The organism is Clostridium lamae (genome assembly GCF_033043255.1).
GTDB lineage: Bacteria > Bacillota > Clostridia > Clostridiales > Clostridiaceae > Clostridium > Clostridium lamae.
Genome location: NZ_JASCQJ010000027.1, coordinates 1 through 45,164, shown reverse-complemented (window position 1 = coordinate 45,164; position 45,164 = coordinate 1). Strand labels below are relative to the sequence as shown.

General features: G+C 27.8%; 38 protein-coding genes, 5 tRNA genes, 1 rRNA gene, 1 riboswitch and 1 other annotated feature. Of the genes, 36 read left to right on the top strand and 8 right to left on the bottom strand.

What is annotated here, in order from left to right:
* From rrf to addA, 14 genes are all read left to right on the top strand, one after another.
* Nucleotides 1-75: ribosomal RNA gene (gene rrf, locus QK892_RS18490) — 5S ribosomal RNA — on the top strand; the annotation flags it as partial.
* 11 nt (nucleotides 76-86) lie between these two features.
* Nucleotides 87-162 (top strand) — tRNA-Ala (locus QK892_RS12765).
* A gap of 134 nt (nucleotides 163-296) precedes the next feature.
* Nucleotides 297-806 carry an HDIG domain-containing metalloprotein gene (locus QK892_RS12760; RefSeq protein ID WP_317273919.1) on the top strand — a complete coding sequence of 170 codons (510 nt, stop codon included), beginning with the start codon at nucleotides 297-299 and terminating at the stop codon, nucleotides 804-806.
* Nucleotides 807-821: 15 nt separating this feature from the next.
* The gene (locus tag QK892_RS12755; protein ID WP_317273918.1) at nucleotides 822-1,328 is read left to right on the top strand and encodes a transcription repressor NadR; all 507 of its coding nucleotides are present in this window, start codon (nucleotides 822-824) and stop codon (nucleotides 1,326-1,328) included.
* Between the two features lie 18 nt (nucleotides 1,329-1,346).
* Nucleotides 1,347-2,759, top strand: coding sequence for an FAD-dependent oxidoreductase (locus QK892_RS12750; protein WP_317273917.1), 1,413 nt, complete (start codon nucleotides 1,347-1,349; stop codon nucleotides 2,757-2,759).
* The gene (locus QK892_RS12745; RefSeq protein ID WP_317273916.1) at nucleotides 2,752-3,006 is read left to right on the top strand and encodes a DUF1667 domain-containing protein; all 255 of its coding nucleotides are present in this window, start codon (nucleotides 2,752-2,754) and stop codon (nucleotides 3,004-3,006) included. The genes QK892_RS12750 and QK892_RS12745 overlap by 8 nt, the downstream gene beginning before the upstream one ends.
* Before the next feature lie 49 nt (nucleotides 3,007-3,055).
* Nucleotides 3,056-3,253 (top strand) — a binding site (T-box leader).
* 64 nt (nucleotides 3,254-3,317) lie between these two features.
* Complete coding sequence (gene serS, locus QK892_RS12740) at nucleotides 3,318-4,595, top strand: serine--tRNA ligase (RefSeq protein ID WP_317273915.1); 1,278 nt, start codon at nucleotides 3,318-3,320, stop codon at nucleotides 4,593-4,595.
* Between the two features lie 130 nt (nucleotides 4,596-4,725).
* Nucleotides 4,726-4,816 (top strand) — tRNA-Ser (locus tag QK892_RS12735).
* Nucleotides 4,817-4,951: 135 nt separating this feature from the next.
* Nucleotides 4,952-5,042, top strand: a tRNA-Ser gene (locus QK892_RS12730).
* A gap of 23 nt (nucleotides 5,043-5,065) precedes the next feature.
* A tRNA-Ser gene (locus QK892_RS12725) sits at nucleotides 5,066-5,156 on the top strand.
* Between the two features lie 230 nt (nucleotides 5,157-5,386).
* Nucleotides 5,387-6,331, top strand: coding sequence for an ROK family protein (locus tag QK892_RS12720; RefSeq protein ID WP_317273914.1), 945 nt, complete (start codon nucleotides 5,387-5,389; stop codon nucleotides 6,329-6,331).
* A gap of 180 nt (nucleotides 6,332-6,511) precedes the next feature.
* Entirely contained in the window at nucleotides 6,512-7,027 is a 516-nt protein-coding gene (locus QK892_RS12715; protein WP_317273913.1) for a GNAT family N-acetyltransferase, read from the top strand.
* A 44-nt stretch (nucleotides 7,028-7,071) separates the two neighbouring features.
* Complete coding sequence (gene addB / locus QK892_RS12710; RefSeq protein ID WP_317273912.1) at nucleotides 7,072-10,506, top strand: helicase-exonuclease AddAB subunit AddB; 3,435 nt, start codon at nucleotides 7,072-7,074, stop codon at nucleotides 10,504-10,506.
* Nucleotides 10,507-10,509: 3 nt separating this feature from the next.
* Nucleotides 10,510-14,280: a helicase-exonuclease AddAB subunit AddA gene (gene addA / locus QK892_RS12705; protein WP_317273911.1), complete on the top strand. Its 3,771-nt coding sequence runs from the start codon at nucleotides 10,510-10,512 to the stop codon at nucleotides 14,278-14,280.
* Nucleotides 14,281-14,314: 34 nt separating this feature from the next.
* On the opposite strand, the gene QK892_RS12700 is transcribed toward addA, so the two are convergent.
* A complete protein-coding gene (locus tag QK892_RS12700; protein WP_317273910.1) occupies nucleotides 14,315-15,673 on the bottom strand; it encodes a CCA tRNA nucleotidyltransferase in 1,359 nt (452 codons plus the stop codon).
* A 119-nt stretch (nucleotides 15,674-15,792) separates the two neighbouring features.
* Here QK892_RS12700 and QK892_RS12695 point away from each other — a divergent pair, with 119 nt between their 5' ends.
* Complete coding sequence (locus QK892_RS12695) at nucleotides 15,793-17,019, top strand: L,D-transpeptidase family protein (protein WP_317273909.1); 1,227 nt, start codon at nucleotides 15,793-15,795, stop codon at nucleotides 17,017-17,019.
* A gap of 36 nt (nucleotides 17,020-17,055) precedes the next feature.
* Here the strand turns inward: QK892_RS12695 and QK892_RS12690 are convergent, their stop codons facing one another.
* Nucleotides 17,056-18,300: a L,D-transpeptidase gene (locus QK892_RS12690; protein ID WP_317273908.1), complete on the bottom strand. Its 1,245-nt coding sequence runs from the start codon at nucleotides 18,298-18,300 to the stop codon at nucleotides 17,056-17,058.
* A 140-nt stretch (nucleotides 18,301-18,440) separates the two neighbouring features.
* Here QK892_RS12690 and QK892_RS12685 point away from each other — a divergent pair, with 140 nt between their 5' ends.
* The 7 genes from QK892_RS12685 (at nucleotide 18,441) to QK892_RS12655 (ending at nucleotide 25,634) form a co-directional block, all read left to right on the top strand.
* A complete protein-coding gene (locus tag QK892_RS12685; RefSeq protein WP_317273907.1) occupies nucleotides 18,441-19,202 on the top strand; it encodes a DUF1189 family protein in 762 nt (253 codons plus the stop codon).
* Nucleotides 19,203-19,442: 240 nt separating this feature from the next.
* Complete coding sequence (locus QK892_RS12680; RefSeq protein ID WP_394855032.1) at nucleotides 19,443-20,351, top strand: sensor histidine kinase; 909 nt, start codon at nucleotides 19,443-19,445, stop codon at nucleotides 20,349-20,351.
* Nucleotides 20,352-20,427: 76 nt separating this feature from the next.
* Nucleotides 20,428-20,504: transfer RNA gene (locus QK892_RS12675), tRNA-Arg, on the top strand.
* Between the two features lie 213 nt (nucleotides 20,505-20,717).
* Nucleotides 20,718-22,124: an NAD(P)/FAD-dependent oxidoreductase gene (locus QK892_RS12670; protein ID WP_317273905.1), complete on the top strand. Its 1,407-nt coding sequence runs from the start codon at nucleotides 20,718-20,720 to the stop codon at nucleotides 22,122-22,124.
* A gap of 158 nt (nucleotides 22,125-22,282) precedes the next feature.
* Nucleotides 22,283-23,431 (top strand): Card1-like endonuclease domain-containing protein, encoded by a 1,149-nt coding sequence (locus QK892_RS12665; RefSeq protein ID WP_317273904.1) that lies wholly within the window; start codon nucleotides 22,283-22,285, stop codon nucleotides 23,429-23,431.
* 86 nt (nucleotides 23,432-23,517) lie between these two features.
* Nucleotides 23,518-24,882 (top strand): 6-phospho-beta-glucosidase, encoded by a 1,365-nt coding sequence (locus QK892_RS12660; RefSeq protein ID WP_317273903.1) that lies wholly within the window; start codon nucleotides 23,518-23,520, stop codon nucleotides 24,880-24,882.
* A gap of 173 nt (nucleotides 24,883-25,055) precedes the next feature.
* Nucleotides 25,056-25,634: a DJ-1/PfpI family protein gene (locus QK892_RS12655; RefSeq protein ID WP_317273902.1), complete on the top strand. Its 579-nt coding sequence runs from the start codon at nucleotides 25,056-25,058 to the stop codon at nucleotides 25,632-25,634.
* 72 nt (nucleotides 25,635-25,706) lie between these two features.
* Here the strand turns inward: QK892_RS12655 and QK892_RS12650 are convergent, their stop codons facing one another.
* Together QK892_RS12650 and QK892_RS12645 are read right to left on the bottom strand one after the other, a co-directional pair.
* Nucleotides 25,707-26,507 (bottom strand): MurR/RpiR family transcriptional regulator, encoded by an 801-nt coding sequence (locus QK892_RS12650; protein ID WP_317273901.1) that lies wholly within the window; start codon nucleotides 26,505-26,507, stop codon nucleotides 25,707-25,709.
* Nucleotides 26,508-26,533: 26 nt separating this feature from the next.
* Nucleotides 26,534-27,421, bottom strand: coding sequence for a phosphatidylserine decarboxylase (locus QK892_RS12645; RefSeq protein WP_317273900.1), 888 nt, complete (start codon nucleotides 27,419-27,421; stop codon nucleotides 26,534-26,536).
* Between the two features lie 277 nt (nucleotides 27,422-27,698).
* On the opposite strand from QK892_RS12645, the gene QK892_RS12640 reads away from it, so the two are divergent.
* A complete protein-coding gene (locus QK892_RS12640) occupies nucleotides 27,699-29,423 on the top strand; it encodes a ferredoxin hydrogenase (protein ID WP_317273899.1) in 1,725 nt (574 codons plus the stop codon).
* A gap of 82 nt (nucleotides 29,424-29,505) precedes the next feature.
* Here the strand turns inward: QK892_RS12640 and QK892_RS12635 are convergent, their stop codons facing one another.
* Nucleotides 29,506-30,048, bottom strand: coding sequence for a hypothetical protein (locus QK892_RS12635; RefSeq protein ID WP_317273898.1), 543 nt, complete (start codon nucleotides 30,046-30,048; stop codon nucleotides 29,506-29,508).
* Between the two features lie 6 nt (nucleotides 30,049-30,054).
* Entirely contained in the window at nucleotides 30,055-30,456 is a 402-nt protein-coding gene (locus QK892_RS12630; RefSeq protein ID WP_317273897.1) for a DUF4430 domain-containing protein, read from the bottom strand.
* A gap of 199 nt (nucleotides 30,457-30,655) precedes the next feature.
* A riboswitch (cobalamin riboswitch) is annotated at nucleotides 30,656-30,857 on the bottom strand.
* Between the two features lie 355 nt (nucleotides 30,858-31,212).
* Between QK892_RS12630 and QK892_RS12625 the strand changes: the two genes are divergently transcribed.
* The 4 genes from QK892_RS12625 to QK892_RS12610 all read left to right on the top strand — a co-directional run bounded on the left by QK892_RS12625 (nucleotide 31,213) and on the right by QK892_RS12610 (nucleotide 34,935).
* Complete coding sequence (locus QK892_RS12625; RefSeq protein ID WP_317273896.1) at nucleotides 31,213-31,995, top strand: flagellar motor protein; 783 nt, start codon at nucleotides 31,213-31,215, stop codon at nucleotides 31,993-31,995.
* A gap of 1 nt (nucleotide 31,996) precedes the next feature.
* A complete protein-coding gene (locus tag QK892_RS12620; RefSeq protein ID WP_317273895.1) occupies nucleotides 31,997-32,731 on the top strand; it encodes a flagellar motor protein MotB in 735 nt (244 codons plus the stop codon).
* Nucleotides 32,732-32,908: 177 nt separating this feature from the next.
* The gene (locus QK892_RS12615; RefSeq protein WP_317273894.1) at nucleotides 32,909-33,715 is read left to right on the top strand and encodes a Cof-type HAD-IIB family hydrolase; all 807 of its coding nucleotides are present in this window, start codon (nucleotides 32,909-32,911) and stop codon (nucleotides 33,713-33,715) included.
* A gap of 305 nt (nucleotides 33,716-34,020) precedes the next feature.
* Nucleotides 34,021-34,935 (top strand): TraB/GumN family protein, encoded by a 915-nt coding sequence (locus tag QK892_RS12610; RefSeq protein ID WP_317273893.1) that lies wholly within the window; start codon nucleotides 34,021-34,023, stop codon nucleotides 34,933-34,935.
* Between the two features lie 167 nt (nucleotides 34,936-35,102).
* Here the strand turns inward: QK892_RS12610 and QK892_RS12605 are convergent, their stop codons facing one another.
* Nucleotides 35,103-36,713 (bottom strand): ABC-F family ATP-binding cassette domain-containing protein, encoded by a 1,611-nt coding sequence (locus QK892_RS12605; RefSeq protein WP_317273920.1) that lies wholly within the window; start codon nucleotides 36,711-36,713, stop codon nucleotides 35,103-35,105.
* A 231-nt stretch (nucleotides 36,714-36,944) separates the two neighbouring features.
* Here QK892_RS12605 and QK892_RS12600 point away from each other — a divergent pair, with 231 nt between their 5' ends.
* From QK892_RS12600 to QK892_RS12590, 3 genes are read left to right on the top strand one after another with little or no spacing between them, the layout of a single operon-like run.
* Complete coding sequence (locus QK892_RS12600) at nucleotides 36,945-37,310, top strand: GntR family transcriptional regulator (protein ID WP_317273892.1); 366 nt, start codon at nucleotides 36,945-36,947, stop codon at nucleotides 37,308-37,310.
* The gene (locus QK892_RS12595) at nucleotides 37,310-38,185 is read left to right on the top strand and encodes an ABC transporter ATP-binding protein (protein ID WP_317273891.1); all 876 of its coding nucleotides are present in this window, start codon (nucleotides 37,310-37,312) and stop codon (nucleotides 38,183-38,185) included. The genes QK892_RS12600 and QK892_RS12595 overlap by 1 nt, the downstream gene beginning before the upstream one ends.
* Nucleotides 38,185-38,928 (top strand): hypothetical protein, encoded by a 744-nt coding sequence (locus QK892_RS12590; protein WP_317273890.1) that lies wholly within the window; start codon nucleotides 38,185-38,187, stop codon nucleotides 38,926-38,928. Before QK892_RS12595 ends, QK892_RS12590 begins: the two co-directional genes overlap by 1 nt.
* Nucleotides 38,929-39,067: 139 nt before the next feature.
* On the opposite strand, the gene trhA is transcribed toward QK892_RS12590, so the two are convergent.
* Nucleotides 39,068-39,715 (bottom strand): PAQR family membrane homeostasis protein TrhA, encoded by a 648-nt coding sequence (gene trhA, locus QK892_RS12585; protein WP_317273889.1) that lies wholly within the window; start codon nucleotides 39,713-39,715, stop codon nucleotides 39,068-39,070.
* 210 nt (nucleotides 39,716-39,925) lie between these two features.
* Between trhA and QK892_RS12580 the strand changes: the two genes are divergently transcribed.
* The 6 genes from QK892_RS12580 to QK892_RS12555 all read left to right on the top strand — a co-directional run bounded on the left by QK892_RS12580 (nucleotide 39,926) and on the right by QK892_RS12555 (nucleotide 45,036).
* Nucleotides 39,926-40,507 carry a DUF1836 domain-containing protein gene (locus QK892_RS12580; RefSeq protein ID WP_317273888.1) on the top strand — a complete coding sequence of 194 codons (582 nt, stop codon included), beginning with the start codon at nucleotides 39,926-39,928 and terminating at the stop codon, nucleotides 40,505-40,507.
* A gap of 11 nt (nucleotides 40,508-40,518) precedes the next feature.
* Nucleotides 40,519-42,222 (top strand): ABC-ATPase domain-containing protein, encoded by a 1,704-nt coding sequence (locus QK892_RS12575; protein WP_317273887.1) that lies wholly within the window; start codon nucleotides 40,519-40,521, stop codon nucleotides 42,220-42,222.
* A 107-nt stretch (nucleotides 42,223-42,329) separates the two neighbouring features.
* Nucleotides 42,330-43,112, top strand: a complete 783-nt coding sequence (locus QK892_RS12570; protein WP_317273886.1) for an accessory Sec system protein Asp2 — start codon at nucleotides 42,330-42,332, stop codon at nucleotides 43,110-43,112.
* A gap of 101 nt (nucleotides 43,113-43,213) precedes the next feature.
* Nucleotides 43,214-43,570, top strand: coding sequence for a hypothetical protein (locus tag QK892_RS12565; protein WP_317273885.1), 357 nt, complete (start codon nucleotides 43,214-43,216; stop codon nucleotides 43,568-43,570).
* Between the two features lie 154 nt (nucleotides 43,571-43,724).
* Nucleotides 43,725-44,483, top strand: coding sequence for a hypothetical protein (locus tag QK892_RS12560; RefSeq protein ID WP_317273884.1), 759 nt, complete (start codon nucleotides 43,725-43,727; stop codon nucleotides 44,481-44,483).
* 22 nt (nucleotides 44,484-44,505) lie between these two features.
* On the top strand, nucleotides 44,506-45,036 hold the full coding sequence (locus QK892_RS12555; protein WP_317273883.1) for a sigma-70 family RNA polymerase sigma factor: 531 nt from the start codon (nucleotides 44,506-44,508) through the stop codon (nucleotides 45,034-45,036).
* The last annotated feature ends 128 nt before the right edge of the window (nucleotides 45,037-45,164 follow it).

Here is a 45,164-nt window from a genome sequence, read left to right as displayed (position 1 = left end):
AACAGGAAAGTTAAGCTCTACAGCGCCGATGGTACTGCATGGGAGACTGTGTGGGAGAGTAGGACGTTGCCAGGTTATTTTTATATGGGGGTATAGCTCAGTTGGGAGAGCACTTGCCTTGCACGCAAGGGGTCAAGGGTTCGAATCCCTTTACCTCCACCAAGAAGTCATGGAAACATGACTTCTTTTTTTATATAATTAAAAAATGATGAGCTAAGATAGAATTGATAATAAAAATATATAATGGTATTATTTTTATAGATAATAAATAATACTAAACTAGAAAGGTGATTTATATGACTTTCTATAGAATAAAGCAATTTATTTGGGGATTTACTTCATTATATAAGAAAATAGATTATACATATATAACTAAATTTTTAAATGAAGATGAAATAAAAATTTTTGATAATCTAAAGCATAATGATAAGCATCATTGTATAAGAGTATGTAAAGATTCAATAAAAATGAGAAATGAATTAAATATAAATGTAGATATGTATCAGTTAGGAAGAGCAGCTTTATTGCATGATGTAGGAAAGGGAGAAAGACATTTATCTCTAATAGAAAAGTCTACAGTTGTATTATTAGATAAATTTACTAAGGGAAAAATAAAGAAATTTAATAATATTAAGCAAATAGATGTGTATTATAATCATCCAAAGATAGGTCAAGATATCCTAATAAAAAATGGATTTGGATATGATGAAGAGTTATTGGATGTTGTTAGATATCATCATAGTGTAAATATAAAAAAAGAAAATAAAATGCTTAATATAATTAAGATTTGTGATGATAAAAACTAATTTTTGAGGTGATTTATGAGTTCTAAAAAAAGAAGAGAAGAGATTATAAATTTATTGTTTCAGAATAATGGACCCATAAAGGGAACAGAATTAGCTTCTTTATTTAATGTTACTAGGCAAATTATAGTTAAAGATATTGCAATATTAAGAGCAGAAGGTAGAAATATTATCGCAACACCAGATGGATATATTTATAATAAAGATAATAATAAGGTTAAATCTATAATAGCTGTTAATCATGATAGTAGTAAAACTATACAAGAGTTAGAAATAGTAGTTAAGTATGGTGGCATAATAGAAGATGTTATCATTGAGCATCCTTTATATGGAGAGATAAGAGGGAACTTAATGATTAAGAATTTAAATGATTTATATAAATTTGAAAATAAATTTAAAAATAAAGATGTTAAACCACTATCAAATCTAACTAATGGAATCCATCTACATACAATAGCAGCAGATAGCCAAGAAGATATAGAATCAATAAAAAAAGAGTTAAAAGAAAAGGGTTTTTTACTATAAGTATGGGAGGAATAAAATATGGATTATGATATTCTTATATTAGGTGGAGGAATTATAGGGTGCGCTGTAGCGTATGAATTATCTAAGTATAATTTTAACATAGCATTAATAGAGAGAGACTATGACATTGCAGATGATATATCCTTCGTAAATACATCAATTGTATATGATGGCTCTGAAACATCAGATGACGTAATGGCTAGATTTGAGTATATAGGTAATTCAATAATGGAGGAAACTTGTAGAAAGTTTAAAGTTCCATTTAAAAAAATAGGAGCATTAAGAGTTGTTAATGATGATAATGGGGTTAAAAAACTTATAGAAATGCATGAAAGAGCTATGCGAAGAGGAATTAATGGAGTTCATTTAATTGATGATAAAGCTATCTATGATATAGAACCTAATATTAATCATAATATAAAAAAAGGGCTTTACTCAGAGAATATAGCAATAGTGGCTCCTTATGATTTAGCCATAGCATATGCAGAAGTAGCATTTGATAATGGTGTAATTTTTAGATTAGAGGAAGAAGTGCTAAACATACAAAACTTAACTAAAGGATTTAGAGTTACTACAAATAAAAATAAATTTAGTTGTAAGGTAGTTATTAATACTATTCCACATGAGATATATATTAGAGAGAATGGAAAGGTTGAAGATAAGGATTCAGAAGTTACAGAAGGCAAATTTAAAAATATGAGTTATTTATTAGTAGATGATAACTACAAAAATAAACTTAATAAAATAGTTATAGAAACTTTCGATAAGAATACATTTGTTCTAAGCACTCCTACGACTACTACAGGATCATTAATAGGTATAAAGAGTACTGAAAAAACTAGTTTAAGTGATAATTTGCTTTATGCCAATAATTTATTACAAGATCTAAATAACAATAATATAAATAATCTTTTCAGAGAAAGTTATAATAAGGACTCAATGCTAATAGATGAAAGTGAAATTGATAAAGGATATATTAGAGTGACGGGAACTCACTATGGAAAGATAACAATAGCACCAGCTATAGCAAAAATGCTTTGTGATACTATTGCTAACAATTTAAATTGTACTTTAAAAAAGAATTTTATAGATAAAAGAAGAGAAGTATATAAATTTAGAGAATTAAGCAAGAAAGATGCAAATGAAATAATTTCTCTTGATAAAAGGTATGGGAAAATTATTTGCGTTTGCAACAATATCTCTGAAGGAGAAATAGTAGATTCGATAAGAAGACCACTAGGAGCTAGAACTGTAGAAGGTGTAAAAAGAAGAACAGGTTCAGGATTTGGAAATTGTCATGGATCCTATTGTTTAGGAAAGATAGTAAATATACTTGCTAGGGAATTAGATAAGAATGTAACAGATATAGTAGATGATTCTAAGGATTCTAAGATAATTTCAAGTAGAATAAAGGAGTTTGACGATGTATAAATCAAGTGAGCAAGATAATAATAAGGGGATATTTACATCAATAGTCAGAGTTAAGGGTAGCAATAAATATAAAGTGGTTCCAGTTAGATCTAGTGAAGAAGTAGACATAAATATTTGGGTAGAACTATCTAAGGTGCTAGGCAGAATATATGTAAGTACTCCAGTTAAAGTAGGAGATAAAATATGTAGAAATATACTTAATACTGGTATAGATATCATATGTACGAGGGATTTATCTGACGATTAATAATATATTGACATAAATATTTTTTTATAATATATTAAGAATAAATATATATAAACTGCTGAAAAGGCTAGTAATATCAATATTTACTTTAAGAGAGTCGATGGGTGCTGTAAATCGATAGTAATATGGTATGAATCCACCTTGGAGGGACTGTGATGAGCAGTACGGGAAAAACCGTTAATTTTTTTAAGAGAATAGCATTTTTGCTATTAATTAGGGTGGCAACGCGGAATCTTTCGTCCCTTTTAGGGGAAGGGTTCCTTTTTTATTTGCAGAAATAAATAAATATAAATTATTAGGAGGTATACATAATGTTAGATTTAAAATTTGTAAGGGAAAATCCAGAGATAGTTAAAACAAATATAAAAAATAAGTTCCAGGATAGCAAGCTTCCACTAGTAGATGAAGTAATAGAACTAGATAAAAAGCTTAGAGAAGCTAAACAACAAGCTGAGGCTTTAAGAGCTGATAGAAATAAATTTTCAAAACAAATAGGATCTTTAATGGCTCAAGGAAAAAGAGAAGAAGCAGAGGAAATGAAAAAAAAGGTAACTCAAAATTCAGAACTTTTATCTGCTCTAGAAACTCAAGAATCTGAGTTAGATGAAAGAGTTAAAACAATAATGATGACTCTACCAAATATAATTGATCCAAGTGTTCCAATAGGTAAAGATGATAGTGAAAATGTAGAAGTTGAACGTTTCGGGGAACCAAGAGTTCCAGATTTTGAGGTTCCATATCATACAGATATAATGGAAAAATTAAGCGGATTAGATTTAGATAGTGCTAGAAAAGTAGCAGGAAGTGGATTTTATTATTTAATGGGAAATATTGCAAGAATTCATTCAGCAATAATTTCATATGCTAGAGATTTTATGATAGATCGTGGATTTACTTATTGTATTCCTCCATATATGATTCGTAGTGAAGTTGTGACAGGTGTTATGAGCTTTGCTGAAATGGATGCTATGATGTATAAAATCGAAGGTGAAGATCTATATCTAATTGGAACAAGTGAACATTCAATGATAGGTAAATACATCGATACTATATTACCAGAAGAGTCATTACCACATACTTTAACAAGTTATTCTCCTTGTTTTAGAAAAGAAAAGGGAGCTCATGGAATAGAAGAAAGAGGAGTATATAGAATTCATCAATTTGAAAAACAAGAAATGATAGTTGTATGCAAACCAGAAGAAAGCATGGATTGGTATGAAAAATTATGGGTAAATACTGTAGATTTATTCCGTTCTTTAGATATACCAGTTAGAACTTTAGAATGTTGTTCTGGGGATTTAGCAGATCTTAAAGTTAAGTCTGTAGACGTTGAAGCTTGGTCACCAAGACAAAAGAAGTATTTTGAAGTAGGAAGTTGCTCAAATTTAGGTGATGCACAAGCTCGTCGTTTAAAAATTCGTGTGAATTCTAAAGAGGGAAAATATTTTGCTCATACATTAAATAATACAGTTGTGGCACCACCAAGAATGTTAATAGCATTTTTAGAAAATAACTTAAATGAAGATGGTTCAGTAAATATACCAACTGCACTTCAGCCATATATGGGAAATATGAAAGTAATTAAATAATTTAAATTTAAAGACTAAGCCTATATTGTTAGGTTTGGTCTTTATTATTATAAAGATAAAAAATATTTATAAATATATTGACATAATATTTTAATGTTGATATAATAATTTTTGTTGCGAGACGAAATATGGAGAGATGGTCGAGCTGGCTTAAGGCACCGGTCTTGAAAACCGGCGTACCTTTGCGGGTACCGTGGGTTCAAATCCCACTCTCTCCGCCAAAGAAAGCATCTAAGTTTTTAGGTGCTTTTTAATTTAAATATAACATAATAAAAATTTATTAAAAAAATTAAAAATAATAATTGACAATATATATAGTGGTTGCTATAATAATATTTGTCGCGAGACGAAAATATGGAGAGATGGTCGAGCTGGCTTAAGGCACCGGTCTTGAAAACCGGCGTACCTTTGCGGGTACCGTGGGTTCAAATCCCACTCTCTCCGCCATATAACCTTTTTAGAAGGCACATGGAGAAATACTCAAGTGGCTGAAGAGGCGCCCCTGCTAAGGGCGTAGGTCGGGCAACTGGCGCCCGGGTTCAAATCCCGGTTTCTCCGCCAAAGCATCTAACAGTTGTTAGGTGCTTTTTTTGCATTATAAAATAAAATTTTAAATTTAAATTAAAAATAAATTCATGATTGTATAAACATTAAGGAAAAAAATAAAAAATTCAAATTATTTATGTATTTTGAAGTAAATATGAACTTGAATTATTGTAAACAGTTTCCGAAGATGGTATACTATCACTATCATAAAAAAGAAAATTAAATTTATATCTAGGGGGATTGAGATGGAAAAGAAGTATGTAGTTGGTGTTGATTTAGGTGGAACTAAAATATACACAGCTTTAGTTGATTTAGAAGGAAATATAGTAAAGGAAATTACTGTTAAGACAGAAGCTCAAAAGGGCGAAAGTGTAGTTTTAGAAAAATTACTTAAAACAATAGATGATGTATTAGAAGGAACAGATATAAATGAGGTCAAAGCAATAGGTGTAGGTTCACCAGGACCTTTAGATGTAGAAAAGGGCTTAATAGTATATACTCCTAATTTACCATTTAAGAACTTCAATATAGTTCAACCTATAAAAGATAGATATAAATTAGATACTTACTTAGATAATGATGCTAACGTAGCGACATTAAGTGAATTCATGTTTGGAGCAGGTAGAGGAAGTAAAAATATGGTCTTCATTACTGTGAGTACAGGAATCGGTGGAGGAGCTATAATAAATGGAAATATATTTAGAGGCAGTACATCAAATGCATTAGAAGTAGGACATACTACAGTTATGAAGGGTGGTCCTAGATGTGGATGTGGCAATACAGGTTGTGCAGAAGCTGTTGCCTCAGGAACTGCAATCATGAAGAGAGCAAAAGAGGCATTAGATAGCAAAGTAGAAACTACATTGAAGAGCTATGAACAAGTGACTGCTAGGGAAGTATTTTTAGAAGCTGAAAAAGGAGATAAGGTTTCTCAAGATATATTAAATGATGCATTGTCTTATTTAGGAATAACAGTTGCAAATCTAGCAAATACATTTGATCCTGATAAGATTGTCATCGGTGGTGGAGTAAGTGAAGCAGGAAGAATTGTATTTGATAAAATAGAAGATGAAATGGAAAGAAGATGCCTAAAGACAATTTATGATCACTGTAGAGTTGAAAAGGCTTTATTAGGTGGCAAAGCAGGAGTCTTAGGGGCAGCTGCTCTAGCTATTTTAGAAAGTAAATAAATATATAGTTTCTGAGTATTATGGCATAGAAAAAATATAGAGATTTAACATAAGAAAGAGTTCGATTATAAAATTGAATTCTTTTTTTCTTATTCTACTTTTTGACTATACAAATGGATTTATAATAAAATATGTAATAATAAAGAATATGGTATAAACTATATTTAGGGGGATGGCAGTATGATACATGGAGAAAATATATATTTAAGAGATCCAGTAAGAGAAGATATAGATATTTTATACGATACTTGCGCAGACAAAGATGTACTTAAGTATAATGGGTTATCGACAGGAATTATGACCAAGGAATATATAAGAAGTCAATTTCATCATTTTACAAAACCAAATAAAAGGGAATTAGTTATAGTTACAAAAGATCGTGATCTAATAGGATATGTTTATTATAAAGAAAATAGTTATACTAGAGATGTTTATTCTATAGGGATAACTATTGGTAAGGATTATTGGAATAAAGGTTATGGACAAGATTCTATTAAAACTTTATGTAGATACTTATTTAATAAAAGAAGGACTCACAAGGTGGAGTTGGAAGTTGTTAAGGAAAATACCAGAGCTATAAATTGTTATAAGAAATGTGGTTTTAAAGAAGAAGGGGTAAGAAGAAGTAAGTATTACTACTCGGGAAAATACTTAGATACTATAGTTATGGGATTACTAAAAGAAGAATTTATTTAAGTACTTAGGGGATAATTAAGATATTAAATAGTAGGAGTGTTTGTATGGGAATTAGATTTATTTTCGGGAGGGCAGGTACCGGGAAAAGTAGATTTTGCTTAGAACAGATTAAAAAGAAAATAGAAAATATTTCTGGAGATAATAAACTTATTTTAATAGTTCCAGAACAGTATACTTTTGATACTGAAAAAAAGTTTTTAGATATAGTTACAGAAAAAGGTTTCTTAAGAGGAGAAGTATTAAGTTTTAAAAGAATGGCTCATAGAGTGTTTGAGGAATGTGGTGGGCGAACAGATATAAAGATAAGTGATTCAGGCAGAAATATGCTTATTTATAAGCTATTAAGGGAAAAGGGAGAGGAACTTCAGTACTTTAATAGGATGAGTAAAGAGCAAGGATTTTCATCAATAGTTTCTAAGGCATTAACTGAATTTAAAAAATATAATATTTCCGAGGAAATATTAGGTGCTAAAGAAGTAGAAATTCATGATGAAGAATTAAAAAAGAAAATTAATGATTTAAAAAATATATATGGTGAGTTTAATGAAGTACTTCATAAAAGATTTATAGATTCTGATGATGAATTAACATTATTAGCAAAAAAATTAAATGAATGCAATATATATGATGGTTCAGAAATTTGGATAGATGAATTCACTACTTTCACACCTCAACAACTAGAAGTAATAAAAATGCTTGCTAAAAGAGCAAAAACAGTAAATATAACTTTATGTAGTGATAGCTTAAGTGGGGGAAAAGAAATAGACTATACAGATATTTTTGATGCTATTAAGAATACTGAAAATTCTATTTTAAATATGATGAAAGAAGGAAATATATCTTATTTAGAACCGATAGATTTAAATAAGGGATATTCTTATAGGTTTTTAGAAAGTGAAGATCTTCAACATTTAGAAAGGCACTTTTTCACTTATCCATTTAAGCCTTATAAGGGAAAGGCTAATAATGTTAGGCTCTATAAGGCAAATAATAGTTATGAAGAAATTGATACTATAGCTAAAGATATTTTAATAATGGTAAGAGATAAAGGGTATAGGTATAAAGATATAGCTGTAGTTTGCAGAAATATAGATGAATATGAAAAAATAGCTACAGTCATATTTAATGATTATAAAATTCCTTTTTTCTTAGATAAGAAGAGAGATATATTAGATAATCCTTTAGTAGTATTAATAATTTCATCTTTAGAAATATTATCTATTAATTGGTCATATGAAAGTGTATTTAAATATCTAAAAAGTGGATTAGTTAAAATAGAAGGAAAGTATATAGATATACTAGAAAATTATGTTTTAGCTAACGGTATAAAAGGATATAAGTGGACTAAAGATCTCTATGATAGAGAGAATATATCTGAAGATGAAAATTTAGTTTTAGAAATTATGGAGGAAATTAGAGAGCCTTTAATTAAACTTCATAATAACATAAAAGGTAAGAAGACAGTACGAGATATAGCTACAAAACTTTATGAATTTTTAAATCAGTTAGATGTATTTAAAACTTTAGAGAATTGGCTTGATGAATTTAATGAATTAGGACTTCAAGATAAAATTAAGGAATATATGCAAGTTCCAGAAATGGTTATGGATATATTAGATCAATTAGTAGAAGTTTTAGGAGATGAAATTCTAGAAATAAAAGAATTTACGAAAATTCTTTTATCAGGTTTTGAAGAAAAAGAAATAGGGGTAATTCCCATGGCTTTAGATCAAGTAAACATTGGAGATATATCTAGAATAAAAGGAAGAGATGTTAAAGCCTTATATTTAATAGGAGTAAATGATGGAGTATTACCAGCAGTAAGCAAAGATGAAGGAATAATAAATGATAGAGAAAGAGAGATATTAAAAAGCATTGGTATAAGATTAGCTTCGGATACTAAAAGTAGAGCATTTGAAGAGCAATTCATAGTTTATACAGCATTGACAATAGCATCAGAATACTTAATGGTGACATTCCCAATGGCAGATTTTGATGGAAAATCATTACGACCATCTATAATTATTCCAAGGCTTAAAAAAATATTACCTAATGTATTAGAAGATAGTGAAATATATAACTTAAGGGATAAGAACGATAAATTTAGTAAAATAACAGCACCAGTACCAACTTTTAATGAGTTAATAACTGCTCTAAGAATGGAGTTTGAAAAAGAAGAGGTAGATGAATATTGGGCACAGACCTATAAATGGTTCGAAAATGACGATGTCTTTAAAAATAAGGCAAATGCAATGTTTAAAGGTCTAACTTATACTAATTTAGTAGAAAAGGTTCCTAGAGATAAAATAAGGAAACTTTATCAACTAGAAAATAAAAAACTTGTATTTAATATATCAAGAATAGAAAAATATGCACAATGCCCATTTTCCTATTATGTACAATATGGATTAAAAGCTAAGGATAGAAAGGTGTATGAGTTCTCTGCACCAGATTTAGGATCATTTATGCATAATATACTAGATGATTTTACTAATACAATTAGAACAGAAAAAATAGCTTGGTCCGATTTAAATAAGGAAAAGTGTAAGGCAATAGTTAATGAATTGGTAGATAAAAAACTTGATGGTGATACTAATTCAATATTAAATAGCACAAAAAAGTATAAGTATTTTGCAGACAGATTTAAAAGGACTATAACAAAATCAGTTATGGTAATATCTGAACAAATGAGAAAAGGGAAATTTGAAGTCTTTAGAAATGAATTTGAGTTTGGTGGGTTCAAAGATGGAGAGCCTATAAAAATAGAATTGCCATCTAAGGAGATAGTATATTTAGTAGGTAGAGTAGATAGAATAGATACTTTAGATTTAGATGGAAATACCTATATTAAGGTAGTGGATTATAAATCAGGTAATAAGAAATTCAACTTAACAGAAGTTTATTATGGGTTACAAATACAATTATTAGTTTATTTAGATGCTCTAATTAAAAACTCGAAATATATACTAGAGAAGCAAGCTATGCCAGGAGCAATACTATATTTCAAAATAGATGATCCAATAATTAAATCTAAAAAACAACTTACAGAAGAGGAAATTAAAGATAGTATACTAAAAGAATTAAAAATGAGTGGATTACTACTTAAAGATATAAATGTTGTAAAGGCTATGGATAGTGATATAGAATCAGCATATTCATTAATTATTCCTGCAGCGATAAAGAAAGATGGGAATTTTACAGCGACAAGTTCAGTAGTTACAGAAGAGCAATTTGATATATTAAGAAAGTATGTTAATGATAAGATGGCAGAACTTTGTGAGGAAATGTTAAGTGGAGAAATAAAGATAGTTCCATGTAAAAATAATAATACACCATATTGTGATTACTGTGATTACTCATCAATATGTCAGTTTGATACTTCCATAGAAAATAACAAATATAAAATTGTTTTAAAGAAAAGTAATGATGAAGCTTGGAAATTAATAAAAAATGAGGTAGAGAAGGGAGGTAATGATTAATATATGGGGAGCACTAAATGGACTGAAGATCAGTTAAAAGCTATTACAACAAGAGAATGCAATCTTTTAGTAGCAGCTGCCGCAGGATCAGGAAAAACAGCAGTTTTAGTTGAAAGAATAATAAGAATTATTACTAATGAAGACAATCCGGTAGATATTGATAGACTTTTAGTAGTTACATTCACTTCTGCAGCAGCAGCAGAAATGAGAGAAAGAATAGCAGATGCCATATCAAAAGCATTAGAAGTTAATCCTAATTCAAAGGTTTTACAAAGACAATTAACCCTTTTAAGTAGGGCTAATATAACTACTATGCATTCATTTTGCTTAGATGTAATTAAAAATTACTATCATATTATTGATCTAGATCCAACTTTCAGAATAGCAGATGAAACAGAAAATACATTATTAAAATTAGAAGTTATTAATGATATGTTCGAAGACTATTATGAAAATGAAGATGAAGAATTTAGAAATCTAATTGAAGCATACAGCACTTCTAAAGATGATGAAAAATTAAAAAATATAATTTTAGATTTATATAGATTTTCTATGAGCGGACCTTGGCCAGAAAAGTGGCTTAAAAATAGTGCAGAAAGTTTTAACATAGAAACTATTGAAGACTTGAATAAAACAGTATGGATAAAAATCTTGAAAGAAACTATAGCTATTGAGGTTTCTGGCTATGTAAGAATATTAGAAAAAGCCATTGATTTAATTAAAGAAACTGACGGATTAGAACCTTATTTAGCAACATTCACAGATGAATTAAATATGTTTAATTCAATTATAGAATCTTTAAATTATGGTATAGAAGAGCTTTATCAAGAAATAAATAAACTTAGCTTTGGGAGATTAAAGTCTGTTAAAAAAGATAAGGTCTCAGATTTAGATATATTAGAAGTAGTAAAATCTATCCGTGATAGCATCAAGAAAAAATCATTAAAATTAATTGAAGATAGTTTTTCTATGTCAATAGAAGCATCATTAGAAGGAATAAAAAAATCTTATCCTTATATGAGAATGATAAGTAAGCTAACATTAGATTTTATAGAAAGATTTAAAGTAAAAAAGAGGGAAAGAAACTTACTTGATTTTAATGATTTAGAACATTTATGCTTAAAGATACTAGTAAATTATGATGAAGAGGGAAATATCATACCATCAAGTGTATCTGAAGGCTTTAGAGAATATTTTGATGAGGTGCTTGTAGATGAGTATCAAGATTCAAATAATGTTCAAGAATCTATTATAGATTTAGTATCAAGAAAGAGCTTAGAAAATCCAAATGTATTTATGGTTGGTGATGTTAAGCAAAGTATATATAGATTTAGACAGGCAAAGCCAGAATTATTCTTAGATAAGTATAATAAATATCCTTTAGAATCAGGAAGCTTAAATCAAAAGATACAACTTTACAAGAACTTCAGAAGCAGAGAAGAAGTTATAAATGGAGTTAATTATATATTTAAGGAAGTTATGTCTAGAACTGTAGGAGAACTTGAATATACAGATGATGAAGCTCTTAATTTAGGTGCCAGTTATAAGGAAAATGAAGATGAAAATACAATTATAGCAGGTCCTATAGAACTTCACATTTTAGATAAGTCTGGGATTAAAGAAGCATCAGATGAAGACAAAATAGAAGAGGTTAATTTAGAAGACGGAGAGGTAGAAGAAGAGGAAGACGTAGATGCTATAGTTCTTGAGGCAAGAATTGTAGCAAGAAGAATTAAAGAATTATTAAATCCTGATTTTAAAACAGGGAAGATATTCAAAGTATTAGATAAGGAAACTGGAGAATATAGACCATTAAAGTATAAGGATATAGTTATTTTACTAAGGGCAACAAAAAACTGGTCTGAAGTATTTTTAGAGGAACTTGGATATGAAGGGATTCCTGTTTATGCTGATACAGGAACAGGATATTTTGAAACAATAGAAATAAGAACTATTATGTCACTATTAAAAATAATAGATAATCCAATGCAAGATGTACCTATGATTTCAGTTTTAAGATCGCCATTAGTTAGCTTTACTGCAGAGGAGCTAGGAGATATTAGACTTCTAAATAAGGAAAAATATTTTTATGAAATTATAAATGAAGTATCACGAGATTGCTATGAATTAAGTGATGAACTTAAGAATAAATGTAAGGTTTTTATTAATAATTTAGAAAAATGGAGAAAAAAAGCCATATATACTCCTATAGACGAATTTATATGGTATTTATATATGGATACAGCTTACTATGGATATGTAGGAGCAATGCCAAATGGAAAGCTAAGACAGGCAAATCTAAAAATACTATTCCAAAGGGCTAAACAATTTGAACAGACTAGCTTTAAAGGCTTATTTAACTTTATTAATTTTATAAATAAGCTTAGAAACTCTTCAGGAGATATGGGAAGTGCAAAGGTTCTAGGGGAAAATGAAGATGTTGTAAGAATTATGAGTATTCATAAAAGTAAGGGGTTAGAGTTTCCTGTAGTATTTACGTCAGGCTTTGGAAAACAATTTAACTTAATGGATTTAAATAAATCAATTTTATATCATGATGATTTAGGATTAGGGCCAGACTATGTAGATTTAGAAAAAAGAAATTCATATAGCACTTTAGCGAAGGAAGCTATAAAAAAGAAAATACTATTTGAAACTCTATCGGAAGAAATGAGAATTCTTTATGTTGCATTCACAAGAGCAAAGGAAAAATTAATTATTACTGGAGCAACAAGAAATTTAGAAAAATCAATATCTAGATGGATGTCAGCAGCAGTTTTGGATGAGCAGATAGTACCAGCGTCAGAAGTATTAAAGGGAAAAAGTTATTTAGATTGGATTGGAATGGCACTATGTAAGCATAGAGATGGTGAGAAGCTTAGGGAGTATATAAGTGCTAATAATGATCTACTTGTTAATGATTTTTCCACATGGAAGGTTAAAATGTGGAGTAAAAGCGAACTAGCTGTGGAAAAAGATGAAGTCGCTGTGGATGAAATTACAGAAGATAACCTGTTTATTAATTCAAAAGTAAACAGTATAGATGAAGAAATAAGAAGAAGATTAGGATATCAATATAAATATAAATTAGCAGAAGGACTACCAAGCAATGTATCTGTATCTGACTTGAAGAGATCTCTATATGAACATGAAGAAGATGATGTACTAACAGTTAATATTTTTAGAGATAAGGAAGTTTTAAAACCAAAATTTCTTCAAGAAAAGAAAGGATTATCAGCATCCGAAAGAGGAACAGCAGTGCATTTCATAATGCAAAAATTAAGTTTAGATAAAGTATCCACAAGAGAGGATATAAGAAATCAAATTGAAGATATGAAAAATTACAATCTACTTTCTGAAGAAGAGGTTAAGGCTGTTGAGAGAACTGACTTTCTAGGTTTCTTTAAAAGTGAGTTAGGGAAAAGAATGCTAGATGCATATATGAATGGAAGATTATTAAAGAGAGAGATGCCTTTCTACACAGAAATTAGTAGTTTAGAGATAGATAATACATTGCCACTAAAAATATATGATAACGAAAAAGTTAGACTTCAGGGGATAATAGATTGTATATTTGAAGAAGATGATGAAATAATACTACTAGACTATAAAACAGATTATGTTATAGAAGGAATGGAAGAAGAGATTATAGAAAAATATAGAGTTCAATTAAGATACTATAAGGATGCTGTTGAAAAGATAACAGGTAAAAGAGTTAAGGAAAGTTATTTATATTTATTTGGATTAAGTAAAGCCGTTATAGTATATAAGTAATAGGTATTTAGGCTGAATAGTAAAAAGTACAGCTTTATTGCTGTACTTTTTTATATATAAAATCTTTTCCTAATTCTATTAATAATTCTTTAGAATTTTGATTGGAATCTTCCAAAACTTTTTCAAGTAAATAATTTAAAGTTTCACCTATTAGTTTTCCAGGTTTTATATCTAATATATTTATTAAGTCTTCTCCGGTTATCTTTAGGTCCTTAATTGTAAGAGGTTCATTGTTTTGGAGAATATCTCTAACTAGATATTCATTATAAGAAACCTTTTTTAAAAATGGTTCAGGATTATTTAATGAGGTAATATCTGCTCTTTGAAGTTTAAATAATAGATAGATGCTATCCTTACCAACAGAGTTAATTAACTTTTTAATTTCATATTTAGTTGGCATGTTATTTACATCTAGAACTAAGTGATGCTCAATTAGCTTTGATACTATTTTTATAGTATTATTATCAAATCTTAGATCAGATAATATCTTCTTAACCATTAATGATCCTTCAAGGCAATGTCCAGGGAAGCCATAAAAGCTACCATTATTAAATGGAGTTAATGTATTTATCTTACCTACATCATGGAATAAAGCAGATAAACGTAATATTAAATCACTTTCAGTATTATCAAGAACTTTTAATGTATGCGAAAAAACATTTCTATTATGGTTAGTACATTTAGGTGAGAAATCAACTAATGCATTTATATCAGGTAAAACTATTTCTAATAGTTTTGTATCCTTCATAATCTCTAGTCCTTTAGAAGGATTAGGAGAAAGTAATATTTTGCAAAGTTCATCTCTGATTCTCTCTTTACTAATATTAGTAATAAGTAAACTATTATTTTTTATTGCATTTAAAGTGTTTGTATCTATATCAAATGACAATTGACAACTAAATCTAATTGCACGAAGCATTCTTAAAGCATCTTCTTTAAAACGCTTATCTGGATCACCGACACATTTAATTATTTTATTCTCTATATCATTAACACCATTAAAATAATCAATTAAACCATTGATTTCATTATAAGCAAGAGCGTTTATAGTGAAATCTCTTCTGGATAAATCCTCCTTTATATCTGTAACAAAATTAACAGTTGAAGGACGTCTATTATCTAAATAATTCCCATCTGTTCTGAAGGTTGTTACTTCATATGGATTACTATTAATTAAAACAGTAACGGTTCCATGCTTCAATCCTGTGGGAATAGTTTTCTTAAAAAGAGAAATTGTATTCTCAGGTTTTGCAGAAGTAGTTATATCATAATCTTTAGGATTTAAGCCTAAAATACTATCACGGACACAGCCACCTACCATATATGCTTCATAGTTATTTTTATAAAACGTATTAATAATAAAATTCACTTCTTTTGGGATAAGTATTTTCATTTTTTTCCTACTTTCTAACCTTTATAAATAAATAATAACATAAATTGAAATAAATTATTAATTTATATAAAGATTTTATATGGTATACTTTAATATAAATTACACAAGAGGAGGTTATTATGAATAGAAAAAGAAGTATAGTAGTTATAGTTTCTATATTAGCAATTATAGCTATCTTGGCTTTAGGAGTTTCCATTTATAAAAATAATAATGAAAAAAAAGCAATCAATAATATAGAAGAACTTATATCAAATGGAGAGTATGAAGAAGCTATAAAATTCATTGATGAAACTAAAAGTAGTGAAATATTGATTTTATATAAAAATATACTTAGAGATCTATTAGAAATAAAAGATAATAATGATATGAAAAAAACTACGGATAAGGTAAATAGCTTTAAAAATAAATATGCTACTAATTTAAAGAATAGTATTTTTAGCAAGGTAAATGAGGATATATCTAAAATAGAAAAAGATATAAAAACATATTATGAAAAAGTAAGTAATGAGAAAGAAGCAATAACAGTCGCAATTAATGAGGATATAGATTCAGCGAAAGTATTAATAGATTCTTTTAAAAAGAATTATCCTAATGAAGATATTTCAAGTATTGAGGAAAAATATAATAAAAAATTAGAAGAGGAAAAAAAAGCGTTAGAGGAAAATAAAGTACAAGAAGATAATGATATCGTAGATGAAGATAGTAATAATAACAATGAAAAATATATATCTGAATTAGGAATTTCTAATACAGTAGCATCTAAAAATTCTAGCCAGATAATAACAGTGGTTAGTAAAGGTGGTTCTTATGGTGAATTAGCATTTTGGGAAAAAGATAATAATGGTCAATGGAGATTAGTGGACAAGGTATCCGCAAGGTTAGGTCAGAATGGGATGAAATCAGCAAGTGAAGTTTATGAGATGGATAAATGTACACCAACCGGGATTTATTCATTAACAGAAGCTTTTGGAATATATGCTGATCCAGGAACTGCATTAAGATATAGACAATTAGAAGGTTCAGAATATTGGGTTGATGATATAAATTCTGAGTATTATAATACTATGCAGTTTGGCGAACCAAATGGAAGATGGAGTTCAGCAGAAAAATTAATTGACTATCCAGGGTATTACAACTATTCATTAGTTATTGATTATAATAGATGGCCAGTAATTCCAGGTAAGAGTTCAGCCATATTTTTACACTGTGATGTAGGCTCATATACATATGGATGTGTTGCGATACCTGAGCAAAATTTAGTAAATATACTTCAAAAGTTAGACCCTGAAAAAGACCCATTTATAATTATGGATTTTACATATGAAGATATATATACAAAATATTAAATAAGAAAGAGCTGTCTTAAAACAGCTCTTTCTTATTTAATTTATAATTATTTTGGTATTATTAGATATATTATCATATAGCCATTTAGCATCTTCTACAGCTAATCTTATACATCCATGAGAGGCAGGTTCACCTAGTGTATAATCTACAATATTTTCTTGACTTTCATCAAATGGAAGTGAGTGGAATAGATAATCACCCATAAATTGAACCCAGTATTTAGCCCCTTGTTGGAATTCTTCTGAGAAGAACCAATCACCCCTATTAGTAACAGAAAAAATACCTTTAGGAGTTTCTTTACCTTCTATCCCTGTAGAACTTTCAAATTCTTTTACAAGATTCCAATTATTATTTGAACCCTCATAAACATAGGTTATTTGTTTATCTAAACTCAAATAAACAAGATAAGAAGTTTTACTAGCTATAGACAGACTATTTATATTTCTAGGTGTTATTTCTTGAAGAATCGCATTTGAAGTATATTCTGAATCGTCTCCTTGATATTCTTCCCTAAATAATTTAATTGAACTTATTTTATTTTCAATTTCAGTTATTTCATCTTCATTTAAAAGGTTCATGTCGTAATTAGATAAAATGTTAAGTGCCTTAGTGTAATATTTGTTAGCCACTAACTCATCGACACTCTCAAGTAAGTAATTTTTGTAATTTAATTCAAAATCCTCTATATATTCTTTAGCAATTTTATAATCATTAGAAGAAGATTGAGGAATTAAATTGAAATATTCCATAGCAGTTTCATAATCCTTTTGATTAAAAGCAGCTATTCCAAGATTTAGATAGCTATCTTCATTATCATCAAAATTACTCTCTGTATTAATTGAATCATTATTAAGAGTTGAATCAGTAGTAGTAGAGGCAATATCTTCAGAGTTTTCCTCTAAGGCAATAATTAATTTATCCAATGATGAATTTAAAATATTATAGCTCTTAATTTCATTTAATATTTCTAGAGCTTTAGTAGAACTAATTTCATCGTTAGATAAGGCTAAGCAAACTTTATTTACAATGTCAGTAAAATATGATGATAAGTCAGTATTAAGATTCTGCTTTTTCACAGTTAATACTTTACTGTTTAATATAGTTTTTGCATTAGAAAACTCATAGTTATTAAAGTTATTATAGAATTTAGATGTTAAGGATTCATATTGCGAGTTTAAATAAATATTTGCAGTAAATCCTAATAGTACTAACAAAAGAAAAATAGATAATAATTTAAAAATAGAAAATCTATTTTTCTTTTTGGATTTATTACTATACATTTTTAGACCTCCTTAAAACATATACTATAATCATTAACAAAAAAGTTAAAATTTAATCGTAAAAATTAATTTTAATAAAATTTGGTTAATATGTGATAAAATATTTATTAATTAAGAAATTTTAAGGAGTTTAGTAAATCATGAATGAAAACATAAGCTTTATTAAAAAACTAAAAATAAGTATAACTAGTATAAAAGGATATAAAGAATTAATAAAACAAAAACTTTCGCAGGCTATTATATATTCGATTTTATTATCTTTAATAGTTGGATCTATTCAGGGGATAATAAGTTTTACGTATATTAGTTCTATGCAAAGAACAATAGAGAAAGTTATTTCTTCAAGTGAATTTAAATTTACATTACAAGATGGAATATTAAATTTTGAAAATTCCCCTATAAAAAGCGAAGAAGGAAGAAGTATGGTATATATTAATACTAATATTTCTTTAGACGATTTAGAGAGTATAAGAAGTATAGTAGTACATAAAGATATATCTTTTTCTATATTAAAAGATGGATTATCATGTAGAATAAATGGAGAAGAATATAATTATAAATTTAGTGATATTCCACTTGTAGGAACGATAGATAATGAAATAATATTGAAATCTTTAAGTATTATTGGAGTATTTAAATATATATTCTTCATAAGTACTATAATTGTTACTTATATTACTTTCATGATAAATACTTTTATACTTTCGATTCTAGGAATAATACTGAGCAAAATAAATAATTTAAATTTACAATATGCAAATATATTTAAAATTTCTATATATGCTACGACATTACCCACAGTATTATCGCTAGCAATTCCAATAAGTTCATTTAGCTTTTTAATATCAGGAGCATATTTAATGCTGGTAGTAAATAATTTAAGATATGATAACAAATTATAAATAAGAATTTAAGGTCTTAATACTAATATATTAAGACTTTTTTTAAGTTCATTAAAATATTTGTTAAAAAAATAAAGATACAAGTAAGAAAGTTATGGATATAGAGACGGTAAATATTAAAAAATATGAAAAATGGAAATAAATACAAAAAGATATTGTTGTAAAAATGTGCATATGATACACTATAATTATGAGATTTTAAAAATTAACTATAAAACTGCTATAAAGGGGATTATCATGATGATTAATAATGAATTTATGGAAAGGGAATTATTATCAAATAAGGACAAATTAAGTGAATTTTTTATCAAAAGTGGCAGGAATTTAGCAAAGGAGGACTTAGTGAGTATAATAACAGAATTAATAAAAAGGAATTCAAATCAAGAAAACTTTTTGCTAAACATCTCACATGATTTAAGAGGGCATCTTAATGTAATATTAAGTGTAATGCAGATGATTAATCATGGAAATGTATCAATTACTGATAAAAAGGCTATTGAGTATATGGATATAGTTAAAAAAAATAGTTTGAAGATGCTTAAGTTAATAAATAATCTTATAGATACTACAAAGTTAGAAAATAATTATTATGTTATAAATAAAAAAAATATAGATATTATTTCTATGATAGAAAGTACGGTAAACTGCATAGATAAATATGCAAAGCAGAAAAAAATACAATTAATTTTTGATACGAACGAAGAAGAATGTATAATGGGAATAGATCCAGAGGTTGTAGATAGAATACTTATGAATCTATTATCAAATGCTATAAAATTTTCTTACGCAAATTCAAATGTTTATATAGATATATTTGTAATAAATAGTGAAATTAAAATTTCTATAAGAGATGAAGGTCCTGGTATAGCGAAACAGCATCAGGATAAAATATTTAATAGATTTTATCAAACGAAAAAAGTTGATAATCATGTTATTGGAAGTGGAATAGGATTAGACCTAGTTAGCTATTTAGTTAAATCTATGGATGGAGAAGTAATATTAAATAGTAGTGAAGGTAAGGGATGCGAATTCATAGTTATCTTTCCAATAAAAATTGTTGAGGAAAAAGAAAGCTATTGTTTGACGGATAATAATAGTAATAAAATTCAAATGTTAGAAATTGAATTTTCAGATATATACAATAATTAAATTTATTATTACTAAATATAGTTGCTTGATTTATTATGATAGTTATGATAAGATAATTAATGTCAAAAAACTATATGCGGTGGTAGCTCAGTTGGATAGAGTAGCTGGCTACGAACCAGTTGGTCGGGGGTTCGAATCCTCTCCGCCGTACCATAAAAGTCTTGTAAATTACGAATTTACAAGGCTTTTTTTATTTTCAATATTAATTATTATGCATATATATATTTAAGGACTAGCACTTTTTATTTATTTAAATCATTTAATTTATCTAGTGGACATAAATATTAAAATAAATATTGATATTACCTTAAAAATACGTATAATATTATATGGATTAACAAAATTGTTCGTAAGAGGGGATATTAAATGAATAATATTTACGATATCATTATAGTTGGGGCTGGGCCAAGTGGCATATTTACCGCCTACGAGCTTTCAAAAATAAGTCCGGAAAAGAAAATATTAATCGTTGAAAAAGGAAAATCAGTACATAAGAGAAACTGTCCAATACCTGTTTTAAATAAGTGCGTTAAATGTAAGCCTTATTGCAATATAACTACAGGATTCGCTGGAGCAGGTGCTTTTTCGGATGCAAAACTATCTTTATATGATAAAGATTCGGAGGAAGTATTAGTTGGTGGTAATTTACCTGATGTAATTGGTCATAAAGAGACAAAGAATTTAATTGATTATTGTGATAAGATTTACCTAGATTTTGGTGGAGAAAAGAATATAGCAGGTGTTGAGCATAAGGATGAAATTAAGAAAATTAAAGACAAGGCTAGGAAAAAGGATATTAATTTAGTAGATATTCCAATTAGACATCTTGGTACAGAAAAGTCCAGAGAATTATATGGAAAGCTTGAAGATTATTTATTATCAAAAGGCGTTGATATAACATTTGGAAATATGGTTAAAGATTTAATTATCGAAAATGGAGAAGCTAAAGGTATAGTAACTGAAGAAGGAATATATTTAGCTGATAAAATAGTAGTTGCAGTAGGAAGAAATGGAGCAGATTTCTTATCAGAATTATGCGATAAACATAATATTAAAAAAGAAGTTGGAATAGTGGATATCGGAGTAAGATTTGAGATGAAATCTGAAGGGGATATTAAAAAGGTAAATGAATTAATGTATGAAGGAAAGTTTATTTCAAATGTCAAACCGTTTAAAGATAAGGTTAGAACTTTCTGTCAGAACCCTGATGGCTTTGTAGCTGCTGAAGTTTATGATAATGGAGTTTCATTAGCAAATGGACATGCTTATAAAGAAAAGAAGAGTATAAACACAAATTTTGCAATATTATCTTCTCATAGGTTTACAGAGCCATTTAATAAACCAATAGAATATGCAAACAAAGTAGCCGAAATTACAAATCTATTATCTAATGGAGATGTTGTTGTACAAAGATTCGGAGATATATTAAAAGGTAAAAGAACTTGGCAAGATGAATTAGATAATAATTCAGTAGAGGCAACATTGAAGACAGCTATGCCGGGAGATGTTACTCTAGGGATTCCATATAGAACTATGACTAATATAATTAACTTTATACTAGAAATGGATAAAGTGGTGAAAGGATTTGCTAATCCAGATAATCTACTTTATGGTCCTGAGATTAAGTTTTATTCAAATGCAGTAAAGCTTAATAAAAGATTAGAAACTAGTATAAAAAATCTTTATGCTATTGGAGACGGTGCTGGTCTTACTAGAGGGCTAATGATGGCATCATGTTCAGGAGTGTACTTAGCAAGAAATATATATAAATAGTTAAATAATGAAAAGCTTAGGGACGGATAAAAACGTCTCTTTTTTTATAGATAAACAAAGCGTATATTAAGAAAGTTATTCATATTACTTTTAGTTAGGATAAATTTATGTCCCTTTGGACAAATTAAAAATATATTTATTTAAAAAGGAAAGAGTGTATGGATATAGATATTTTAATAAATCAAGTTGATAGGCATAATGAATTTAATATACTTGCAACAAGAAAATTCAATCCTAAAAAAGTTATATTTATATATAGAAAAGAAGATGAAATATTTTTGAAATCATTAAAAAAATACTATAATACTTATCTTACAAATATAAGTTTTCAAGAGTATCTAGTTAAAGAAGGAGATATAAGAGAATTAAATAGAATAATATCTGAAAATAAAAATAAATCTATCTTAGTAAATTTAACAGGTGGGAGTAGAATTAACGCTTTAGAAATGTTTAATATATGCAAGGATAATCTTATAAAATCTACTTATATAGATATAAAAAATAAATATTTATATATATTTGATAATAAGGTAGAGATAATAAAAGAGGAATTCGAAGATTTAGATTTAGATAAATTAATAAAAGCTAGTGGTGGAGAAGTAATAGATGACTCAACTCAATTAGCTAACAAGAAGGATTTAATTTTATTAACTAAATCAATTTATAAGAATTTAGAACTATGGCATATGTATAAACAGAAGTTATATGATGCTAATATTTTTATTCATTATGCAGAAGATCCTAAAGTCATAAAAATAAATTTAGAACTATTAAGTAGAGAGGAAAAGTCTCTTCTAAATAAGATTCTTATATATTTAAAAGGAGTAGGGGGAATAGAGTATAGTAATGAAATAGATAAGCAAATAAAGGTTAATTTTAAAAATGAGTATTTAAAGTCCTTTATATTTAAGAGTGGAACTTGGCTTGAAGTTGCAACAAATAATATAATTAATGAAATTAAAGAGATAGATGAAGTAAAAAGTGGAGTCATGTTCTTATGGAATGATAAAAGTAAGGTAGTAAGAAATGAATTAGACGTAATTGCAGTGAAGGATTCTGTTGCCATTTGTATTTCATGTAAAGATAGCGATAAGTATAATGAAAATGCATTAAATGAATTAGATGTATATAGTAATAAGATAGGAGGGAAAAATGTATATAAAATCTTAGTTGCTACAAAGGAGCCAGTTAAATTAGCTGTTAAAGATAGAGCTAAGGAGATGGGAATAAATATTATAATTTTTGATGGAAATGAAGAAAAGTTTAAAAAACGAATAAAAGAAGTCATTTCTAAAGGTGAGGATTAGATTTTCAAATTTTGAAATTGTTTACTTTAAAATCTAAGTATAATAAGGGTATGAGAAGAAATATTTAAATGATGGGGGTTAATATTATGGAAAAGAAACCTATAAAGATAGTTACAATAGGTGGAGGATCAAGCTATACACCTGAGTTAGTAGAAGGATTAATTAAAAGATATGATGAAATGCCAGTAAGTGATTATTGGCTAGTAGACATAGAAGAAGGAAAAGAAAAGTTAGAAATAGTTGGAGCATTAGCTAGGAGAATGGTTGAAAAAGCTGGAGTTCCAATGAATATTCATTTGACTTTAGATAGAAGAGAAGCCTTAAAAGATGCTGATTTTGTTACTACTCAATTAAGAGTTGGTTTATTAAAAGCAAGATGTAAAGATGAAAGAATTCCTTTAAGCCATGGATTCTTAGGACAAGAAACTAATGGTGCAGGAGGATTGTTTAAAGCTTTAAGAACAGTACCAGTAATATTAGATATAGCAAAGGATATTCAAGAATTATGTCCAAATGCTTGGTTAATTAACTTTACAAATCCTGCTGGGATAGTAACAGAAGCATTATTAAGATATGGAGTTCATAAGAAAGTAATTGGAGTATGTAATGTTCCTATCGGATTACAATTCTCATTTGCAGATATATTAGGTGTAGATAGAGATAAGATAACTATAGATTTTGCTGGATTAAATCATATGGTTTTTGCTGAAAGAGTCTATAATGATGGAAAAGATGTTACAGATGAAGTTATCAAGATATTAACATCACCTGATACAAAGAGTCAAACAATGGCAAATATTAAAGATTTAGGCTGGGATGTTGCTACATTTAAGGCTTTTGGGGTAATACCATGTCCATATCATAGATATTATTATAAGACTAAAGATATGCTTAATGATGAATTAGAAGCATTTAAGACGGGCAAGACTAGAGCAGAAGTAGTTATGGAGCTTGAAGAAAAGTTATTTGAAATGTATAAGGATGTTAATTTAAAAGACAAGCCTGAAGAATTATCAAGACGTGGTGGAGCATACTATTCAGATGTAGCATGTAACGTAATTAATGGGATTTATAATGATAAAAACACTGTAATAGCAGTAAATACAAGAAATAATGGAACATTAAAGCAATTCGAAGATGAATCTGCTATTGAAGTAAGTTGTTATTTAGGAAAGAATGGACCAGTTCCAGTAGAAACTGTTACTGACTTACCAGTATTTGCTCAAGGTTTGGTTGGACAAATTAAAGCATTTGAAAGATTAGCAGCTGAAGCAGCTTATACAGGAGATTATAATACCGCACTTTTAGCAATGGTAACAAATCCATTAGTTGCTGATGATGTAAGAGGAAGAAAGCTTTTAAATGAAATGTTAGTTGCTCACAAAGATTACTTACCACAATTTAAGGATGTAATAGAAAAGATTGAAAAAGTAGAAAGAGCAGAATTTTAATATAATGACGGTTATTTTATAGGAGCGTTTTGACACGCTCCTTTATTATTTATTTTATATTGAAAAACTCATTTCATTGTACACAAATATAAAAGTTAATTAAATTAAGTGGTATAATTATATTATAATATATCGCCAGAATATATGTAATAAAAGAGAAATGAGGGTGTAAAATGGGTAAGGTATTGATTTTTATTTTTGATGGAATGACAGATTATGAAACAACTTTAATTAGTCATTTGCTATGTGCAGATGCAGGAAAAGAAATTATTCCAATTTCATATGATGATGAGATAGTTAAGGGAAGATCAGGTTTTCTGTATAAACCTAAAAAAATAATTGATGATATTTTAGATGATGATATTGAAGGGTTAATAATATCTGGTGGTTGGTTTAAAAATATTAAATCTGAATTTATAGAATTAATTAAAAAATTGAATTCAGAAGGAAAATTGATAGGTGGAATTTGTGGAGCAGGAACACTAGCTTTAGCTAAATCAGGGGTATTAAATGATGTAAAATATACAACTCCTATAGTTGAATGGAACGAAGAATATGTTCTTAGATATGGGGAGGAAGACCCTTTTCCAAGAGAGAATTTTATATTAGAAAGAGTTGTAAGGGACAAAAATATCATAACTGCACAAGGAGCGGCATTTATAGACTTTGCTGTTGAAATATGCGATTGGTTCAGCTTATTCGAAAGTGAAGAGGATAAAAATAATTTCATTAATATTATTAAAGGAATATAAAAAGGAAAAGTATTAAATATAATAATTTTATATAGAATTATTATGTTTAGTACTTTTCATATTTAATCTAATTTAATTTTTATACATACTTCCATATCTCGAATATATATACTCTATAAGATAACTCAAATCATATCTATGATTTTGTATATATTCATTTGAGGTATTCTTATGTGGAAGGTAAATTATATAATCACTTCTTTTTTGATAATGTGGATTTTCCTTTTCAGTAATAACTACTACTGTTGCAGGACTAGCCTCTATCTTTTTCCATAATCTTTCATGATAAAAAACAAATTGGGATGATGGTGAAATTAATATTGCTAATGAGTTTTCATCTAACTCACTAGCCATTCTCTCTTGTTCTTGTACATCATTTGCATTATAAACTATCTTTGACAGATTAACTAGTTTTCTTTGAAGATCTTGAGCCATTAATTGTGAAAATTGAGTACCAAATATACACACATTATTGCTACTATAAATTAATTCTACAACTCTATCAATTACCTTTAAATCAATAAATGATTTAAAGGTTTCAATTTCATTTATTATTTCAAGTGACATATTATTTAACATATCTTCTCTTGATATTTCATAGCTTATTGACTTTGGCTTCATAAGACCTTCATTATAACTATCGATATATATTTTTATATTTTCCTTGAATTCAATAAATGTAGAATAACCAAGCTTATGACAAAATCTTGTTATAGCAGCAGGAGATGTATAGCAAAGCTCAGATAATTTATTAATGGACATATTAGGAATTATGCGAACATTTCTAAGCATGGTAAGAGCTATATTATAATTTATATCATTTTCTTTACTACTATTTAAAAATAATAAAAGTCTATATATTAAGTCCCCCATAAATTTCAACTCCTTAATCAATATATTTAGTATTTATTTCCTATTGATTCCCCCATTAAAACCATAGTTTCGTATCCTAGGTTTGTTTGTTTTATTATATCTTCATCAATCTTAATTGTATTTTTCTTAAAGAAAAGTATGGTAGTAGAACCACCAAATTTAAAGTATCCCTTTTCGGCCCCTTTACTAACTCTTTTATCTGCAGAATAAGTTTGAATTATAGTACCAACACAAGTAGCACCAACTTCAATATGAAGTATGTCTCCAAAATTTTCTGATTTAAATACACTCCACTCTCTTTTATTTTGACAATAAAGTTTTGGTATTCTCTCAAGAGCAACAGGATTTACAGAATAATAATTACCTTTTATAAAATGATTCTCTAAAGGAATCCCATTATCTACAAAATGAAATCTATGATAATCAGTTGGACAAAGTCTTAAAACTAAACAAGTACCCCCTTCATAATCTTTAGCTAAATCATTATCTTCAATTAATTCAGATAAACTATAATGTATGCCTTTAACTTGAATTAATTTATTAATAGAAATGTTCTCGTAAGCAAATAATCTACCATCACCAGGAGAAATAAGTACGTTATTATCTATATTTATTGGTCTAGCTTCTTCTTTTAAGGACCTCACAAAGAAGTCATTAAAATTTTTAAAATCATCTATAGTATTGGTGCTAATATCCATATCTATATTAAAATCATCTATAAATTTTGAGATTTTTTTCTTACTAAAAGGGGTATCACAATATGTACCATATAGTTTAGAGAATAATTTTTTCTTCAATATCAGTTCAGTAAAGTTTTTACCAACAGGAGATTCGTAAGACCATTTAATATAATTACCTCCAGCTACCTTTTCAACTTCATAGTTTTTAGTTTTTCTGTTATATACACGTATCATAAGTTACCTCGCATTAATGCATTTTATAGTATTATATTACCATAAAAATATAAATAAAAATCCTATAGTAGATAAAATTCCTTCACTTATTTTGACCTGCAAAACAAATACTTGGTAAATACAGAAAGATATGGATAATTTATATTAAAAGATAATATATTTTATTTATGGAATTAATTAAGAGATAGTAATTATTCGAAAAAAGGAGTATAATATATCGCGTTAATATTATGACAATCTAAAAGCTTCATAAAAATGAATATAGGGGGAATTTTCGATGAAAAATATTACTATTAATGGAAGAAGTGTTGAAGTAAATAATGATAATAATTTAATTAAGGTAGCAAAAGAATATGGAATAGATATTCCTTCTTTATGTTTTCTTGAAGATTGTGGTAGTGTTGGGCAGTGTGGAGTATGTTTAGTAGAGATAGAAGGACAAGAGGATTTGGTAAAGGCTTGCTCTTTAATTCCAGAAGATGGAATGGTTATTAATACTAATACTGAAAGAGTTCAAGAAGCTGTAAAGACTAGAGTTGCATCTTTATTGGATAAGCATGAGTTTAAATGTGGACCTTGTAAAAGAAGAGAAAATTGTGAGTTTTTAAAGCTTGTTATTAAAACAAGAGCTAAAGCTACAAAACCTTTTGTCGTTGCAGATAAATCAGAATATGTTGACGATAGAAGTAAATCAATTGTTATAGATAGAACTAAGTGCGTAACTTGTGGTAGATGTGTTGCAGCATGTAAAACTAAAACTGGAACAGAATCTATAAAATTTATTGAAGTTAATGGTGAAAATATAATTGGACCAGAAAATTTAAAATGCTTTGATGAAACTAATTGTTTATTATGTGGCCAATGTGTAGCAGCTTGCCCAGTAGATGCATTATCGGAAAAATCTCATATGGATAGAGTTAAAGATGCGTTAGAAAATGAAGAAAAGCATGTTATAGTTGCAATGGCACCATCAGTAAGAACTGCAATGGGTGAATTATTTAAGATGGGATATGGCGTAGATGTAACTGGAAAGATATATACTGCTTTAAGACAATTAGGATTTGATAAAATATTTGATATAAACTTTGGAGCAGATATGACAATAATGGAAGAGGCAACAGAATTAGTTCATAGAATTAAAGCTGGTGGTCCATTCCCAATGTTTACATCTTGTTGTCCAGCTTGGGTAAGACAAGTAGAAAATTATTATCCAAACCTTTTAGGAAATTTATCAACAGCTAAGTCACCACAACAAATATTTGGAGCGGCTAGCAAAACTTATTATCCAACAACTGTAGATATAGATCCAAAGAATGTATTTACAGTAACTATAATGCCTTGTACTGCTAAGAAATATGAAGCAGATAGACCAGAAATGGAAAATGAGGGATTAAGAAACATAGATGCAGTAATAACAACTAGAGAATTAGCTAAAATGATAAAAGATGCAAAGATTGACTTTGCTAAGCTTGAAGATAGTGAAGCAGATCCAGCAATGGGTGAATACACAGGAGCAGGAGCTATATTTGGAGCAACTGGTGGAGTTATGGAAGCAGCTTTAAGAAGTGCAAAAGATTTTGTTGAAGGAAAAGATTTAGAAAATATTGAGTATGAGCAAGTAAGAGGCCTTGCAGGCATTAAGGAAGCCACTGTAGAAATCGGTGGAGAAAACTATAATGTAGCAGTAATAAATGGCTCAGCGAGCTTATTTGATTTTATTAATAGTGGTAAAATGGATGAAAAACAATATCACCTCATTGAAGTGATGGCGTGTCCAGGTGGATGTGTAAATGGTGGAGGTCAACCTCACGTTAATGCTTTAGATAGATTAAACATGGATATTAGAAGCGTTAGAGCATCAGTATTATATAATCAAGATAAGAACTTAAAGAAGAGAAAATCTCATGAAAATGTTGCATTAAATAAGATGTATGATACTTATATGGGTAAGCCAGGGCATGGGAAGGCTCACGAATTACTTCATATTAGCTATAATAAATAATCTTATTTTAAAAGTAAAAGGAGATGCTTTGTAGCATCTCCTTTTTATATGTTAGAAACATAAAATGAATTAATTTTATTATTTAATTATTCATATATAGATATTTAGTCTTATTCATTACACTTGTAATTGGATGGTATAAGACAAGCATAATAATAAAATTACTAATGCCATGTACTATATCCCAAGGGATTCCAGCAATCCACCAAGAGAATGCAGTTCTCAAACCAGTTGCTAGATTAGCATCTATTGTACCTATAAATACGTATGGAATGGAACAAAAAAGCCCATACAGCAGTCCATATAATCCTGAAAGAATACTAAATGATACTGCTGAGTTCATTTTTCTTAATAACGTACTAATAAGTGCTAGTGATGGCCATGTATAAAGATACATAATCCACCAAAGTCCAAAACCATACATGGATCCTTCGATAATTATAAAAATCGGTATTACAAAAAATACTCGCTTTCCTAAATATATGGAAAAGATAATAATCCAGAATGTAGTAAGCTCAACATTTGGGATTCCAGAAAGAGCAATTTTACAAACTTCTATAACTGCAACCATCATTCCAATTAAGGAAATATCCTTGGCAGTAAGTTTTATGGCTTGCCTATTCATTACAAATTATTGCTTTGTATAGACGATTTGAAAATTATCGCCATCTTCTACAGGTTGCTCATCAACACCATAGTTAGAGTAGTTACCATTTACAAGGAAGCTCCAATATGCACCATCTATATTATAATCAGCTCTTTCTCCATTTACGGTATCTATCATAATTCCATATTGACCTTCAGTACCAGAAAAATCTAATCCATCTGCTTCTTCCATAGCTTGACGTAAATATTCTGCATCTGTCTTAAGTTCATATTTTGTTGATTCTTTAGATTTATTAATGACTTCAATTACAATTGATTTGCTTCCTTCTACTGGCTTTTCGCTAAATTTAAAATAAATAAAGCTAAGTGAAGCAATTAATATTAATAGTAATCCTATTCCTAGTATTTTTTTCTTGTTAGTTTTCATTGTTTCTCCTTTCAATACTGTAATATCCACAACTCCATCCATAGTTGCATATAAGTGTAGAAGATTGTGGATTTAGCAATATTGAAAAAAGAATATATCAATAAAAAAAGACCTTTACTAGTATGTAAAAGGCCATTGAGACATAGAAATATTCTTGAAATCAATAATGTTTCTTATGTTTCAACCAATTACTCGTGGCTCCACAATATCATTACAGGCAGGTCTTCTGACTTAGTAATCAACACCTTATTTCGTCTTCCCAGTTATTAACTAGTGACTTTCACAATAGCGGAAATAAGATTCCTACATCACAGCGACGAGTTCATGCAGGAATTGCACCTGCTTCCCTTTTCACCAGAGCAGACAATTGTCCCTCTGACACCTATAATGTTCTATTCACTTTGTCTTGTATTATATCATTATTTATAAGGAGAATCAATAAACATATATAGTAGCAATTAGATAAAGAGAAGTAAGATTTAAAACATATTTATAACTCATAAAATTACCTTATTATGATAAATTAGATTATTAAATTTATATCATAAGGATAGTATAATTACAGAAAATACCATGGTAATGTTTTTATGTAAAACTTTATCTAATTTTAGTACAAATCTAAGATACAGAGGAATAATTTGAATAAACGAAAGAAATATCAAATATAGGAATAAATAAATTAAAATAACGAAATTGAAAGAATTATGTAAATTATATAATATAAATTACATAAACATTTTAATTGGATGGTGTATTATGGATATTACAATTATTATTAGCATTATATTTTCTTTTGTATGTATAATTTTAGGATTTACATTAGAGGGAGGAGCATTAGGAGCATTATTGCAACTTACAGCAGCTATAATAGTATTTGGAGGAACTATTGGAGCCGTTGGAATTTCTACTCAAGGAAAGGTGTTAAAGAGATTCCCTAAGATATTTGCAGTAGCTTTTAAGAAAAGAGAAAACAATATTATAGATAATATTATTTTTTTCAAGAATTTAGCTACGAAGACAAGAAAAGATGGTCTTCTTAGTATGGAATCAGATTTAAATGATTCTGCAATAGATCCTTTTATTAAGAAAGGATTACAGATGATTGTGGATGGAATCAGTCCAGAAGTAGTAAAAAGTTCATTAGAAACAAAATTAGAGCAGATTTCAGAGAGACATCATCAAGGAATAGCGATATTTGAGGCAGCAGGTGGATATGCACCTACTATGGGAATTATAGGAACAGTTATGGGATTAGTTCAAGTTTTAGGAAGCTTAGATGATCCAGATGAGTTAGGACATAAAATTGCAGTTGCATTTATAGCAACACTTTATGGTATAGCAACAGCTAACTTAATATGGTTACCAATAGCAAATAAATTAAAGGCTTTAAATGATGAAGAAATTATAGAAAAAGAAATGTACATAGAAGCTGTACTACTTATTCAAGAAGGAATCAGTCCAAACTCTATAATAAGCAAATTAGAAGGATATTTAACGGAAAGTGAAATAGAAAAACTGCATTTAGGCGAGGAAGTATAGAATGAAGAAGAGAAAAGAAAAACCAGAAAATAACGAGAGATGGCTTCTTACATATTCTGATCTTATAACATTACTTATGGTATTTTTTGTTGTTTTATATTCTGCATCAAATGTAAATCAAAAGAAGTATGAAAAGTTGGCTAATTCTATGTCAAATGCTTTTACAGGAGGAACAGGAATAAATAATCAAGAAGTTGGACAACCTTTAGGTGAATCTAGTGGTGATGGTGAATTATCCCCTTTAGTTCAAAGTGAAGAAGAAAAGCTACAAGGGATAGAAGGGCAAGTTGATGATATGATAAAGGATTTAGACCTACAGGATAGTGTATCCACATCCATAGAAGAAAGAGGATTAGTGATAAGTTTTAATGATAGTATTTTCTTTGATAGTGCAAAAGCAGATATAAAAATAGATATGAGATCTAAATTAAGTTCATTAGCGATTATTTTAAATAAAATTGATAATTATGTTAGAGTAGAAGGGCATACGGACAATATTCCAATAAAGAATGAAGACTTTAGTTCAAATTGGAAACTATCATCGATAAGAGCATCAAACGTAGTAGAATTCTTAATAGAGAAAGGAAGTGTATCACCTGATAGGTTATCAGCAGTTGGATATGGGGAATATAGACCTATATCAGATAACAATACTGATGAAGGAAAAGCAAAAAATAGAAGAGTAGATATACTTATATTAAATAATAAGTATGATAATATAGAAAATAATAACTAAATAGATACTTAAAAACATTAATATACTTTAATTATATAAAAATATAAAAAAATTACATGACAACATAATGTGCAAATTAAATGTTTATTAAATATATGGTAATTTTATATATTGAAAAAATTCTGACAAGAAATGTGATATAATCTTTTAGAAGTATTCGTGGGGGAGTGTGATTTAATGAAGTATTTAGCTTGTGATTTAGACGGAACTTTATTAAGGGAAGATCAAACTATAAGTAGGGAGAACTTAGAAGCAATAATATGGTTTAAGAAAGAGGGAAATAAGTTTGTAATTTCAACAGGAAGAAATGTTGATTCTATATATGATTTGTTTAGAGATTATCCTGAAATAGAATATGACTACATAGTAGCTTGTAATGGATCTATAGTATTAGATAATAATAAAGAAGTAATTTTAAATAAATACATAAGAAATGATATAGCAGAAAAAATAATTAAGGATTTTATAGATAGAGAAGATGTTTGTATTAATTTTGTATCAGATGGGCAACATTATTTGATTGAAACTAAGAGTTTAGAGCATGCAAGTTGTTTATCACAAGATATAAGTGATATGCTAGTACGTTTTAAAGATAGAATTTCAATAAATGAGTTATTTTCAACTAGAAGAATGTATTCATTCATAAGTATTTTTTCACTAAATAAAGATGTAGAATTAGCAGAAGATATAAAAAATTTATTAGTTAAAATATATGGACAAGACCTTGAGGCTTTTAGAAATCAGTTCTTTGTAGATATATCACCAAAAGATTGTTCAAAGGGAAATGGATTAAAAAGTATACTTGAATTAAATGACATCAAAGAAGAAAATCTTTATGCTATAGGAGATTCATTTAATGATGTATCTATGTTTGAATTAACTAAAAATAGTTTTACCTTTCATCATGTAGAAGAAGATTTAAAGAGAATTGCCAATAAACATGTTTCTACTGTTGGAGAGTGTATAGACAATATTATGAGTTAATACTTATAATAAAAGTATTGATAAATAAGCAATAAAATATAAAATTTTATAAATTGAATAGTTCGAATAATTATGTCGTCGGATATATTATTTGTATAAAAAGCATTAGAAGTTTATACCGTTAGGCCTTAGAGTATAAACAATCTAGTGCTTTTTTATTAATAGATACTATGTTAAATATAAAGAAAGATGAAGTTAAAATAGATAATAATAATTGCATTATAAATTCCCCTTTGTTTATGTAAAAAAAATGGAATATAATAAGTGTGTTAAATGAATATTTTACTTATAAGGGGATGGGGGAAATGATAAAAAGATTTAAGTTAAGTACTAGCCTAATTTTAGTTTTTATGGTTTTGGTGACATTAGTGGGATGTGAACCAAAGGCGGCTCAAGATACTAGACCAGTAGCAAAGGGATTTATTTGGGAGGCAACAAGTGTCGATGGGAATAGTGTGACTTTAGTTGGAACCATGCATCCAGCACCAAATACTCATATATTACTAAATGATAAATTAAAAGAAATATTAAATAGTGCAGATATTTTAACTGTAGAGGTAGATACAACGGTAGCTAGTAGTATAACTAAACTTCAAAAAAGTATGAATTTAGAAGATGGAGATACTATAGAAAAATATTTATCTACAGATGAAATTAATAAGTTGAAAAAAATAATAAACTCTAATAACCAAAATATTAATTCAATAAAAAAATTAAATGCATATGGATTAAATCAAGTGATATTAGCTAATCAGTTAAAAGAAACTGGATTTGCAGGTAGTTCGACAGATTTATTATTAATGAATCAAGCCAAAATAAATAAAATAGAAATAGATGAGATAGAAGGAATAGATTTTCAAATAAATTTACTAAATGATATTTATAGTTGGAATTCTTTGAAAGAATATATAAATAAATATAATGATGAATTAAAAGATAAAGAAATAGATAGGATAAATAAACTTTTTCATAATTATGTAAATAGTGACGTTGAAAATGCAGAAAAATTAGAAGCAAAGTTGAGAGAAGAAACTGATGAAGAAATTTATAATTTATTAAATATAGAAAGAAATAAAGGAATGGCTAATAAAATAGATGAATTAATAAAAGATGGAAAAAAAAGAGTTGTAGCAGTAGGCTACAGACATTATATGGGTGAAGATAGTGTTTTAGATTTCTTAGAGGAAAAAGGATACACTATAAAGAAAATAGAAATATGATAGTTTAAGACTAATAACCAATAAGAATAGTTATATAAAATATAAAAAAGTCAGCTCTGCTGACTTTTCACATACAGTATTAATTTATAAAAATAGAAAAAATATCATAGTTATGGCGACTTGGAACGAAGTGACGGAGCAAATAACTATGATATTTTTCTATTGACTTACTTAGTTTTTCCTGAGAATTCTAGATATTCGTCGTATGCCATAGTTCTATCAACTATTGAACCATCTTCTTTAATATCAATTATTCTATTTGCTATAGTTTGAATGAATTGATGGTCATGAGAAGCAAATAAAACTACACTCTTATAATCTTTTAAACCATTATTAACAGCAGTTATAGATTCAAGATCTAAGTGGTTAGTAGGTTGATCTAATACTAATACATTAGCATTTGTAAGCATCATTCTAGATAACATACATCTAACCTTTTCTCCTCCTGATAATACGCTAGCTTTCTTTAATGCTTCTTCTCCAGAGAATAACATTCTTCCAAGGAATCCTCTTAAGTAAGATTCAGATTGTTCTTCAACTGATTTTCCAGCATATTGTCTAAGCCAGTCAACTAAGTTTAAATCACAGCCTTCAAAGAACTCATTATTATCTTTAGGGAAGTAAGAATTAGTTATTGTTATTCCCCACTTATATTCTCCACTATCTGGTTCCATTTCACCATTGATTATCTTGAATAAAGTTGTTATGGCAATTTCATTGTCCCCAATGAAAGCAATTTTATCATCTTTATTAACTCTGAAGCTAACATTATCTAAAACCTTAACTCCATCAATTGTTTTAGTTAATCCTTCAACAGTTAAAATTTCATTACCAACTTCTCTTTCAGGTTTAAATCCAACGAAAGGATATTTTCTACTTGATGGTTGAATATCATCTAAAGTAATCTTGTCTAATAATTTCTTACGAGAAGTTGCTTGTTTAGATTTAGAAGCATTAGCACTAAATCTTGCAATAAATTCTTGTAATTCCTTGATTTTTTCTTCTTTCTTCTTGTTTTGATCCTTAGACATTTGAAGAGCTAATTGGCTTGACTCATACCAGAAGTCATAGTTACCAACGTATAACTTAATTTTACCAAAGTCAACATCAGCCATAACAGTACATACTGTATTTAAGAAGTGTCTGTCATGGGATACAACTATTACAGTTCCTTCAAATCTTAAAAGGAAGTCTTCTAACCAGTTAATTGATTGGATATCTAAGTGGTTAGTAGGCTCATCTAGAATTAGTATTCCAGGATTTCCGAATAAAGCTTGTGCTAAAAGAACTTTAACTTTTTCAGAACCAGTTAATTCAGACATCTTCTTATAGTGTATGTCAGTTCCGATACCTAAACCTTGAAGTAAAGAAGATGCATCTGACTCTGCTTCCCAACCGTTCATATCAGCAAATTCACCTTCTAATTCAGAAGCTCTTATACCATCTTCATCAGAAAAGTCTGCCTTTGCATATAAAGCATCCTTTTCTTCCATTATTTCATATAATCTTTTATTTCCCATAATTACTGTTTGTAAAACTTCATACTCATCATAAGCAAAATGATCTTGTTTTAAAACAGACATTCTTGTATTAGGGGCTATGCTTACATCACCTGTATTAGGTTCTATTTCCCCAGATAATATTTTCAAGAAAGTACTTTTACCAGCACCATTAGCACCGATAACACCATAACAGTTACCAGGAGTGAATTTTATATTTACATCTTCGAATAGCTTACGTCCACCAAATCTTAAACTTACGTTTGATACAGTTATCACTAAAAACATACCTCATTTCTAATTTTATTCATTTCGTTATTATATCATAAAGTAAATATATTTTCATTTAAAGGTAGAATAATATTTAGAAAATTTAATGGAAAATGAGTAAATTATTTATTTTTAAAATATTGACAAAATAAACCAATAGGTATATAGTTAATTACATAAGTAATGAACCAAATAACAAAAATGACATATATTATAGTATAAAGTTAAAAGGAGGTAGCTATGAATTTAGATTTTTCTAGTGAAATACCTATATACATTCAAATAGCACAATCAATAGAAGATGGTATATTAAATGGAATTTTCAAAGAAGATGAAGCGATACCATCAACAACAGAAATATCAATAAAATTTAAGATTAATCCAGCAACTGTGGCAAAGGGCTTTAATATATTAGTAGACGAAGGAATTATATATAAAAGAAGAGGTGTTGGTATGTTTGTTTCGGAGGGAAGTAAGGAAGTATTAATACAAAAGAGAAAAGATAATTTTTATTCTAACTATGTAGTTTCATTAATTGAAGAAGCAAAGAAGCTTAATATATCTATTGATGATATTGTAAATATGATTAAAAGGGGGAATAGATAATGGCATTGATAAAGATATCAAATTTATCTAAAGAATATGGAAAGCATAGGGTTTTAGATAATGTTTCGCTAACTATAGAAGAAAATAAGATATACGGTTTATTAGGAAGAAATGGGGCAGGAAAAACAACACTTTTAAATCTTATAACTAATAGAATCTTCTCAAGTGAAGGCAGTGTAATAATAGATAATGAAGATGTAGTAGAAAATAGTAATGCCTTAGGAAAAGTATATTTTATGACAGAACAAGATTTATATCCTGAAGGAATGAAAATAAAGGATTTATTTAAATGGACAAAAGAGTTTTATAGTAATTTTAATATGGATTATGCTTTAAGCTTAAGCAATAAATTTGGACTTAATATTAATAAGAAGTTTAAAGAATTATCTACTGGATATTCATCAATTTGTAAGATTATTATAACTTTATCATCAGGAGCAGAAGTATTGCTTTTTGATGAACCTGTTTTAGGGTTAGATGCTAATCATAGGGATATGTTCTATAAGGAATTAGTAGCAAATTATATTGATGAACCTAAAACTATAGTTTTATCAACCCATATTATAGAAGAAGTTTCAGAGATATTAGAAAAAGTAATAATAATTAAAAATGGTAAGGTATTAGGTGATGATGAAGTTGAAAAATTATTAGGGGAAGCTTACTTAGTATCAGGAGCTTCAGAAAATGTTGAAAAATATATAGAAGGTAAGAAATGTATTAATATAGATTCTATGGCAGGTTTTAAAGCTGCAACAATTATTGGAAAAGTAAGTGATGAAGATAAAGTACAAATAAGAGAGTTAGGATTGGAAACATCAAAGGTAGAACTACAAAAATTATTTATCCATTTAACTGGAGAGGAGGAAGTTAAATAATGAAAATAAAATCTATAATAAAATATAATATTAATAGTTTAAAAAATTCAATAGCAATCTATTATGCAATTTTCATTACTGTATGCGTAGCTTCAGTGATACTTTCAAGAACTGGTAATGTATCTTCTTCAGGAATAGAGCTATCATCAGTAATATTTATATTTGTGGCAGGATTAAATTTATTTAAGGAAAACTTTTATTTTATGAAGAGTAATAATGTTTCTAGAAAAGATTTCATATATGGAACAGCATTATCTATGATTCCAGTTGCCGTAGGTATGTCTATTATAGATATAATTATTAATCGTATCTATAATATTTTTATGAAATGTCCAACTCTTTATGATATGGCTTATGCTAATATTGGTAAAGGTCACTTTGATAATTCTGTTAATTGGGTACAAAGTAATAGTATAGAAACTTTACTTAGTAGTATTGCTTTCCAAGGAGCATTATGTATATTTGCAATTTCTTTAGGATTCTTAATAACTATAATTTATTATAGATGCAATAAACTTATGAAAGTAGTAGTATCTATTTTGCCGGTTATATTATTCAACTTAGGAGGTATAGTGGATGTATTCTATCCTGATTTAACTGCAAATATATATAAGTTTATAGCAATTATATTTGGAATTAATACTGGAAATGTATATGCAGCTATATTAACATTTATAGTACTATTTATTATATTTATAGGATTAGCAAGATTTTTAACTAGAAAAGCAATAATTAAGCAGTAATTAAGTAATTATAATAAAAATAATGATAGCTATAATAATTATAGCTATCATTATTTATTTATATTAAATTTTCTTTTAGTTACGCTACAAAATATACATTTAATTTAAATAATATAAGTATATTAATATTAAGAAATTTCTATAATAAGAATAAGAATACACAAATAAAGTGACATAAACTTCCTAATAAAATAAATATATGAAATATTTCATGAAAACCAAATTTTCCTAGTTGAAGTCTTTTAGGTTTAAGGCCATATATAACTCCACCTACTGTGTAAAATATGCCACCTAAAACTAATAAAAATAAACTAACAGGACTTAATACTTGTGATAAAGGTTTAATCATAAATATAGCTGCCCATCCTAAACCTATATAAAGAGCTGTTTGTAACCATCTTGGACAGTTGAACCAAAGCATTCTAAATAAAATACCAGCTATAGCAATTGAAGCTATAATTGAAAAGAATACAGCGCCTTTTGAACCTCCAAGTGCTATTAAGCTAAATGGAGCATAAGAGCCAGCTATTAATATAAATATCATAGAGTGATCTAATTTTCTTAATCTAAAAATAATTTTATCACTTGTTATAACTCCATGATAAGTTGCAGATACACTATATAAAAGAATTAAGCTAATACCAAATACTATTACAGAAACAATTGCCACAGCAGATGCATTACTAGTTATTCCTTTTACTAACATTGCAATTAATGCAAAAAGTGAAAGAATCGCACCGACTAAATGAGTTAGACTATTAATAGGTTCTCTTAAATATTTTCCCAAATTAAACACCTCTTTACACATAGTTTCAAAAACTACCTATTGTTATTTATATATTAATAAAATATACTTTGAAAGTCAAAGTTGTATAAGCTCTGAATTCCCATAAAAATATATTAAACTTATTAATTTTCTTGAATTATCTACTGATTACTAGTATATTTAAATATAGGTGTATTAATAAGTAGTTTAAAAAACTACATGGAGGACGTTATGGATAAAAACGAATTAATGGATAAATTCAAGGAGCTAAATTTACAAAGTCAATTGACTTTAGAGGAGATGCCAGAACTAGATTTATATATGGATCAAGTTACTCAGCTTTTTGATAGTAAATTTAATGATAGTAAAAGAACAGAAGAAGATAAAGCACTAACAAAGACTATGGTAAATAATTATGCTAAGGGAAAATTACTAATGTCTATAAAGAATAAGAAATATAGCAAAGAGCATTTAATACTTATGAGCCTTATTTATAACTTAAAGGGAGGACTATCAATTAGTGATATAAAAAGCTCACTAAGCAAAATAGTGAAAACTTTTGAAGGTGGCGAAAAATATCCAATAAGAGAGCTATATAGCTTATATTTAGAACAATATAATGAAGACTTTAGAGATGTAGAAAAAACTATATATGAAAAAACTGATAATATAGAAAGTATGATGGTAAATGAAAATATAGAGGACAAAGAATTTCAAAAGAACTTTTTACTACTCAGCTCCTTTATTAATATGAGTAATATGTACAGAAGAATGGGAGAAAAGTTGATAGACGAATATTTTAATAAACTATAAGAGGTACTGCTATGAAGAATTCTATAATATTAAAAAATGAACTTCAAAGAATAGATGGAAAAGGATATAAGGCGTATAAGGATTTACAAGGACAATACGAATTTAAAGGTTACTTATTAAGTATTGATCATGTGCAAGGAGACCCATTTGCTTCGCCTTCAAGATTAAGAGTCATTATAAATAAAAGTAAGGCTAAGTTTCCAGAAGAGTTAATAAATGAAGATTATAAAAAGGTTGCAGTTTCTGATTTTTTAACTAGATTGTTTTATCTTAATATAAATAAGTATAGCGAGAAAATATTTGGGTCAGGAAAAAGTGGATTAATTTCTATAAGCAGATGCCCACAGGAAATATTAGAAAGAACCTCAATAGTTATTAATGAAGATAATATAGAAGCTAGATTTTACGTTGGATTTCCTGCTAAAGGAAGAACAGTCTTAGCTAAAGAACTAGAAAAAATTCTATACAATGTTATACCGAGTATAGTAGAAAATACATTAATATATGAAAATATTAATAAGTCTAAAATTATAGATAGAGTTAAGTTAGTTCAAGATCAAGAATATATTAGAAGTGAACTTAAAAATAGAGGATTAATATCTTTTATAGCAAATGGTTCAATCTTGCCGAGAGAAAGTGGAGTATCACAAAAGCCATTAAAAAGTGCTATACCTTTTAAATCCCCTGCTTCATTAGAAGTAGAAATGAATCTTCCGAATAAGGGATTAATTAAAGGTATGGGAATTAAAAATGGGGTAACCTTAATAGTTGGTGGTGGATATCACGGAAAATCAACTCTTTTAAATGCCTTAGAGCTTGGAGTTTATAATCATATTGAAGGTGACGGAAGGGAATATGTAATTACTGATAATAGTGCAGTTAAGGTAAGAGCTGAAGATGGAAGAAGTATTAAAAATACAGATATATCATTATTTATAGATAATCTTCCAAATGGTAAAGATACAATAAAATTCACTACAGAAAATGCCAGTGGGAGTACATCACAAGCAGCAAATATAGTGGAAGCAATTGAAGCTAATTCTAAAGTATTACTTATAGATGAAGATACATCAGCTACTAACTTTATGATTAGAGATGATTTGATGCAAAGATTAGTTTCTAAAGAAAAAGAGCCGATAACGCCATTTATTGAAATAGTAAAGCCATTATATAATCAAAAGGATATCTCAACAATATTAGTTATAGGTAGTTCAGGAGATTATTTTGATGTAGCAGATACTGTTATACAAATGGATAATTATGAAGCAAAGGATGTCACAAGGGAAGCAAAAGCTCTTATGCGTGGAGAAATAAATAAGAGAATTGAAGAAAAAAATATTAAAGTAAATATAAACTTTAATAGAAAGCTTCAAAAGGGAACTATAGAGAGTACTTATAAGGGTGTAAAAATTAAGACTATGGGCTTAAGTAATATAAGTATAAATAATGAAAATATTGATTTAAGATCTGTAGAGCAGATAGTGGATAATGAACAATTAAACTCTATTGGATATATTATGAAGTGGATAGAAGATAATATGATGAATCAAAATTTATCTTTAGAAGAGGCAGTGAACAAAGCTTACAATGAAATTAAAAGAAATGGTTTGATCTCCATAGATAATATAAAAGGTGGATCAGGAAGTTTAGCTTTACCTAGAAAGCAAGAAATTATGGCATCTTACAATAGATTTAGAAAATTAAGGGTAATGTAATAATATTTTACAATTATTTGATATAATATAATTAATAACTAATTAAACAATGTTTATTTAAAAAACATTGTTTTTATTTTTTATTAATTTATTTGAGGGGTAAAGAGATGAATATACTAAGTAAGGTAAATAAAGGAGTAGATTTATTAAAAACTAAATACTTAATGAATTTTAAACAAAAAACATATTTAGGGAATAAGTATGAAATTAAATATTTATTAGAAAGAAATATTAAATCTAAAGAATTAATAATAGTCTTTTCAGCATGTACAAAAATAGGTCAAAAAGCTAGGTATAAGTATATAAGGACTATTGATGAATTTAAGTGTAACAAGCTATTTATATTAGATGATTTTGGATTTGATGGAAGAGGAGCTTATTATTTAGGTAAAGATAAAGACTTTATGATTGAAGAAGATGTAAGAGCTTTAATAAATAAAATATCAGATGAAATAAGGCCAGAAAAAGAAATTTATATTGGGTCCAGTAAGGGTGGATATTCTGCCTTGTATTTTGGATTAGAAAGAAAAAACAATTTTATAATTGTAGGGGCACCACAGTATAATCTTGGAGACTATTTAAATATTCCTAATCATAGAAATATACTAGAGTATATTATGGGGGATTGCAGCGATGATTCAATAGATAAGCTTAATAATTTAATGAAGGATAAAGTATATTTAAATAAGAACAATAATAACTCTGTACATATTCATTATTCAACAGAAGAAGAAACATATATGTCAGATATAAGGCCTTTATTAGAAGAAATGAAAAATATTAATATGAAAGCCTATTGTGATAAGAAGAATTATAATAGTCATGCCGAGCTAACATTATTTTTTCCACAGTATATTCAGAGTTGTTTAAAGGAGATATTAGATATCTAAAATAAAAATATTGAATGTAAATTTATTGAAGAACAATAAATATGGTGATATAATCAGTTTTTATATGGAAATAAATTACTTATATATTAGGGGGAGTAAATATGGTGGAAATAAAACCTTTGGATGATGTAATGTTACATTTTCAATGGGTGTTTGTTGCTTATATAGTCTTATTTATTATAGTGTGTATAAATTTTTATAAAGCAATAAATATTAGAAATAAGTTGATTAATAATAATGCTATTAGAAAAGTAATTCAGACTTCAGACTTAATAGTAGATATTTTATGTGGAATAGCAATGTATGCAGGACTTATGTTTCAAGGAGTGCTTGCAGATAATAATGCACTAAATTGGACTTTTTGGAATGATATATTAATAGGAATTTCAATTGTAAGTTTAATCATTTTTATATTAAATATAATAGTAGTTGTTAAGAAAAAAGAAAGTGATTATTAGTAAAGATATTAATAAATATATTTCTAAAATAGATAAGGAACGTAGATAGATTTGTATTTAAATAAATTTATCTACGTTTTTATTTTTAAATGTCCAAAATTTAACATGTAAATTCGTATATAGTATGAAAGATAAAAATAAAGGAGTATTTAATATGAATGATAGGGAAGTGTTTAAAGAACTAAATGGAATTAATTATAAGGATGAAGAAGTTAAAGAGTATATTGACTTTGCTAATATTGATGATAAGAAGCTTAGTAGTATAACAAATGATATAAGAACAAATTTAGCAAAAGAAAAACTTAGTGAAGCTTTTATTCATGTTAAGGAAAAGATTTTAGAAAGAGATGAAGTAATAGAGAAGATAATAAAAGGTACTGATCCAGATATGCTTAATGTAGCTACTGGCGTAAATTTAATGATAAATACACCTTTTATTACTGGTGATGGATATTCTTTTAATGTATTAATGTTTTGTACAAATAAAAGAATTATATTAGTTAATGCAAATTACTATAATAGAATGCAGGGAGTAAAAATATATAATAAAGAAGAAATAAAAGAAATGATTGTTGGAGCAGATGTTAAGAAAAAGTATAGATTTAAATTTCAATTAGATTATAAGAGAAGTAAGATAGGTTCAATAGGAAACGTATTGTTCTTACTTTTTATGGCATATTTACTATCAACAGTATTATCAATGTTTGCATATATGTTAGCAAATAAATCAGAATTAATAAAGAGCATTGTTTATTTTATTTCAATGATACCTATTGCATACTTCTTTCTTACTAGAAGAAGGCTTGAATCAGAACTTCTTATAGAATTTAGCAATGGTAAATTTAAGGATTTATTAATAAGAAATACAGATTGTGATGAGATACAAGAGTATTTATCTAATAAATATAAATAATATTCTATAGGGGGAGATCATTTTGGAGGATAATGAAATACTTTTAGACTTAATTAATGGATATGAATTCGCATTGGACAATTTATCAAGAGCTTATGGAAAATTAATTTATGGAGTAATAAATAAGATACTTTGTAATTACTCGGAGATAAATGATATAGATGAATGCTTTAATGATGTTTTAATAGCTATTTGGAGGAATATAGATTGTTATGATAGTACAAAAGGAAGTTTAAGAAATTTTTTAATTTCAGTAGCTAAGTATAAAGCTATTGATTATAAAAGAAAGATAAATAAAAGGGCAATAACTTTAGAACTGAAGGAAGAAATTATAGATACTGAAGTAAATGAAAATATAGAAGTAGATAATAAGGATTTTTATATTTTATTAAATAATTTAAAAGAAGAAGATAAAACTATATTTATTAGAAAGTATTTATTTGAAGAGTCAGTAGAAAAGATTGCAGTGGAATTAGGATTAAGCAAAGATGTAATTTATAAGAGAATAAGCAGAGGGAAAGAAAAAATCAGGAATGATATAATGAAAAAATAAGGGATAAAATAATAAAATAATTTAGGTTAAAGAAAAAGCCTTATAGATAGATAAACTGTACCCTTTGTCAAGGACAGTTAAAAAAAGAGTAGGCCTAATATAAAAGATGATTTCTGTATTGAACAGGA

Excerpts from the sequence above, each read along its gene's own strand:
- QK892_RS12760 (WP_317273919.1), top strand. The coding sequence starts at position 297 with ATGACTTTCTATAGAATAAAGCAATTTATTTGGGGATTTACTTCATTA.
- QK892_RS12755 (WP_317273918.1), top strand. The coding sequence starts at position 822 with ATGAGTTCTAAAAAAAGAAGAGAAGAGATTATAAATTTATTGTTTCAG.
- QK892_RS12750 (WP_317273917.1), top strand. The coding sequence starts at position 1,347 with ATGGATTATGATATTCTTATATTAGGTGGAGGAATTATAGGGTGCGCT.
- QK892_RS12745 (WP_317273916.1), top strand. The coding sequence starts at position 2,752 with ATGTATAAATCAAGTGAGCAAGATAATAATAAGGGGATATTTACATCA.
- serS (WP_317273915.1), top strand. The coding sequence starts at position 3,318 with ATGTTAGATTTAAAATTTGTAAGGGAAAATCCAGAGATAGTTAAAACA.
- QK892_RS12720 (WP_317273914.1), top strand. The coding sequence starts at position 5,387 with ATGGAAAAGAAGTATGTAGTTGGTGTTGATTTAGGTGGAACTAAAATA.
- QK892_RS12715 (WP_317273913.1), top strand. The coding sequence starts at position 6,512 with ATGATACATGGAGAAAATATATATTTAAGAGATCCAGTAAGAGAAGAT.
- addB (WP_317273912.1), top strand. The coding sequence starts at position 7,072 with ATGGGAATTAGATTTATTTTCGGGAGGGCAGGTACCGGGAAAAGTAGA.
- addA (WP_317273911.1), top strand. The coding sequence starts at position 10,510 with ATGGGGAGCACTAAATGGACTGAAGATCAGTTAAAAGCTATTACAACA.
- QK892_RS12700 (WP_317273910.1), bottom strand. The coding sequence starts at position 15,673 with ATGAAAATACTTATCCCAAAAGAAGTGAATTTTATTATTAATACGTTT.
- QK892_RS12695 (WP_317273909.1), top strand. The coding sequence starts at position 15,793 with ATGAATAGAAAAAGAAGTATAGTAGTTATAGTTTCTATATTAGCAATT.
- QK892_RS12690 (WP_317273908.1), bottom strand. The coding sequence starts at position 18,300 with ATGTATAGTAATAAATCCAAAAAGAAAAATAGATTTTCTATTTTTAAA.
- QK892_RS12685 (WP_317273907.1), top strand. The coding sequence starts at position 18,441 with ATGAATGAAAACATAAGCTTTATTAAAAAACTAAAAATAAGTATAACT.
- QK892_RS12680 (WP_394855032.1), top strand. The coding sequence starts at position 19,443 with ATGATTAATAATGAATTTATGGAAAGGGAATTATTATCAAATAAGGAC.
- QK892_RS12670 (WP_317273905.1), top strand. The coding sequence starts at position 20,718 with ATGAATAATATTTACGATATCATTATAGTTGGGGCTGGGCCAAGTGGC.
- QK892_RS12665 (WP_317273904.1), top strand. The coding sequence starts at position 22,283 with ATGGATATAGATATTTTAATAAATCAAGTTGATAGGCATAATGAATTT.
- QK892_RS12660 (WP_317273903.1), top strand. The coding sequence starts at position 23,518 with ATGGAAAAGAAACCTATAAAGATAGTTACAATAGGTGGAGGATCAAGC.
- QK892_RS12655 (WP_317273902.1), top strand. The coding sequence starts at position 25,056 with ATGGGTAAGGTATTGATTTTTATTTTTGATGGAATGACAGATTATGAA.
- QK892_RS12650 (WP_317273901.1), bottom strand. The coding sequence starts at position 26,507 with ATGGGGGACTTAATATATAGACTTTTATTATTTTTAAATAGTAGTAAA.
- QK892_RS12645 (WP_317273900.1), bottom strand. The coding sequence starts at position 27,421 with ATGATACGTGTATATAACAGAAAAACTAAAAACTATGAAGTTGAAAAG.
- QK892_RS12640 (WP_317273899.1), top strand. The coding sequence starts at position 27,699 with ATGAAAAATATTACTATTAATGGAAGAAGTGTTGAAGTAAATAATGAT.
- QK892_RS12635 (WP_317273898.1), bottom strand. The coding sequence starts at position 30,048 with ATGAATAGGCAAGCCATAAAACTTACTGCCAAGGATATTTCCTTAATT.
- QK892_RS12630 (WP_317273897.1), bottom strand. The coding sequence starts at position 30,456 with ATGAAAACTAACAAGAAAAAAATACTAGGAATAGGATTACTATTAATA.
- QK892_RS12625 (WP_317273896.1), top strand. The coding sequence starts at position 31,213 with ATGGATATTACAATTATTATTAGCATTATATTTTCTTTTGTATGTATA.
- QK892_RS12620 (WP_317273895.1), top strand. The coding sequence starts at position 31,997 with ATGAAGAAGAGAAAAGAAAAACCAGAAAATAACGAGAGATGGCTTCTT.
- QK892_RS12615 (WP_317273894.1), top strand. The coding sequence starts at position 32,909 with ATGAAGTATTTAGCTTGTGATTTAGACGGAACTTTATTAAGGGAAGAT.
- QK892_RS12610 (WP_317273893.1), top strand. The coding sequence starts at position 34,021 with ATGATAAAAAGATTTAAGTTAAGTACTAGCCTAATTTTAGTTTTTATG.
- QK892_RS12600 (WP_317273892.1), top strand. The coding sequence starts at position 36,945 with ATGAATTTAGATTTTTCTAGTGAAATACCTATATACATTCAAATAGCA.
- QK892_RS12595 (WP_317273891.1), top strand. The coding sequence starts at position 37,310 with ATGGCATTGATAAAGATATCAAATTTATCTAAAGAATATGGAAAGCAT.
- QK892_RS12590 (WP_317273890.1), top strand. The coding sequence starts at position 38,185 with ATGAAAATAAAATCTATAATAAAATATAATATTAATAGTTTAAAAAAT.
- QK892_RS12580 (WP_317273888.1), top strand. The coding sequence starts at position 39,926 with ATGGATAAAAACGAATTAATGGATAAATTCAAGGAGCTAAATTTACAA.
- QK892_RS12575 (WP_317273887.1), top strand. The coding sequence starts at position 40,519 with ATGAAGAATTCTATAATATTAAAAAATGAACTTCAAAGAATAGATGGA.
- QK892_RS12570 (WP_317273886.1), top strand. The coding sequence starts at position 42,330 with ATGAATATACTAAGTAAGGTAAATAAAGGAGTAGATTTATTAAAAACT.
- QK892_RS12565 (WP_317273885.1), top strand. The coding sequence starts at position 43,214 with ATGGTGGAAATAAAACCTTTGGATGATGTAATGTTACATTTTCAATGG.
- QK892_RS12560 (WP_317273884.1), top strand. The coding sequence starts at position 43,725 with ATGAATGATAGGGAAGTGTTTAAAGAACTAAATGGAATTAATTATAAG.